The organism is Actinophytocola algeriensis, from assembly GCF_014203735.1.
Lineage (GTDB): Bacteria > Actinomycetota > Actinomycetes > Mycobacteriales > Pseudonocardiaceae > Actinophytocola > Actinophytocola algeriensis.
Genome location: NZ_JACHJQ010000006.1, coordinates 660,376 through 715,461, shown reverse-complemented (window position 1 = coordinate 715,461; position 55,086 = coordinate 660,376). Strand labels below are relative to the sequence as shown.

Genomic DNA, 55,086 nt, shown 5'->3' with positions numbered 1-55,086 from the left:
AGAACGGCACCCGCGTGGTGATCGAGTGCAAGGTCGGTGTGAACCCGCAGGCGTTGCTGGCCGACCTGTACCGGCTCACGCCGATGGAGCAGTCGTTCGGCATCAACAACCTGGTGCTGGTCGACGGGCAGCCGCAGACGCTGGGGCTCAAGGCGCTGCTGGACGTGTTCCTCAAGCACCGCTACGAGGTCGTCACCCGGCGCACGAAGTTCCGCCGTCGCAAGCGGGAGGAGCGGCTGCACCTCGTCGAGGGTCTGCTCATCGCGCTGCTGGACATCGACAAGGTGATCCGGCTGATCCGGTCGAGCGACGACGCGGCGGCGGCGAAGGAGGGCTTGATGAAGCGCTTCAAGCTCTCCGAGATCCAGGCGACCTACATCCTGGACACGCCGCTGCGCCGCCTCACCAAGTACGACAAGATCGAGCTGGAGGCCGAGCAGGACCGGCTGCGGGGCGAGATCGCCGAGCTGACCAACATCCTCGAGAACGAGTCGGTGCTGAAGAAGCTCGTGTCGAACGAGCTGGCGAAGGTCGCGAAGGACCTCGGGCAGGAGCGGCGGACCGCGCTGATCGACGGTGACCTCAAGGAGGTGCTGGCGGCGTCCAAGCCGGCCGGGCCACTGGAGGTCGCGGACGATCCGTGCCAGGTGATCCTGTCGGCCACCGGTCTGGTCGCGCGCACGGCGGCCGAGTCGGAGGAGGCGACCGAGGCACGCAGGCGCAGTGGCCGCGCCAAACACGACACGGTGTCGGCGGTGGTGCACACGACGGCGCGTGGTCAGGTGCTGCTGGTGACGAGCCGCGGCCGCGCGTTCAAGACGGATGTGCTGCCGCTGCCGGTGCTGCCGGAGGCCGCCGGCACGGTTTCCCTGCGTGGCGGCATGGCGGCGAGTGAGCTGATCCCCTTGGAGAAGGGGGAGAAGGTCGTCGGCATCGCGCCGCTCGGGGAGCGGGCCGAGGGGTCGCCGGGGCTCGCGCTCGGCACGAAGCACGGTGTGGTGAAGGTGTGCGCGCCGGAGTGGCCGGTGCGGTCCGACGAGTTCGACGTGATCGCGTTGAAGGACGGCGACGAGGTGCTCGGCGCGACCTGGTTGACCGACGGGAACGAGACGCTGGTGTTCCTGTCGTCCGACTCGTCACTGCTGCGGTTCGGCGTCTCGCTGGTGCGGCCGCAGGGTGTGAAGGGCGGCGGCATGGCGGGCATCAACCTCGCCGGGGACGCGGAGGCGGTGTTCTTCGCGGCGGTGCGCACCGACGACGACGAGCACGGCGAGCCGATGGTCGTGACGTGCACCGGGCAGAGCGTGAAGGTGACGCCGTTCGAGCTGTACCCGGCGAAGGGCCGCGCCACCGGCGGGGTGCGCACGCACCGGTTCCTGAAGGGCGAGACCCGTCTGATGCTGGGCTGGGTGGGGCCGCGGCCCGCGGGTGCGTCGAACAACGGGTCGTCGGTGGAGCTGCCGGAGCCGGACCAGCGCCGGGACGGGTCGGGCACCGCGCACCCGGGGCCGGACGTGATCGGTCACCTCATCGAGCGAGGCTGAACGTCCCCTCACCCTTGCCGACGCGGATCTCGCCGACGCACGCGGTGTCGGTGATCAGCACGGTGAACGGGCCGGTGGTCGGCGGCACGCGGGTGTCGCCGACCCAGATCGCGGCGAGCTGACGGTCCACGCACTCGCGCGGGAGTTCCGCTGCCGCGCGGGTGCCTTCGTGGATGGTCACGTTCGCGGGGAGGCCGGCCGAGTACGCGGGCGGCGTGGGTGCCGGGGCCGGGGTCGGCGCGGGTGCCGCCGATGTGTCCTGTTTGGACGATGTCGCGCTCGGCAGTGCCAGCGCGTAGCCGGTGCCGCCGAACAGGGTCAGCACCGCGGCGATCGCGAGCACCCGGCGGGCCAGGCGGAACCGGCCGCGCAGCTGCATGACGCCCGCCTCGGCCAGTACCAGGGAACGGTGGTCCTGGTACATGTTCAGCTGGTCGTCGACCTGCGCCAGTTCCTTCTGCTTGGTCGTGAGCGCGGCGCGTTCGGAGTCGAGCTTGGTCGCGGCCGCCGTGTACATGGCCGACGTCGTGCCGATCTCCTTCTCCACCGACGGGTCGTCCGCGCGGCGGGCGCGCAGTTCCACCAGGAGTTTGCCGAGGTCCTCGATCCGCTTCTCGTACGAGGTCACCGACACGGTCAGGTTCGCGACCACGGGCGCCAGCTTGGCGTGCTCGGACTCGAGTTCGCCGAGGCGCTGGATGAGGCTGGTGACCGACGCCTGCCGGTCGTCGCTCGCGAGGTTCGGGCCGAGGTGGGCGGACGACTCGGGGCCGTGGATGATGTGCGCCAGCTCGATGCGGCACGCGATCCGCGGGTTCCACCAGGCGCGGAGCTTGTTGGCGGTGATCACGGGCTTGCCCTTGACGAACACGTAGCCCTTGTCGTCGGTCTTCTGGATCGAGCGCAGGTCCGAGTCGAGCTCGCCGAGGCTCGCGTCCTCCGGTTCGCTCACCATCGACACGGCGACGACCGCGCTCACGATGCCGGCCACCGCCAGGACGAGTCCGCCGACCAGCCACACGCCCGACGGCCACCGCAGTTCGACGTCGGCGATCGCGGCGAACGGGAGCGAGCCGAAGATCAGGGCGCCGACGGCGGCGAACGCGGCGAGCATCCAGCGCGCGGTCTTCTGGTAGCTCTGGCGGGCGGCGCGGGCCATCTGCACCGCGGCGGAGTTCTCTGGGACGGTGCCCCGCGGCGCCGCCTCTTCCTTCTCGTCCGCGCCCGCGGCCTTCGCCACGAAGTTCTTCAACGCCTCCACTGCGTCGGTCAGCTTCGAGATCATCGAGACGTCGATCGCCATCCGTGCCCCCAACTTTCCTGCTGTCTCGACCGGTTATCGCGATGAGTACCACGGTCGTGACGGGACGCCGAACGTGGGTCACCAGCAGAGATATGACCTATCGCGTAAGCCCTTGCAAGACTTGCGTGGTTTTGCGTGGTTCTGCGTGGTTGACGTGAAATACATCCGATCTCTAGTCTGCGAAGGTCGATCGGGTGACAGCGAGGGATGAGCTAAAGATGCGCGTTCAACGAAGAGCGTCCCGGTTCCTTGCGGCCGCGGTGGCCGCCGCGGCCGCCTTGTCCGTGGCAGTGGTGACCTCGAGCCCCGCTCAGGGCGCCGCGCCGGGGCACAAACCGTGGCCGGAACCCCGCAACCCGGCCATGACCCTGTGGTACGACGAGCCCGCGACCGACTGGGAGTCGAAGTCGCTGCCCATCGGCAACGGCGCGCTCGGCATGAGCGTGTTCGGCGGCGTGCAGAACGAACAGCTGACGTTCAACGAGAAGTCGCTGTGGACCGGCGGTCCCGGCTCACCCGGCTACGACTTCGGCGACTGGCACGAGCCGCGGCCGACCGCGATCACCGACGTGCAGAACCGGATCAACGCCGAGGGGCAGGTCGACCCGGAGTACGTGGCGGACGTGCTGGGGCAGCCGAAGACCGGTTTCGGTGCGTACCAGGTGTTCGGTGACCTGCGGCTCGCGCAGCCGCAGAACCCGCCGTCGGTCACGGACTACCGGCGCGGCCTGAACATCGCGGACGCGGTCGCGGGCGTCAGCTACGCGTCCGGGGGTGCCACGTTCACCCGCGAGTACTTCGCGTCCGCGGCCGACGACGTGATCGTCGCCCGGCTGACCGCGAGCCAGGCGGGCCGGATCAGCTTCACCGCGTCGATCACCGCGCCGGACAACCGGTCGCGGCAGACCACCGCGCAGAACGGCCGGATCACGTTCGCCGGCAACCTGAACGACAACGGCATGCGGTTCGAGTCGCAGGTGCGGGTGCTCAACGAGGGTGGGTCCCGCACCGACAACAGCAACGGCACGGTCACCGTGTCGGGTGCCAACGCGGTCACGCTGATCCTCGCCGCGGGCACGAACTACTCGACGGCCTACCCGAACTACCGCACGTCCGACCCGCACAACGGGGTGACGAGCCGGGTCGACGCGGCCGCCGCGAAGTCGTTCGATGCCCTGCGTTCCGCGCACGTCGCCGACTACCGCGGCCTGTTCGACCGGGTGGCGCTCGACGTCGGCCAGCAGATGCCGGACATCCCGACCGACGACCTGCTGCGGGCCTACCGCGACGCGAGCACCCCGCCGGCGACCAGGAAAGCCCTGGAGGTCCTGTACTTCCAGTACGGCCGCTACCTGTTGATCTCCTCGTCGCGCGACGGGTCGCTGCCCGCGAACCTGCAGGGCGTGTGGAACAACTCCACGTCACCGCCGTGGAGCGCGGACTACCACGTGAACATCAACCTGCAGATGAACTACTGGCCGGCGGAGACGACGAACCTGTCGGAGACCACCGAGCCGTTCTTCGACTACGTGGACTCGATGGTGCCGCCGGGCACGAAGACCGCGCGGGAGATGTTCGGCAACCGCGGGTGGGTGGTGCACAACGAGACCAACCCGTTCGGGTTCACCGGTGTGCACGACTGGGCGACCTCGTTCTGGTTCCCCGAGGCCGGTGCGTGGCTGGCGCAGCACTACTACGAGCACTACCTGTTCACCCGGGACGTGAACTTCCTGCGGCAGCGGGCGTACCCGATCCTGAAGTCGCTGTCGCAGTTCTGGTTCGACGAGCTGGTGGCCGATCCCCGGGACGGCAAGCTGGTCGTGACGCCGAGCTTCTCACCGGAGCAGGGGCCGTTCTCGGCCGGCGCGTCGATGTCGCAGCAGATCGTGTGGGACCTGTTCACCAACACCGCCGAGGCGGCGACCACGTTGGGCGACAACGGGTTCGCGAACGAGGTGCGCGGGTACCTCGGGCGGCTCGACCCGGGCCTGCGGGTCGGGCGCTGGGGTCAGCTGCAGGAGTGGAAGTCCGACTGGGACGACGAGAACAACGACCACCGGCACGTGTCGCACCTGTTCGCGCTGCACCCTGGCAGGCAGATCACGCCGCAGGAGGACCCCGAGCTGGTCGAGGCCGCGCGGACGTCGCTGACCGCGCGCGGTGACGGCGGGACCGGCTGGAGCAAGGCCTGGAAGATCAACTTCTGGGCGCGGCTCCTGGACGGCAACCACTCGCACACGATGCTGTCGGAACTGCTGAAGACCAGCACGCTCGACAACCTGTGGGACACCCACCCGCCGTTCCAGATCGACGGCAACTTCGGTGCCACCGCGGGTGTCGCGGAGATGCTGCTGCAGAGCCACCGCGGAGTGGTCGACGTGCTGCCCGCGCTGCCCGACTTCTGGGCGAACGGGTCGGTGAAGGGCCTGAAGGCACGCGGGGACGTCACCGTCGACACCGACTGGACCGCCGGTGTGCCGACCCGGATCGCGCTGAAGGCGGGGAAGAACGGCACGCTTCGGGTGTCGAGCGCGCTGTTCGACGGCCGGTACCAGATCGTCGACCAGCGGACCCGCAAGCCGGTGCGCCACCAGCGGGCCGGTGCGGAGATCTCGTTCAACGCGGTCGCCGGGCGGACCTACGTCGCCACGTCGGCGGTGTCGGTGACCGTCGCCGCGCCGGAACAGGTGGTGGACCGGACGCCGTTCGACGCGCGGGTGACCGTGACGTCGCGGGGACCCGAGGTGCCCGCGGGAACGTTGTCGCTGGTGGCCCCGGAGGGCTGGACGGTCGCGCCTGCCTCGCAGCCGTCCACCATCGTCCCCAGTGGACAGTCTCGTTCGTACACGTTCCGGGTGACGCCGGTCGCCGGGTCGGCCGACCAGGCCCGCCTGACGGCGGTCCTCGCCGGGAACGGGTGGCGCAACACCGGGCTGACGGGAGTGCGGATCGAACCGCTGCCTCCGTGCACCCCCGCGACCGGCACCGTGGTGGCGTGGGATCCGGGGTCCGGTTCGGTGGTGGCCGACGGGTCGCCGAACAACCGGGACGCGACCGTCGACGGTGCCGCGGCCTACGACGCGGCCGCGCCGACCGGCTCGGGTCTGGTGCTGGGCGGGTCGACGTTCCTGCGCACGGCCGACACGTCGCTCGGCTACCTGAAGGAGGCGACGTTCGCGGCGGAGGTGAAGGTCGACGGGTCCGGCTCGTACCGGCGGCTGTTCGACTTCCAGCCGAGCGGCGACCCCGGCACGGACGGGGTGCTGATCGACCTGACCCCGTCGAACCAGGTGCGGTTCATCGGCTCCGGGCAGAACGTGACGACGAACGCGACCGTGCCGACCGGGCGCTATGTGGACCTGGTGCTCGTGATGGCGGACAGCGGTGAGCTGACGGTCTACGCGGACGGGGCCCGGATCGGTGGCGGGCAGGTGCCCGACGACGGGATCAACGGCTGCGCGACCCGCCAGTTGCGTTTCGCCGCCGACCAGGGCGGCGGGCAGCGCATGACCGGAGCGGTGGACCGGGCGGCGATCTTCGCGGACGCCCTGTCCGCGGAGGAGATCCCGGGCTGGCGCACGAGGGCCTTCGGCTGAGAGTCCCCGAGGCTGACCCGGCGTGCCGGCGCCGGGTCAGCCTCGGCCTATGAACGGCATGTTCGTGGCCATGACCGTCAGGAACTGGACGTTCGCGGTCAGCGGTAGTTCTGCCATGTGCAGCACCATGTCCGCCACGTGTGAGGCGTCCATCGTCGGTTCCGGGCGGACCGAGCCGTCCGCCTGCAGGGTGCCCGTCCCCATCCTCGCGGTCATGGCCGACGCCGCGTTGCCGATGTCGATCTGGCCGCACGCGATGTCGTGTGCGCGGCCCTCCAGGGACAACTGCTTGGTCAGGCCCGTGATCGCGTGCTTCGTCGCCGTGTAGGCCACCGCGTTCGGGCGGGGGCTGTGGGCGGAGATGGAACCGTTGTTGATGATGCGGCCGCCGCGGGGGTCCTGTGTGGACATCAGGCGGAACGCGGCCTGCGCGCAGTAGAACGAGCCGGTCAGGTTGGTGTCGACGACGGCCTGCCAGTCGGCCGGGTCGACGTCGGCGACCGGGCGGCCGCGACCGAAGGTGCCCGCGTTGTTCACCAGCAGGTCCAGCCTGCCCCAGCGGTCCTCGACCGCCTCGAACAACGCGGTCACCGACTCGTACGAGGACACGTCGGTGACGATCGCCGTGCCCTCGATCTCCCTGGCCGTCTCGCGCAGCGTGTCCTCGGTGCGGCCCGCGACCACGACGTGGTAGTCCGCGTCCGCGAGCCGCAGCGCGATCGCCCGGCCGAGGCCGGAGCCGCCGCCGGTGACGACCGCGATCCTCACGCCAGCCGCCTCGGGCCCACGAACGCCGCGGCCGCCGCGAGCACGTAGCCCAGCGCCGGGCCGTACGCGCCGATCCGCACGTCCTCGAACCCGAACCCGTCGGTCAGGTCCGACACCGCGGCCACGTGCACGCCCGCGATCACCAGCAGCACCAGCCCGGCGAGGCGGCGGAAGGTCGACATCGCCATCTTCAGCATGAAGATCACCACGACCAGTGCGCCGAGTGCGACGACCGCGAACGTGATCTCCTTGCGGGTGAAGGCGACCGAGCCACCGGTGAACAGCTCGCCGAACGGACCGAACCGCAGCGCCAGCACCCCGATGCCGATGATCGTGAGCGCCGCCCAGATCACCTTCATCGCCACCGACTCGATCACCGCCACCAGCGACAGCAGGATCCCCAGCGCCGCGAGCGGGTAGCTGAACAACACGACGTACGCGCCTGCGAACCCGTGCGCGTCGAAGTTGGTGGCGAGGTCCCAGATCGCGGGGAGCGCCTGGGAGTCCTTGTTCGCCGACGAGTACACCCACGGCAGCACGGTGAAGCTGACGACCTGCACGACCAGCCCGAGGAGGCTCAGCAGCAGCCCGAGCCCGGGGAGCCGGAAGCCGCCGCCCTCGTCGTGTTCACGGGGCGGCGGCGCCTGCCGTTCTGGAGCGGGACGACGTGGCGCGGGCCGGGCCGCCTGTGGCTCGTGGCCGCGCTGGTCCGGATAGCCGCCCCGGTAGCCCTGGTCGGGATAACCGCCGCCGTGCCCCTGGTCGTACGCGGGCTGCTGGGGCGGATATCCGCGTTGGTAGTCACCCTGCGGGTAACCCTGCGGCTGCCGAGGGTACTGATCGTCTCGGTACGGTCCTCCTGGTCGGGACATGCGGGCACCGTACCCGCAGTTCACGTCACGTGGTGACCCGTTCCCTCCGGTAGGCGACGATCGTCGCGACCGTGCCCGCCCCGACGGCGACCAGGACGCCCGCGAGCCGCACCCACGACGCCGCGGCCACCCCGGCCTCGGCGAAGTCGGTCAGCTTGCCCAGTCCGGCGAGGACCGCCGCCACCTCGGCGACCGCCGCGAGCCCGCCGACGACCAGCGGCCACCGCCAGCGCGTGGCCACGATCAGGACCGCCGACGCCACCATGAGCACCAGCCCCGGCGGCACCGCGGGCATCGCCACCCCGGCGACCTTCTGCGCGACGATCCCCGCCGCGCCCACCAGCAGCCCGGCCACCGTCCACGTTCGTGCCGACATCGTGTTTCCCCCTTCGCTCGACTGATGTCGTCTACAGTCGCAACTCCGGTGTGTGGGGTCGTCCCACCGCCGAACCGTCTTCGGATACGCCGCCGGACGTAGGTGAGGAGCCGCATGGGAGCCGCGAAGAGTACGGAGTCGTTGGCCGGTGTCCCGCTCACCAACCTCGACCAGCCCCTGTTCGAGGGTGCGGACGCCACGAAGCGCGACCTCGTGGACTACCTCGACGCCGTCCACACGCGACTGCTGCCCGAGATCGAGCAGCGCCCGCTGTCGGTGATGCGCGTGCGGCTCGGGACGGACCCGTTCATGCAGAAGAACGTCCCCAAGTACGCGCCGGAATGGCTGAAGACCACGACGTCCTGGGCGGAGTCGTCGCGGCGGGAAGTGCACTACGCCCTGTGCGACGATAGAAGATCGCTGGTGTGGTTCGCGAACCAGCGCGCGGTCGAGTACCACCCGACGCTCGGGCGGGTGCCGGACTTCTACCAGGCCACGCACCTGGTGCTGGACCTCGACCCGCCGGAGGGCGACGACACGTTCGGTGTCGCCGTGCAGGCGGCGCTGCTGGTGCGGCAGGCACTCAACGACCTGGGCCTCGACGGGGCAGTGAAGACCAGCGGCGCCAAGGGTGTGCACGTGTTCGTGCCGATCACCACCGACGTCGACATGGCCGACGCGGCGGCCGCGACCCGCGCCATCGCCGCGCGTGCCGAGCGCATCGACCCGGACCTCGCGACGACCGCGTACATCAAGGCGGACCGCGGCGGGAAGGTGTTCGTCGACTCGACCCGCGCGGGCGGTGCGACCGTCGTGGCCGCGTTCAGCCCCAGGGTGCGGCCGGGGACGCCGGTGTCGTTCCCGGTGCCGTGGGACGAGATCGAGAACGTGGCACCGCGCGACTTCACCATCCGCAACGCCGCAACGCTGCTGGGCGACCGGAACCCGTGGGCCGACGCGCTGCCCGCGCCCCAGGCCCTGCCTGCCGACCTGGTCGCGGAGGGACACGAGATCCCGGTGGCCAGGGTGGTCGCGATGCACGAGGGCAAGCGCCGCAAGCGGGCGGCGGAGCAGGCTGCCAAGGAGGAGCCGTCCGGGTAACGTGGACGGCATGGACGTCCTGCTGCCGTTCCTGCTCGTCGCCGGGGTCGTCACCGCGATCTGCTGGGGTCTGGTGCGTGGCGCGGCACGGATGCGGCGCCGCCGCGTTGGCAGCGCCGCGATGAGTGGTGCCATGAGCGTCATCGACGAGATCTGGCACCCGGCCGCGCACGAGCCGCAGATCGAGATCCAGCAGGCCTACGAACGGCAGGCCCCCACCCCGTCACCGGACGACAAGGCCAGCCCGCGTCCCCGCGCTTGAAGGGGACACTAGTTCTTCTTCCCGAGCAGGTCGGCGAAGGGCACGAACTCTTCCTTCGCGGGCGCCGGGCCGCGGACCATCAGGTCGGCCAGCTCACCGGCCGCCCGGTCGATCCGCTGCGCAAGGTCCTTGCCCGCCCAGTCCTCCGTCGCCGCGTACACGGCCGTCGGGACGACCACTGCGTGCAGGTAGGCGAACATCGGCCGCATGGCGTGCTCCAGCGCGAGCGAGTGCCGCGCGGTGCCGCCGGTCGCGGCGATCAGCACCGGCTTGCCGGTCAGGGCCTCGTTGTCGGCCAGGTCGAAGAAACTCTTGAACAGGCCGCTGTAGGAGGCGGTGAAGATCGGCGTGGCGACGACCAGGCCATCCGCCTCCACCACGGCTTTCAACGCGTCATCCAGTGCGGGCGCAGGGAAGCCGGTGACCAGGTTGTTGGCGATGTCGACCGCCAGCTCCCGCAGCTCGACCACCCGGGGGGTGACATCCGCGTGGGCGGCGACGGCCGTCGCCAGCCGGTCGGCGAGCAGCCTCGTCGACGACGGCTGGGTCAGGCCCGCGGAAACAACGACGAGCTTCATGCCTCCACCTTCTCCGAAAACTCCGGGGAACCCCCTGCTGAACCCACTTCCGTGGCCTTGGCCGCGGCGACCAGCGACTCGTGCGTCGGCGCCGCCGCGACACCGGGGGCGCGCCGCGCCTCGAACTCCGTGCGCAGCACCGGAAGGATCTCACCGAGGTGGTCCAGCTGCTCCAGCACCGTCTTCAACGGCAGGCCGGCGTGGTCCATCAGGAACAGCTGGCGCTGGTAGTCGCCGAAGTGCTCGCGGAACGTCAGCGTCCGGTCGATCACCTGCTGGGGCGACCCGACGGTCAGCGGCGTCTGCTCCGTGAAGTCCTCGAGCGACGGCCCGTGCCCGTACACCGGCGCGTTGTCGAAGTACGGCCGGAACTCGTTCACGGCGTCCTGCGAGTTCTTCCGCATGAACACCTGCCCGCCGAGGCCGACGACGGCCTGCTCCGGCGTGCCGTGCCCGTAGTGCGCGAACCGCTCCCGGTACAGGCCGATCAGCCGCTGGAAGTGGTAGGTCGGCCAGAAGATGTGGTTCGCGAAGAACCCGTCGCCGTAGTAGGCGGCCTGCTCCGCGATCTCCGGGCTGCGGATGGAACCGTGCCACACGAACGGCGGCACCCCGTCCAGCGGCCGCGGCGTGGACGTGAAGCCTTGCAGCGGCGTGCGGAACCGGCCTTCCCAGTCGACGACGTCCTTGCGCCACAACTCGTGCAGCAGCGCGTAGTTCTCGATCGCGAGGGGGATGCCCTGCCGGATGTCCTGCCCGAACCACGGGTAGACCGGGCCCGTGTTGCCGCGGCCCATCATCACGTCGACGCGGCCGCCTGCCAGGTGCTGCAGCATCGCGAAGTCCTCGGCGATCTTCACCGGGTCGTTCGTGGTGATCAGCGTCGTCGCCGTGGACAGGATCAGCTTCTCGGTCCGCGCGGCGATGTAGCCGAGCATGGTGGTCGGCGAGGACGGCACGAACGGCGGGTTGTGGTGCTCGCCGGTCGCGAACACGTCCAGCCCGACCTCTTCGGCCTTGAGCGCGATCGTGACCATGGCCTTGATCCGCTCGTGCTCACTCGGCGTCACGCCGGTGGTCGGGTCGGTGGTGACGTCCCCGACGGAGAAGATCCCGAACTGCATCACGCTCATCCTTCCGGGTAGTTGCGACTTCAACTACTGCCTGGAACCGTACTCGACGTGCCGGTATTCCCGCGACCGAGGTGGGCGACGGTGAAGCAGACGGTCAGCCAGAGGATGCCGATCAGCCACCCGGCGAGCACGTCCGACGGCCAGTGCACGCCGAGGTAGACGCGGCTGAACCCCACCACGACCACCAGGAACCCGCCGAGCACGGCCAGGAGCGTCCGCCGCGGCACACCGGGTCGTTCGCGGACCGCCAGCACGGTGAGCAGGCCAAGCACGGCCATCGAGTTGAGGCTGTGCCCGGACGGGTACGACCAGCTGTGGACGAACACCACGTGGTCCGACAGCGCGGGCCGCGGCCGCTCGACGATCGCCTTGAGCACCGGCCCGAGCGCGAGCGCCCCCGCCGACCCGGCGACCACCAGCAGCGAGTCGGCCTTCCTGCCCCTCCAGGCCAGCCACGCACCCGCTGCCAGCGCGATGACGATGAGCGACGGCGTGCTCCCGAACCGGCTCGCGTTGACCATCACCTCGGTCCAGAACCCGCTCCGGTGGTCGACCACCCAGTCCCGGAACGGACCGTCCAGCCCGGCGAGCGCCTTGTGGTGCACGACGGCCTCGGTCAGCACGATCGCGGCAAGCCCCAGCACGACCATGGCCAGGCCAGCGGCGACGGCTTGTCTTGATCGGGTCACTGGTCCGCGTCCTTGGGATCTTTGTGGGCAAGTCTTGGCCTGATCAGCGGTTACCTCAGGGGAACGTGACGACACTCAACCACCAACCGCCCGCGGTCCGCAGGTTTCGCTGGGTCGGGACCAACACTTTTGAATCCGGGGAGGCGGACTAGCCGATCGGCCACCGACGGGTCGGCCGATCGGCCGGTGCCGGTCGCGGGGTCATGGCCATCTGCCCGACGTGCTCGACCGGCCTCCTCCGCGAAGGTTCTCCCCAACGCACAGCCCGGCGGGCACAGAGGCCGCGGGCACGGAGAAGGGGCAGACATGACATCGCTGTTGTCCGGTCGAGGGCTGGTGAAGCGCTACGGCGCCGCGTACGCGCTCGCCGGGGTGGACATCGACATCGCCGCGGGCGAGGTCATCGCGATCGTGGGGCCGTCGGGGTCGGGCAAGACCTCGCTGCTGCACGTCCTCGCGGGCATCCTCAGGTCGGACGAGGGCGTGATCACCCTGGGCGGCCAACGCGTCGACCAGTTGTCGGAGACCAAGCGCAGCGAGCTGCGGCGCACCGAGTTCGGGTTCGTGTTCCAGTCCGGCATGCTCGTCGCCGAGCTGACCGCCGAGGAGAACGTGGCGCTGCCGCTGCTGCTCGGCGGCCGGGACCGCGCCATGGCGATCGACACCGCACGCACGTGGCTCGGCAGACTCGGTCTCGCGGGCAAGGAGGCCCGCCGTCCCGGTGAGCTGTCCGGCGGTGAGGCACAGCGCGTCGCGATCGCGCGGGCCATCGCCCACCGGCCGAAGGTGATCTTCGCCGACGAGCCGACCGGCGCACTGGACACCAAGACCGGACACGCGACGATCGGGGCGCTCGTCGAGGCCGCCAAGGAGACCGGCGCCGCGGTGATCGTCGTGACCCACGACCGGGAGATCGCCGCGATGATGCCGCGCACCGTCGCCATCCGCGACGGCAAGATCGAGCAGCCGGTGGCCGCATGAGCGGCGTGACGGAGCGGTCGCCGTCTGGACTGACGAGCACGGAGATTCCTGCGCGAGGAACGAGCCCAGGAATCTCCGCGCGCGGGAGGGAAGACGGCGGCTCAGCGGAGGAACAGAGCGAACAAGGAGATACAGCATGAATCCTCTGCAGCTCGCTCTGCGGGTGCTGCGCGTGGATCGGCGCACCCAGGTGTCCACCGTGCTGACCGCACTGGGGGTCGCGGTGGCCACCGGGCTGGTGCTGTTGCTGACGAGCCTCCCGTACGCGACGCAGGCCAGAGCGGAACGGACGCTGTGGCAGCACCCCACCGGTTTCACCGAGTCCGGTGGGCAGGTCAGCTTCGCCTCCAGCGACGACCAGGTCGACGGGCAGGTGATCACCCGGGTGGACGTCGCGCCGCTCGTCGACCCGGCCGACCTCGATCTGCCGCCGGGTATCGACCGGCTGCCCGCACCCGGCGAGATGCTGCAGTCGCCGGAGCTCGCGCACCTCGCGTCGACCATGCCCGCGTCGGAGCTGTCGGACCGGTTCGGCGCGAAACCGGCCGGGTTGCTCGGCGAGGACGCGCTGATGTTCCCCGAGCAGCTGGTGCTGCTCGTCGGGCACACACCCGACACCATGCCGGCGAACGCCTACCAGCTGCCGGAGCTGGCGGCCGGTGTGGCGCAGCCGGACGGGCTGCTGACACTGCTCGCCGGGGTCGGCGTCGTCGTGCTGCTCGTGCCGAGCCTGGTGCTGGTGGCGTCCGCGTCCCGGCTCACGGCCGCGCGGCGGGAACGCAGGCTGGCCGCGCTGCGCCTCGCGGGGGCGACCCCCGCACAGGTCACGTCCATGGTCGCCGCCGAGACCGGGCTCGCCGCGGTGCTGGGCGCCGTGCTCGGGGTCGCGATCAGTCCGGTGCTGCACTCGCTCGCGACCTGGGTGCCGTGGGGCGGCGGCACCTGGTTCGCACAGGACTTCATACTGCCGTGGCCGATCGTGGTGCTGGTGGCGGTCGCCGTGCCGGTGCTGGTGGTCGGTGCCGCCGTCGCCGGGCTGCGGCGCGTGGTGAACACACCGCTGATGGCGGCGGGCGGGCACACGAGCAAACCGCTCAACAAGGGGCGTCTGCTGATCGTGCCCGCGGCGGTGCTGCTGTTCTTCCTGACGCTGTCGATGGCAAAGGACTCCTCCGCCGCGCTGCTGCCGCTGCTGGCGTCGCTCGGGTTCCTCATGTGGTCGCCGACCATCGTGGGACCGTGGGTGACCTCGGCGCTCGGTGGGTTCTTCACGAAGGTGTGGCGCAAGCCGTCCGCGCTGCTGGCCGGGCGGCGGCTGCGGGACGACCCGAAGGCGGCGTACCGGGCGTCGGCCGGTGTGGTGCTGGCGGTGTTCGCCGGGTCGATGGCACTGACGCTGATGCCGAGCCTCGAGTCCGAGGCCGGCTACTACAGCGCCTACCGGGACTCCGTCCTGTACCTCAGCACGGACGCCGAGCGCGCGCCGGCCATCGTCGACGAGGTCGACGACAGGCTGGAGCGCTACGGGCTCGCGGCCCGGGCGGCGCAGGTCGGAGAGGTCCAGCTGAAACAGGGCGAGGAGTACCTGCAGGGCTACGTCGTGTCCTGCGCGAACGCCGAGGTGCTGCTGCCGGTGTCGCTCGACTGCGAGACCGAGCCCGCGGTGTACGCACCGTCCGGCGCCGCGCTGGAGACGGTGTCGTACTCCACCGAGTCGACACCTGACGGGGGCGCGTCCGAGAAGCTTGCCCCGCTGGGTGTCACACCGGTCGCGGCGTCGACGGACGTCGTGCTGATCGACCCGTCGCTGCTGCCCGCCGGGACCGAACTGTCGAATGTGGACATCGCGGTGCCCGCGGACGGCAAGTCTCGGGAGTCGGCGCGGACCGCGCTGCTCGCCGCGTCCGGCGGTGCGCAGGTGATCAGCAAGGAGATGAAGCTCGGTGAGCAGAACTCCGAGCTCGCGGACCTGCGCCGGGTGACGGTGATCGGCCTGGTGACCGCGTCGGTGCTCGGCGGCCTGTCCGCGGCGATCGCGACGGCGGGTTCGGTGATGGACCGGCGGCGCACGTTCGGCGCGCTGATGGCCGCTGGCACGCCGGTGCACACGCTCGCCAGGGCACTGCGAGCGGAGGCGGCGCTGCCCGCGCTGGTCGCGACCGTCGGGGCGGGCGCGCTGGGGACGGTAGTCGGGGTCGGGCTGTTCGGGCTGGTGTCGGAGAGCGTCCCGGTGTTCAGCCCGTGGCTCGCCGCGCCGATCGTGCTCGGGGCGCTGGTCGCGGTGCTGGCCGCGTCGGTGTGCTCGCCCGCGCTGAAGCGGGTGCGTGCGGAGCCGCTGGCCGACGAGTGAGACCCCGGGGAGCCGCTCTGCCAACCCCTCGGGTGGGGCGCTCCCCGGACCTGGCCGCCGCTTCGCGTTCGGGGCGCGGGTGGCGCCTGAGAAGGGGGCCGGTTCGTCGGGGGACGGGCCGGAGGGTGAGCCCGGTTCGCGTGTCGGGGCGCGCGAGCCGGGCTTCGCTCGTGTGGTGGGGCCGGAGGTATCGGCGGTGTGCCCGGTCCGCTGTGGCGGCGGGCCGGGCGCCCGTTCTTCGTGACTACCGCGGTACTTCTGTCGCTGGTACTTCTGTCGCTGGCACTGCCACTTCGGTGGCGTTCAGTGGCGCTGGCTGTCGGTCAGCTCGGCCTGCATGCGCACCAGGATGGCGTGCGCGTCGACCACCTCGCCGGCCAGCAGCAGGTCGGCGGCCAGGCGGACGCCGTCGCACTGCGGACGGATCCGGCAGCTGTCGCCCATGGCCGCGGTGCGGGCCAGGGCGGTGCGGAGGTCGTCAGCGAGGCCGTCGGGGCCGCCCGGCTCGGCCAGCCGGGCGAGTACCTTGTCCACCCCCATGAGCAGATCGTGTCCTGCGCGCGGCCGGATGTCCGGGGTGGTGAGCCCCACTCTCGGGCCGGGAATCGGTCGGGTGGCGGTCATAGGTGCGGCCTCGGTGGCCATGCGGTCCTCCTCGTCGTTGAGGTCTGCCCACCGATTCCCTCGGCAGGATTGGGCAAAACCTGAAGACATTCCAACGGGTGAACGCACTCATCGGTACTCCCCGTGTGCGAACCGCGACCGTCCTTGCTAGGAACACCGTGGTCAGCGTCCCATTCATTGGACACGGTGGTCGCATGGTGGGCACGATGCATACGGTTGCTCCGGTCGGGTGACACGCGGGGAAGGGACGTGCGCGATGAGGGCGCGATTGGGGATCTTGCTACTGGCTGCCGGAGTGCTGGCAACCGGGTGCAACGCGGCGGCGAACTCGCCGGGCGCGACGGGCGGTGACGGTCCGTCCCTCGTGCTGGTGACCCCCAACCCGGTCGGCGTCAACGACTTCCTCAAGCTCGCGGTCACGGGCATCGAGGACGCGGCGAGCCAGGCCAAGGGGACCCAGAAGGTCTACGAGAGCACCGACCCGGCCTCGATCCAGCAGAACGTCGCCGCCGCCGTCCGCGACAAGCCCGACGTGGTGGTGGCCGTCGGCTTCAACTTCGCCGACGTCCTCGCCCAGCAGGCCGAGCAGAACCCCGAGCAGCAGTTCCTGTTCGTCGACGCGTGCACCGAGAAGCCGTACCCGAACGTCACCTGTGCCGTGTTCCGCGAGTACGAGGGCGTCTACCTCGCGGGCGCGGAAGCGGGCCTGCTCACCAAGTCCGGCAAGGTCGGCGCGGTCGTGGCCGTCGACGCGCCCCAGTTCCACCGCTACTCGGAGCCGTTCGGCCTCGGCGCGCAGAAGACCAGGCCCGGTGCCGCGCTCTCGCCGCTGTTCATCGGCGGCGCCAACCCGTTCAACGACCCTGGCCGTGCCAAGGAACTGACCGCGACGCTCGCCGGGCAGGGCGTCGACCACGTGATGGGCGCCGCGTCCGCGTCCGGCAACCTCGGCGTGTTCGAGGCCGCCAAGGAGCACGGGATCTTCGCGTTCGGGGTGGACGCCAACCAGTGCCCTGCCTCGCCCGGCGTCGTCGTCGACAACGTGATCAAGCGCACGGACGTGGTGATCACCGACGGCGTGACCGCGATCCTCGACGGCAAGCGCGGCGAGACCCGCTCCTACGGCGTGAAGGAGGAGGGCATCTCGCTCACCGGCCTCCAGCCGGACGTCGCCGAGTCGCAGTGCGTGATCGCGGATCACCCGGACGTGCTCACCCAGGTCGAGAAGCTGCGTGACGAGATCACCGCGGGCACCATCACGATCGATGACCCAGCAGCAGCCTGAATCGCGGGCGGTCGCCCTGCGGGGGATCGTCAAGCGCTTCCCCGGTGTCCTCGCCAACGACCACGTCGACCTCACCGTCGCCCCCGGTGAGATCCACGCGTTGATGGGCGAGAACGGCGCGGGCAAGTCCACGCTCATGTCGATCCTGTATGGACTGTCCCACCCGGACGAGGGAACGATCGAGCTGGACGGCCGGTCCGTCACCTTCTCGTCGGCCGCGCAGGCCATCGACACCGGGGTCGGCATGGTCCAGCAGGGGTTCGCGCTGTTCAACTCGCTGACGGTGACCGACAACGTGGTCTTCGGCGCCGAACCGACCCGCTTCGGTCTGCTCGACCGCCGCCGCTCCCGGGCCGCCGTCGCCGAGCTGATCGAACGGCACGGGCTGCGGCTGCGGCCGGGGGACAAGGTCGGCGACCTGCCCGTCGGTGTGCGCCAGCAGGTCGAGATCCTGAAGCTGCTGTACCGCAGGGCCCGCGTGCTGATCCTCGACGAGCCCACCGCCGTCCTCACCCCGGCCGAGACCGACCGGCTGTTCGACGTGCTCCGCGGCCTCGCCGCCGACGGTCACACGATCCTGTTCGTGTCGCACAAGCTGCACGAGGTGCTCGCACTGAGCGACAACGTCACCGTTCTGCGTGACGGCCGCGTCACCCTCCGGACGGCGACCGCCGACACGGACCGTGCCGCTCTCGCCGCCGCCATGACCGGCCGGGACGTCGAGCTGGACAAGATCTACCCGACCGGGTCACCCGGCGACATCGTCCTGTCCGCGCAGGGCCTGACCGTCGCGGGCCACGGCAAACCGGCGCTGGACGACGTGTCCCTCGAGGTCCGGGCGGGCGAGGTCGTCGGCGTCGCGGGGGTCGCGGGCAACGGGCAGACCGAGCTCGTCGCCGCCATCGCCGGGCTCCGCGCGCTCGACGCGGGCACCGTCACCGTGCTGGGCAAGGACATCGGCCGCCTCGCCGTCCGGGAGCGGCGGGCCGCCGGGCTCGCGCACATCCCCGAGGACCGCGTGGAGACCGGCAGCGCGCAGGGCGCGAAGCTCGGCGACAACCTCGCCACCGGCTTCCAGCGACGACTCGCCCGGCGCGGCTGGCTGCGGCCCGGCCGGATCCGCGACCACGCCCGCGAGATCGTCGAGAAGTTCGGCGTCCGGGCCGCGAACCAGGACGTGCCGATGCGGACCCTGTCCGGCGGCAACCAGCAGAAGGCGATCCTCGGCCGCGAGCTGACCCACGACGCGCCGGTCCTGCTGGTCGAGCAGCCGACGCGTGGGGTGGACATCGGTGCCGTCGTGAACATCCACCGGCAGCTCATCGAGTACCGCGACGCCGGGCACGCGCTGCTGCTGGTGTCGGCCGAGCTGTCGGAGATCCGCGCGCTCGCCGACCGCGTGCTCGTGATGTACGAGGGCCGCGTCGTCGCCGAGCTGACCAAGGACGAGGCGACCTACACCGCACTCGGGCTCGCGATGGCCGGGGGCGCGTCGTGAAGACCGTCGCCGTCACCCTGCTGGCCGCGCTGGCACTCGGCGCGATCCTGCTCGCCGCCACCGGAGCCAACCCGCTCGAGGCGTACCAGGCGATCGTCACCGGCGCGTTCGGCCCGGACGGCTTCCAGGACACGCTCGCCTACGCGGTCCCGGTCGTCGGGATGGCGACCGCGCTCGCGATCCCCCTGCGTGCCGGGATGGTCAACCTCGGCGGCGAGGGACAGCTCGTGCTCGGCGCCATCAGTGCGATCGCGGTGGGCCTGCACGTGCCCGGCCCGCTCGGCCTCGTGGCGGCCCTCGTCGCGGGCGTGCTCGCCGGCGCGCTGTACGCGTCGATCGCGGCCGTGTGCGAGACCCGGCTGGGTGTCCCCCTGCTGGTGACGACGTTGCTGCTCAGCTACCCGGCGATGTCGTTCGCCGCGTACCTGGTGCGGTTCCCCATGCGCGACGAGGGATCCAGCCTGCCGCAGAGCGACCAGCTGCCCGCGGACGTGCGGTTCACGGAACTGGCCCCCGGCCTGTTCCTGATCGCCGCCGTCGTCGTCGTGTACGCGGTCGTCGACGCCAGGACCCCCGCCGGGTTCGAGACGCGGGTCACCGGCTGGGGCCCGCGGTTCGCGCAGTACGCGGGCATCGACCGGCCCGCGCTGACCGTGCGGCTCCTCGCCTGTTCCGGTGGGCTCGCCGGGCTGGTGGGCGCGGTGGTCGCCCTCGGCTTCCCGTACCGGTTCATCGACGGCGCGCTGATCACGCCGCAGTACACGTGGATCGGGCTCCTTGCCGCGCTGCTGGCGGCGGCGAACCCGCTGGGCACGCTCGTGGCCGCGGTGTTCTTCGCCGCGCTGACCAGCGGCGGCTTCGCGATGGAACGGGAGACGCAGGTGCCGAGGGAGCTGACCGCGGTGCTGCAGGCCGTGCTGATCATCTTCCTCGCCGCCGCCACCGGCCTGCTGCGCAAGAGGAGGAACCCGGCATGATCGACGCCGCGCTGTTCTCCTCCGCGCTCGGGGCCCTCACGCCCATCCTCTTCGCCGCGCTCGCCGGTGCGCTGTGCCAGCGGGCCGGGGTCTTCAACATCTCGCTCGAGGGCACCATGCTCGTCGGCGCGTTCGCCGGCGTCGCGGGCAGCTGGTACACGGGCAGCGTGTGGCTCGGCGTGCTGATCGCCGTGCTCACCGGTACCGCCTACTCGCTGATCCTCGCGGTCGGCCACGTGTCGTTCGGCGGTGACGCGATCGTCCTCGGCGTCGCGATCAACCTGCTGGCCGTCGGGCTCACGTCGTTCCTCATCCGCACGGTGTTCGGCACCCGGGGCACGTTCAGCGACCCGGCGCTGCAGGGCCTCGACGCCGTCCACCTCCCCCTCGTGCGGGACATCCCGTTCGTCGGGACGGTCCTGTCGGGGCACTCGGTGCTGGTCTACCTGTCGTGGCTCGCGGTGGTCGCGTTGGCGGTACTGCTGTACCGCCACCCGTGGGGGCTGCGGCTCCGCGGCATCGGCGAACGCGAGGACGCCGCCGCCAGCCTCGGCGTCAGCGTCACCCGCTACCGCTACGGCGTGATCCTCGCGGGCGGCGCGCTCTGCGGTCTCGCCGGCGCCCAGCTCGCGCTCGGCAACGTGACCCTGTTCTCCGAGAACATGACCGCGGGCCGGGGCTGGATCGCCGTCGTCGCCGTCATGCTCGGCCGCGCGCTGCCGTACGGGGTGTTCGCGGCCGCTGTCCTCTTCGGACTCGCCGAGGCGTTCGGTTTCCGCCTCCAGGGCGTCGGACTGCCACAACAGGCCACCGACGCCGCCCCGTACGTCGTCACCCTCCTGGCGCTGTTCATCTCGAGCGCCAGGATCCGCAGAACCAGGGAGAGCACATGACCGGGCCGACAGCACAGCCCTCGACGCTGCCCATCACGAAGATCCCGCGCACCGGCCTGCCCGGGCACGCGCTGGTCGTCGGCGACCCCGAGCGCGCCACCGCCATCGCGGGACTGCTCACGGACGCCGCCCTGATCGGCGAGAACCGCGAGTACCGCAGCTACCAGGGGCGCTGGCACGACACACCGGTCGTCGTGTCCTCGCACGGGGTCGGCGGGCCGGGCGCGCTCTGCCAGTTCCAGGAGCTGGCGGAGGCCGGGGTGCACACGTTCCTCCGCTTCGGCACCGCCGGTGCGCTGCGCGCGGACATCACCGACGGCGACCTGGTGATCGCCGAGGCCGCGGTCCGCGACGACGGCGTCACCCAGCAGCTCGTGCGGCCCGAGTACCCGGCGTTCGCCACGCCGGAGACGGTGCTCGCGCTGACCGCCGCCGCCCGCGCCCACGAGGCCCGTGCGCACCGCGGCGTCGTGTGGACCAGGGCCGCGTTCAGCCCGATGGTGCGTGAGCTGCCGATGAACGAATACCTCGTCGCCGGCGTGATCGCCATCGAGATGGAGCTGGCCACACTGCTCGTGTTCGCCGCGCTGAAGGGCCTGCGCGCGGGCGGGGTGCTCGTCATCGACGGCAACGCCACGGTCGACAACACCGACCCGACCGGGTACGACCCGCACCGCAAGGTCGTGTTCGACGCGGTGGCCCGGGGCACCGCGGTCGCCCTGGACGCGCTGGTGGCACTGCCATGAACTTGCGCGATGTCGTCGACAAGCTCGTCGACACACTGCGCGCCGACGCGTCGGAACGCGACCTCGCGGGTGCCGACCCGACCAGGGAGGTGGCGCTGCTCAAGGAGTCCGGGCTGCTCACGCTGTTGATCCCGGCCGGCCTCGGTGGTGCGGGGGAGAGCTGGCTGACCGCGAACGCCGTCACCCGCACGGTGTCGGCCGCCGACCCGAACGTGGGCCACCTGCTCGGCTACCACTACCTGCAGCTGTGGCGCGGCGAGCTGTTCGAGCGGCCGGACCTGGTGACCCGGCTGCGGCGGGAAACCGTGACCGGGAACCAGTTCTGGGCCGGGGTCAGCAACCCGCTCGACGCCGCCCTCGAACTGACACCGGTCGACGGCGGGTTCCGCGTCAACGGCCGCAAGACGTTCGCCACGGGCGCCGCCGTCGCCGACCGGCTCGTGGTCAGCGCGACCCGCACCGACAACGACGAGAAGCTCACGTTCGTGCTCGACGCGCGGGCCGACGGCATCACCTACCTCGGCGACTGGGACAACATCGGGCAACGCCTCACCGCGAGCGGCGGCGTCGTGTTCACCGACGTGTTCCTGCCCGCCGACGACGTGCTGGGGCCGCAGCCGGAGAACCAGCCACCCCGGCTCTCGCTGGCGGCGCTCGGGTTCCAGCTGGCCCTCACCCAGATCTACGTCGGCATCGCGGAGGGCGCGCTGATCGAGGCCGCCGACTACACGCGGCACCGCGGCCGCCCGTGGTTTCTGTCCGGAGTGGACAGTGCGACGCGGGACCCGCACATCGTCGCGGGCTACGGGGAGCTGGTCGCGCAGGTGCGGGCGGCCGGTGCGCTGACCGACGACGCGGCCCGCGCGCTCGGCTCGGCGTTCGACCGCGGCGCCGACCTGACCGAGGACGAGCGCGGCGAGGCGGCCGTGACGATCTCGGCGGCGAAGGTCGTGGCGACCAGGGCGGTCAACGAGACCTCGTCGAAGGTGTTCGAGTTCGTCGGTGCCCGCGGCACGGCGAGCAAGTACGCGTTCGACCGCTTCTGGCGCAACGCGCGCACGCTCACCCTGCACGACCCCGTGGTGTACAAGGCACGCGAGGTCGGCGAGCACTTCCTGACCGGCGAGTTCCCGCCGTTCACGGGGTACACGTGAGCACCCCGGTCCTCGCCGACAGCGTCCGCCTCACCGCTGACGGCGTCGAGATCCTCGACCGCCGCGTGTTCCCCGAGCAGCGGGTGTGGGTGCACTGCGCGTCGGTCGAGGACGTGGCGAGAGCCATCGAGGACATGGTGACCCAGTCGTCCGGCCCGTACTTCGCCGCGCTGTGGGGCATGGTGCTCGCCGCCCGTTCGGCCGCGTCGCTGGGACCGGCCGAGGCCCGTGCGCGGCTCGAAGCGGCCGGGGAGCGGCTCGTCGCCACCCGCCGCACCAACAACCACCTGCGCAAGGCCGTGCACCTGGTGCTGTCCCACGTCGACGGGCAGACCGGGGACGAGCTGGTCGCCGCCGCCACGCGCGGCGCGGAAGCGGGGAACGAGCGGTACCGGTCCCGCAGTGCCGCACTCGGTCGCCATGCGGTCGACCTGCTGCCGGACAAGGGCACCGTGCTCACGCACTGCTGGGCCGACCTGTACCTGGTGGAGCTGGTGCGGGCCGCGCAGAACGCGGGGAAGGACCTCGCGTTCGTCTGCACGGAAACCCGTCCGTACCTCCAGGGCGCCCGGCTCACCGCCGAGACGCTCGCCGAGATGGGTGTCGACACCACCGTGATCACCGACGGCATGGGCGCCGCCGTGCTGTCCGGTGGCACGGTCGACGCGCTCGTCACCGCCGCCGACCGGGTCACCATGGACGGCCACGTGGTCAACAAGATCGGCACCCTCGGGCTCGCGGTGGCGGCGACCGCGTTCGGCGTGCCGTTCCACGCGATGGTGCAGGCACCGGACCGGCTCGCGCCGACCGCCGCCGACGTCCCCATCGAGTACCGCGACGGCACGGAGGTCCTGGACCGGCCCGGGATCCGCGGCCACTACCCGGCCTTCGACATCACCCCGCCGCGGTTCGTCACGACCGTGGTCACCGACCGCGGCCCCTTCTCGCCACTCCGGCTCGCCGACTACTACCGGGAGGATTCGTGAACGCCGACTGGGTCGTGCTCGACATCGAGGGCACGCTCACCGCGACCAGCCAGGTGCACGTGGTGCTGTACGACTACGCGCGGCCGAGGCTCGGCCCGTGGATCGACGCGCACGGTGACGACCCGGTGGTCGTGGCCGCCGTGGCGCAGATCCGCGAGCTCGGCGACCTGCCGCCGGCCGCGGGCACCGCCGAGGTCGTCGCGGTCCTGCACGGCTGGATGGACGCGGACCAGAAGATCGCGCCGCTCAAGACGTTGCAGGGCCTGATCTGGGAGAAGGGGTACGCCGACGGCGACCTCACGACCGAGTTCTTCCCCGACGTGGCACCGAAACTGCGGCAGTGGCACTCGTCCGGTGTGCGGCTCGCCGTCTTCTCCTCCGGCTCGGTCGCCGGGCAGGTCGCGTCGTTCTCCCGCACCACCGACGGTGACCTCACCCCGTTGTTCAGCAAGCACTTCGACACGGTCAACGCCGGTCCGAAGCGCGAAGCGCCGTCGTACCGGACGATCGCCGCGGGGCTGGACGCCACCGGTCCGCGGATCGTGTTCTTCTCCGACGTGCCCGCCGAGCTGGACGCCGCCCGTGCCGCGGGGTGGCAGACGGTAGGCGTCGCCCGGTCCGGCGAACCGTTCGGTGACGCCGACTTCGAGCCGCACCCCACGATCGGGACGTTCGACGCGGTCGAGGTGTCGCTGTGAGTGTGGGGCAGCGGCTCGCCGACGAGGCCGCCCGGTACGCGTCGATGGGCTGGATGCGTGGCACGTCCGGCAACCTGTCGGTCGTGCTGGACCGCGACCCGCTGCGGCTCGCGGTCACGGCCAGCGGCCTGACAAGGGGGAGCTGACGTCCTCCGACTACGTGGAGGTCGACGCCGCCGGTCTGCCGACCGGTCCCGGTGTGCCGTCGGCCGAGGCGGGACTGCACGCCCGGATCGCGGCGGTGTCCGGTGCCGGCGCGGTGGTGCACGTCCACGCGCTGGCTCCGGTGCAGGCCGCGGAACGCTGGCCAGGCGGGGTGCCGTTGCGGGACCTGGAGATGCTGAAGGGCTTCGGCCGCGCGGCGCACGACGACCTGGTCACCATCCCGGTCGTCCAGAACGGCCAGGACATGCGGGTGCTAGGAGACGCGTTCGAGCGCGGGTACCGCGCCGACACCCCCGCGCTGATCGTCGCCCGCCACGGTGTGTACGTGTGGGGTGACGACCTGCGTCAGGCGCGGCACCGGCTCGAATGCCTCGAATGGCTGCTGCGGTTCGTTGTCAGCTGAGCAGGCGGCGCAGCACGTCGGCACTGGCCCGCGGGTCGGTGCCGAACCCGGCGTGGTCACCGGGGAACTCGACCGGCACCCGGCCGAGCGCGGCGGCCAGCGCGACCGAGGCCCGGTGGGCGACCTCTCCCTTCGACGTGGTGCCGACGCCCACCTCGATCCTCGTCGTGGCGGCCAGCACGGCGTCGAGATCGGCGTGGAACTCACCGATCGGCGCGTACATCTGCCCGAAGAACACGTCGAGGTTGGCCATGAACCCGGGATCGGGCGGCCCTTCCGGCCCGTCGAGCCCGGACTGCTTCGCGAACACCGCCCCGGCCGCCGCGATGCCACCTTCCTCGTAGGCGGCGACCACCTCGGCGGTCTCCTCCCGCATCCGGTCGGCCTCGGGCAGCAGCTCCACCAGCGGCGGCTCCAGGAGAACGGCGGTACGCAGCCGCTCCGGATGCTTGGCCACCAGCGCGAGGGCGGTGATCGCGCCACCGCTGTGGGCGAAGACGTCCGCTGGCTCACGGGTGACGGCGTCCAGGACGGCGAGCGCGTCCTCCGCCTGCTGGTGCACGGTGATGGCGCCGGGCTCGCTGGTGCTGCGCCCGAGGCCACGTGGGTCGTAGGTGATGACGGTGCCGGTCAGGAGCGGGGCGAGCCCGTCGAACGCGTGCGCGTCGGTGGGGCCGCCCGGAATCATCAGGAGGGCAGGCCCGCTTCCCCTGGTCTCGTAGCGCAGCGTGGCACCGGGTACGTCAAGTCGCATGAATGTCCCTTTCGCTCGGTCCTCTCCCCGACCGACGAAGCCGACAGCCGGATTTCGACATAGTCTGGTGAAGCGAGAAGGAGAACCCTCATGACACTGCTGACCGTGTGGCCCGACGACGACCCGACCACTGTCCTGACCAGGACAGAGGACGGCGACACGATCGCCGACGAGCTGAAGCAGTTGGGCGTGCGCTTCGAACGCTGGCCGGTGGTGCCGGGCCTGCCTGCGGCCCCCACGTCCGACGAGGTGCTGGCGGCGTACGAGCCGTACGTGTCCCGCGTGGTGGAGAACGAGGGCTACATCCTCGTGGACGCACTCCACATGACCCCGGAAGACACGGACGAGTGGCGCGCGAAGGCAGCGGAGGCCCGGCAGAAGTTTCTGAACGAACACACCCACGACGATGACGAGGACCGGTTCTTCGCCCGTGGTGCCGGGGTGTTCTACCTGCACGTCCACGGGAAGGTGTACGCGGTGCTGTGCGAGGCGGGGGACCTGCTGAGCGTGCCCGCGAACACGACGCACTGGTTCGACATGGGCACCCGCCCGGACTACGTGTCGATCCGGTTCTTCCACGACGAGGACGGCTGGGTGGGGAACTTCACCGGCGCTCGGTTGGCTGACTCGTTCCCTGACTTCGACACGTTGGCCCGGCGCTGAGGGGTTCTTGGTTCGAGGTGCCGTCGGGGCTGCCGGGGAGGGGTGTGCCGGGGGTTTGGGCAGATGGTCCGTTTGGGTGACCCGGGCCCACCAACTCGTCCGGTTCCGCCTGCCCTCACGTCCGTGCGGTGAGCTTCTCCGCCGCCACCAACTCCACAGTCACCAGCACCGCGATTCCCTCGATCGCCAGCAACGCGATCAGCACCAGGAGTTGCGTCGCGCCCGCCTGTAGTGGGGTGCCGCCGCCCAGGAGGATGCCCACGAACGTGCCAGGCAGCGTCACAAGGCCCACCGTGCGGGTCTGGTCCAGCGCCGGTACCAGTGCCTGCCCTGCCGTCGGGCGGACGATCAGGCGAGCGGCGTCCGGGTTGGTCAGCCCCAGCGCCAGCGCGGCTTCGTACTCGCCTCGGCGGGAGGCCAACTCGTCCAGTGCTCGCCTGCTCGCCAGCGACGTCGCCGTCATGGCGCCGCCGATGAGGATGCCCGCGATCGGGATGATCGCCACCGGGTTCATGGGGACCAGGCGTGTCGCCAGCAGCAGCCCCAGGATCGGGGCGACACCACCGAAGATCGCGGCACCCGCCCACGGGCCACCACCGCGCCGGGCCGACGTCAGCGTCGCGATGGCGAACATCAGCAGCACGAACGCCGCCGTCAGCCAGCCGTTGCGCAATACCAGCACGATGATGAAGCTCACCGCCGCCAACTGACCTATGGCGCGGAGTGCGGCCGTCACCACCGGGCGCCACGAACCGAGCCTCCCCACGCCCACCACCACCGCGGCGACGGCCGTCAACAGCACCAGGACCCCGGCCAGCGACCATCCGATTGCGACGTGCACGCCAACAAGGTCGCACACTCCACGGCCGGTCTCCCGGCATGCCGGTCATGATCTGGCTCGGGTGCCCGCCCCGGCGCGGCCGCCACCGACCGGGCCCGGCCATTGACCGCCGAAATAGGATCCGTTGTGTGACCCGGATCCCTGCTCGCGCGGCCGCTGTCCTGTGCACCACTGCCCTGGCCGCCACCGCGCTGGCCATGACGGGACTGACGGCAGCGACCGCCGAAGGACGACCGGACCTGGCGCTGGCCGTCGAGTCCAACACCAAACCGGAGTTCGTGAGCGGTGGTGACGCGCTGGTCCGCGTCACGCACGGGGACCGGGTCCGCGTCCGCAGCAACGGCCGCGACGTCACCGGTTCGTTCAGGCAGCAGCCCGACGGCTCACTGCTCGGCGTGGTCGACGGCCTGCGCGAGGGCCGCAACACGATCACCGCCACCGCGAGCCGCGGCAGGCACGCGAGCCTGCGCGTGGTGAACCACCCGCGGTCCGGCCCGGTGTTCTCCGGGCGGCAGCAGACACCGTTCTACTGCCAGACCGAGGCGTTCGGCCTGGCACCCGCGCGGCAGCCGCTGTGCGAGGCACCGACGGTGGTCTCGTTCCAGTACCGGACGACCGGCGGCCAGTTCAAGCCGCTGGCCAACCCCGCGGACCGGCCCGCCGACCTCGCGTCCGCGTCCGTCGACGGCACTGCCGTGCCGTACGTCGTGCGCGTCGAGACCGGCGTGATCGACCGCGCGGTCTACCAGCTCGCGGCGCTGTACGACGGCACGGACCCGTCGCCGGTCGAGCCGGAGACCGGCTGGAACGGCAGGCTCGTCTACAACTTCGGTGGCGGCTGCAACGGCGGCTACCGGCAGGGCGGCGGCACCGCGGGCGTGCTCGACAACCTGTTCCTGTCACAGGGGTACGCGGTCGCGTCGTCCTCGCTGAACGTGCTCGACAACAACTGCAGCCCCATCATCTCGGCCGAGGCCGCGATGATGGTCAAGGAGCACTTCCAGGAGACCTACGGCCCGGCGCGCCACACCATCGGCTGGGGCGGCTCCGGCGGCGCCATCCAGCAGTACGACATCGCCGACGCCTACCCCGGCATCCTCGACGGCATCATCCCCGGCATCTCCTACCCGGACCCGCTGACCACCATGGGCCCGGTCACCGACTGCGGCCTGCTCAACGCGTACTTCGCCAAGGGCGGCTACACGCCCGAGCAGCAGCGCGCGGTGTCGGGCTACAACTCCTACAACACGTGCCGGTCCTGGCAGGCGACGTTCCTCAGCCGCGCGACGGCGACCGGCAGCTGCGACCCGATCATCCCCGTCGAGGTCCGGTGGGACGAGGTGACCAACCCCGACGGGCTGCGGTGCGGCGCGGCGGAGCAGTGGGCGAACCAGCTGGGCCGCGACCCGCGCAACGGTTTCGTCCGCGCGGTGCTCGACAACGTCGGCGTGCAGTACGGCCTGGCGGCACTGGAGGACGGCTCGATCACGCCCGCACAGTTCGCGGCGCTGAACGCGGGCGTCGGCGGCTACGACTACGCGGGCCGCCCGATCCCCACCCGCACGTCGGCCGACCCCCGTGGCCTCGACGCCGCGTACCGAGCGGACCTGATGAACAGCGCGAGCCTGGGCCTGCGGTACACGCCGATCATCGACCAGCGCACCTACCTGGACCGGGTCACGCCGCTCGCGGACATCCACACGGCCGAGATGTCCTACATCATGCGCGACCGCCTGCGCACCCAGAACGGCACGTACGCGAACCAGGTGATCATCGAGTCCGCGCCGGACCCGGCACAGGCAGGCGCCGCGGCGGTGTACCAGCTCGACGCCATGGATCGCTGGCTGACCGCCATCGGCGACGACGACTCCCGCCGCGACAAGGCCAGGAAGGTGATCGCGAACAAGCCGGCCGACCTGACCGACGGCTGCTACGTGTCGGCGACGGAACGGATCGCCGAGCCGCTGACCTACCCGTCGGGCGGCCGGTGCGGGCAGCTGTACCCGATCGCCGCGAACCCCCGCCTCGTCGCGGGAGCGGACCTGTCGATGACCACGATCAAGTGCCGCCTGACCTCGCTCGACTTCGCCGACTACCCGGTCACGTTCACCGCCGGGGAGAAGGCCCTGCTGCGCAAGGCCTTCCCGACCGGCGTGTGCGACTACAGCCGCAAGGGCGTCAGCGAGCGCGACCCGCGCGGGGTGTGGCAGACCTACCGGTGATCGTCAGAGCCGCGCGGGAGCAGGACCTACCGGGTCTCCTCGGGCTGGCGGCCCAGGTCGAGCACTGGTTCGGCCCGATGGTCGGGGACCCCGGCTTTCGCGGCGCCGTGGACAAGCACGTTCGCCGGTCCTCGGCGCTCGTGGCCGTTTCCTCGGACGTGGCGCTCCTCGGCGGGCTGCTGTTCAGCGCGAAGCCTCCCGTTCACCACGTCCGCTGGCTCGTCGTCTCCGAGCAGGCACGCGGCGAGGGTGTCGGACGCGCGTTGATGTCGGACGCGATGAACCGGTTCGTGCGAGGTCCGGGCACCGTCGAGGTCGTCACCTTCGGGGCGGACCACCCGGGTGCCTCCGCCAGTGGCGCACGCGCTTTCTACGAGCGTCTCGGCTTCACCCCCGCCGAGGTCGTCGAGCCGGGCCCGGAAGGCGGTTCCCGGCAGGTCTTCCGCCTGGACCTCACGGCTCGCCCGCGATGAGGATGCGGCCCCGACGTCGTCGTCGTGCCCCACCGTTCGCGGCGGCCGGGTCGCGCCTCTACGTCGACATTCCGGCCGCCGCGGCCGCCATCGGCAGTCAGCGGGACGGTGCGCCCGGGCCCCACGGGATGCCGATCAGCCACCACGCGTAGAACAGCAGCGTCCACGTCACCGTCATCGCGATGGCCAGTGGCAGCGTGTAGGACGCGAGGGTGCCGATGCCCGCCGACTTGCGGTAGCGCTGCAGGAAACCCAGCGCCATCACGAAGTACGGGCTCATCGGCGTGATCGCGGTCGAGCCCGAGTCGGCGATGCGGAACAGTGCCTGCGTGGTCTCCGGTGACACGTCCACCAGCATCAGCATGGGCACGAGCACCGGCGCCGCGATCGACCACATCGCCGAGCCGCTCGTCACCATGATGTTGACCAGTGTCAGCACCAGCAGCACCAGCAGGAAGATCACCGCGATCGGCATGCCGCTCGACTCGAACACCTCGGCCGCGCGGACCGCCAGCACGTCGCCGATGTGGGTCCAGTCGAAGTAGGCCAGGAACTGGGCGATCGCGAAGAACAGCACCAGCACCGGCGCCATCTGCTTGATGCCCTCGACCATCAGCTTCGGCACGTCACCGGGCTTCTTGATCGTCCCGGCCCTGGCGCCGTACACGATGCCGGTCAGCCCGAAGAGGAACGCCACGACCGCCGCGATGCCGTCCAGCAGCGGAGACTCCACAATGGACCCGTTCGCGCCGCGCAGTGGGGACGACGTCGGCAGCATGACGAGCACCAGCACGACCAGTGCCGCGCCCAGCGTGCTCAGCGACCACCGCAGTGCCGAGCGCTCCTGCGCCCGCAGGTGGAGGCTCCCGATGTCATCGAGGTCCGCGTCCGGGTCGGCGTCGAGGTCCGGGCGCTTGCTCAGCACGAACTTCGTGACCAGCGTGATGACCGTGGCCAGCAGTGCGGACGACGCGATGTTGAAGAACCAGTTCGACAGCGGCGAGACGTACACCTCGGGGCTGATGATCCGCGCCGCCGCCGTCGTGATGCCCGCGAAGATCGCGTCGTTCGGGGTGGGCACCGGGCTCGCGTCGTAACCGGACGCGATCGCCGTGTAGGCCACCACGATGCCGAGGATCGGCGACTTGCCGACCGCGCGGAAAGCCAGGCCGCCCAACGGAACCAGGATGATGTAGGCCGCGGCCGACGCCACGTGCGCGACCGTGCCCGCGAACGCCACCGCGAACACCACCCACGACGCGGGCACCCGCGACACACCGACCCGCATGAGCGCGGCCAGGAACCCGCTGCGTTCGGCGACCGCGACACCCATGATCACGACCACGATCGTCGCCATCGGGGGGAACGTCGCGAAGTTCTCCACCATGGTCGAGATCGCCATGGCGAGGCCGTCGCCACTGAGCAGGTTCCGCACGGTCACGGTCTCGCCGTCGCTCGGCGAGACCACGGAGACGTCCAGTCCGGCCAGCAGCGCGCTGACGACCGCGAGGATCGCGGACAGGATCCAGAACAGCCAGAAGGGGTGGGGGAGTGCGTTGCCCGCGCGCTCGATGACCGCCATCGCGCGGACGATGCGCGGCAACTTTTCCTGCCGGGGCGTGGTTTCGGCGCTCACAGCGAGTACCTCCGCACGAACTGCCAGAGCACCTCGTGTGCCTCGACGGTCTGCGTGGTGTACCCGCCGCCGCTGTAGCTGTCGGCGCCCGGCCACGTGTGGCCGCCGCCGGTGACCGCGACGTGCACGACCTCCGCGCCTCGGCGGCAGCCGGTCCACCGTTCGACGGTGATGTCCGGCTCGATCGCCACGTCCGGCACCTGCCTGCGGCACCGGTCGCGGTCGGCCCACGCCGTCACCCAGTCCCCGATCGCGGGCAGGCCGCGGTCGGCGTCACCGGTGTACGGGATGGTGGCGTCCGCCGTGCCGTGGAAGTCGAGCACCGGCACCGGCCGGGACGGACGGCAGTCGATCCCGTTGGGGTAGAAGGCACCCGCGACCGGCGCGATGGCCGCGATCCGGTCGGCGAGGACACAGCCGAGGATGCCGACGAACCCGGCGCCGTTGGACTTGCCGGTCGCGTAGACGCGGCGCTCGTCGACGCACAGGGTGCGTGCCAGTTCGTCGAGCAGGTCGTTGGTGAAGGCGACGTCGTCGACGCCCGGCGCCGAGTACGGGGCGCCCTGCCACGCCTGGCGGTCACCGTCGCCGAGCCCGATCACGCCGTTGGGGTAGGCCACGATCGCGGGCAGCGTGGACAGGTTGGAGAAGGTCTCCGTGCCGGCGCCGGTGTTGCCGCGCCCGTGGTAGACGACGATCAGCGGCCAGTCGCGCTTCTTGTGGTAGTCGGCGGGGAGGTGGAGCTGGTAGGTCCGTTGGAGACCGCCGCTCTCGATGGTCCGGAGCGCGCTGGTGCCGGGTTCCTGAGGTGGCGCCCCGCAACCGCGCTGCGGTGTCGCGGCGGCGGTGGGGCCGGTGAGGAGCGCGGCGGCGGAGGCGGCCGCCGCTAGGCATGCGAGTACGCGGGAACGCATGGGGGTGTTCCTTTCCGTCGGCTTTGACGGGTTATGCGGCCAGCCAGTCGGCGACGAAGCCCGCGATGCCGGCCACCACTGTGTCCACAATGGATTGACCGAGTTCCGGGGTGGCGACGGTCGGGTCGCCGAGCACGCCGTTGGCGCTGAGCCGGTCGTAGCGAATCGGGAGAGAGGGATGACCGTCGCGACGGGACAGTCGAGCCACTGGATCCAGCTCGTCGAGGGAGGTGGTGCCCTTCTCGAGCCGATCCCGGTGCACCAGTTCCGGTGCGATGTGGAGCATCTGCGCGGTTTCGGCCTCACCGCTGTGGCCGTGGACCTCGCTGAGGTCGGCCGGCATGACCGCGCGGGCGAGCGGGGTCACCGGCGTCCACGCGAACTGCAGGTCGGGGTGCGAGGTCAGCAGGTCCTGGCCGACCGCGGTCAGGGTGGCGTTGTTGCCACCGTGACCGGTCACCACGAGAACCTTCCGCCACCCGTGGCGGTGGAGACTGTCGACGTACTCCCGGACGACCGCGGCGAACGTCGAGGTGGAAAGCGTGACGGTACCGGCGAAAGCGAGGTGGTGCGGCGAGACGCCGACGGGTATCGAGGGCCCGACGACGGCTCGCCCACCGAGCCTCGCGGTCACCTGCTCGACGACGTGCTCGGCCCGGATGAGGTCGGTGGCGAGCGGCATGCCGGGACCGTGCTGCTCGAACGCGCCGGCGGGGATGATGACGACGGTGCCTGCGGAGGCGGCCCGCCCGGCCTCGAGGGTGGTCATCCCGGCAAGCCGAGCGACTGTCCCATTCGCACGGTCGACGGCACCGTTTTCGTCGGCCCCAGCGACTAGACTTGACATCAGGGGGTCCCCCTGTCGCGCCAATGGGACTTTCGCTCGGGCTGGTTCGTTTTCGTTGTGAACGGACGGCGTTCGCGGTTCCGGTTTGTCGGTGTCGCGTCTGGGTTTGAGTTCAGGGCGTCCCCTGGACGTGTGAGTGGGACTGTCGTTCGCGGTTCGCCTGTTGGGGTGGGGACAGGTGTTGTTGGTGGTGCTGGGTTGTCGGTGCCCGCGGCTAGGCTTGAGATCAGGGGGTCCCCTGGGCGTGTGAATGGGACTTTCGTTCGGGGTTCGCCCGTTGGGGTGGGGACAAGTGGCGTTTGCGCGCCTGGACTGTCGGTGGTCGTCGGTACGCTGGAGTTCGGGGGGCCGGCGGCGTCCGTCGTCATGGGGCTCGGAACTCCGCCGTCTCGATCGCCTTGCGGATCGACTCCAGGTGGGTGCGCGTCAGGGTCTCCGCCGCCGCCGGGTCGCCTTCGCGGATCGCGGCCAGGATCCGGACGTGCTCCGCGTGGTCGCGTTCGCGGTCGTCGTAGCGATGGCGGATCTCGATCTGTTCCCGCACTCGCACGTGCAGCAACGCCTCCACCGACTCTTCCAGCAACCTGTTGCCGCTCGCCGCCGCCAGTGCCACGTGGAAGTGCACCGCCGGGCGGGTGTCGCCCGCCGGTGGGTGCAGGGCGTTGGTGACCGCTGCTTCCAGGCGCGACATCGCTTCCGGCGCACGGGTTCTCGCCGCGGCCGCCGCGATCGCCGGTTCCAGCACCAGGCGGGCGTCCACCAGTTCCAGCACCGACTCGCGGTCGATCGTCGGGCGGTGGGGGTTGGCCAGCACTCTCCGCGAGATCCCCGCACCGACGTACGTGCCCGACCCGTGCCGGAACTCGACGATGCCCGTCGCCTCGAGTCTGCGCAGCGCCTCGCGGACCGTCGGGGTCGTCACGTCGAACCGCTTGGCCAGATCCCGGGACGACGCCAGCGCCGCACCTGGGGCCAGCTGCTCGTCGCGGATGATCTCGACGATGCTGTCCGCCAGCCGCTCCGAAAGACTCATAAAGTGACTAAATCAGTTGATGAGTTTTGGTGTCAAGGTATCCGGGGAACGATGGGGCCATGGCATCCAAGCGCGTCGTGATCGTCGGAGGCGGGTTCGCCGGGTTCGAGACGGCCCGTTCGCTGCTCAAGTCGCTTCCCGAGGGCAGTGACACCGAGATCGTCCTGATCAACCCGACCGACTACTTCCTCTACCTGCCGCTGCTGCCCGAGGTCGCCGCGGCCGTGATCGACCCCCGGCGCGTGACCGTCTCGCTCCCGGCCGCCCTGCCCGGCGTCCGGCTCGCGCTCGGCTCCGTCGACAAAGTCGACCTCGACGGCCGCACCGTCACCTACATCGACCCGGAGGGCGGCGCCCACGAGCTCGGCTACGACCGGCTCGTCCTCGCCGCGGGCAGCGTCAACAAGCTCCTGCCCATCCCCGGCGTCGCCGAGCACGCGCACGGGTTCCGCGGCGTGCCCGAGGCGCTCTACCTGCGCGACCACATCATCCGCCAGATCGAGCTGGCCGCCGTGACCGACGACCAGGCCGAGCGGGACGCCCGCTGCACGTTCGTCGTCGTCGGCGCCGGCTACACCGGGACCGAGGTCGCCGCGCAGGGACCGCTGTTCACGACGGCCGTCGCCGAACGGCACCCCGAGCTGCGTGACCAGAAGATCCGCTGGCTGCTGCTCGACATCGCGCCTAAGGTCCTGCCGGAGCTGAACCCGCGGCTGTCGAAGACCGCGGACAAGGTGCTGCGCGCCCGCGGCGTCGAGGTCCGCATGGGCGACACGGTCGAGGAGGCCACCGCCGACGGCGTGCAGCTGAAGAGCGGTGAGGTCGTCTGCACCCGGTCGCTGGTGTGGTGCGTCGGCGTGCGGCCGGACCCCGTTGTCGAGGGGACCGGGCTGGCCACGCAGAAGGGGCGCGTCGTCGTCGAGCCGACCCTGGTCGTGCCGGGGCACCCGGAGGTCTTCGCGTGCGGCGACGCCGCCGCGGTCCCCGACCTCACCCGCCCCGGCGAGGTCACCGCGATGACCGCCCAGCACGCGTCCCGCCAGGGCAAGCTCGCGGGTCGCAACGTCGTCGCGTCGCTCACCGGCGGGAAGCTGCGCAAGTACAAGCACCACGACCTGGGCTTCGTCGTCGACCTCGGCGGCAAACAGGCCGCGGCCAACCCGCTGAAGATCCCGCTCGGCGGCTTCCCGGCGAAGGTCGTCACGCGCGGCTACCACCTCGCCGCCATGCCGGGCAACCGCGTCCGCACGGCCGTGGACTGGCTCCTGGACGCGGTGATCGGACGGCAGTCCGTGCAGCTGGGGCTGGTCCGCGCGCCACACGTGCCGCTCGACACCGACAACCCGGAGGTGCCGCGGATCCCCGAGCTTCCCACGCGCAGGTAGACACGCGTCCCGGCTCCGACGACACGGAGCCGGGAGCGGTCATGGCCGGGCCGTCCAGCTCTCGGCGAGGACGTGGGCGCGGAACGCGGCCGACAGCGGTGGCAGTTCGCGACCCGCGAGCCAGGCGATGCCGATGTCGCGTTCCGACGGGACATCCGTCACCCGGAGATGTGGTGCCGCGGAGGTGGTCTGGGGTGGTGGCACGAGCGCCACGCCAAGACCCGCGGTGACCAGGCCGCGCAGCGTCTCGACCTCCTCGCCCTCGAAGCCAACCCGGGGCGTGAACCCGGCCGCGGCGCACAGTTCCTCGGTGGTGGCGCGCAACCCGTAACCGGGGCGCAGCAGGATGAACGTCTCGTCCGCCGCGTCGGCCAGCCGCACTTCTTCCCGGTTGGCGAGCCGGTGGTCCGGCGGCACGGCCAGGTGCAGCGGCTCGACGAGCAGCCGCTGCCATTCGACCGAGGGCAGTCCCGGGTCGCCGCTGGTCAGCACGAGGTCGGCGGTGCCGTCGAGCAGTTCGGCGGTCAGGCCCTCCTCGCCGTGCTGGCGCAGCACGAACCGGACGCGCGGGTGCTGTTCGCGGAAGCCGCGGATCACCGTCGGGACGAGCCACGTGCCGAGGGTGTGCAGGAACGCGAGCGGGACCGTGCCCGCGTCGGGGTCGACCAGCTCGCGGACTTCGCGCACGCCATGGTCGTAGTGGTCGAGCACCGCCTCGGCGTGGGCTTTGAACGCGTGACCTGCCGGGGTGAGCCGTAGCGTGCGGCCGGCGCGCTGGAACAGTTCCGCGCCAACCTCGTGCTCGACTCGCCGCAGTGCCCGGGACAAAGCAGGCTGTGTGAGCCGGGCGCGGGCGGCGGTGTCGGTGACCGTCGCGCCGCTCGCGACCTGCTGGAACAGACGCAACACCGTCAGATCCATGCGCTCAGTTTATGGGTCGCAGGTGAAAGCGGCATTGGACGCATGGTTCTGGCGGGCGGATGCTGGCGGTAGGAGTCCAGTCGGTGAAGGAGAGCGTGATGGCGACGGTCGCGGAGCAGCTGGTGCGGACGCTGCGGGACGCCGGGGTGGAGCGGATCTACGGGATCGTCGGCGACAGCCTCAACCCGGTCGTGGACGCGGTGCGCCGCACCGACGGGATCGAGTGGGTGCACGTCCGGCACGAGGAGGCGGCGGCGTTCGCCGCGGCGGCCGAAGCGCAGGTCACGGGCAAGCTGACGGTGTGTGCGGGCAGCTGCGGACCGGGCAACCTGCACCTGATCAACGGGCTGTACGACGCGCACCGCAGCGGCGCGCCCGTGCTGGCGATCGCCTCGCACATCCCGTCGACGCAGATCGGGACGGGCTTCTTCCAGGAGACGCACCCGGCCGAGCTGTTCCGCGAGTGCAGCCACTACAGCGAGCTGGTGTCGGAGCCCGAGCAGCTGCCGCGCCTGCTGCGGATCGCGATGCAGGCCGCGGTGGGCAAGCGTGGTGTTGCGGTGCTGTCGATCCCGGGTGACGTCGCGGACCGGCGCGCGGCCGGGTCCGTCTCGGTGCCGCTGACGCTGGTGCCGCCGTCGCCGGTGGCCCCGTCGACCGAGGACGTCACGCAGCTGGCGGCGCTGATGAACGCGGCCGAGAAGGTCATGCTGTTCGTCGGCGCGGGCGCCGAGGGTGCGCACGACGAGGTGATGTCGCTGGCGACCGCGCTGGTCGCGCCGGTCGGGCACTCGCTGGGCGGCAAGGAGGTCATCCAGTACGACAACCCGTACGACGTCGGCATGAACGGACTGCTCGGGTACGGCGCGTGCTACGAGGCCATGCACGAGGCGGACCTGGTCGTGTTGCTGGGCACCGACTTCCCGTACGACAACTTCCTCCCGCAGGCCAGGACGGTGCAGGTCGACGTCGACCCCGCGCACCTCGGGCGGCGGACGCCCCTGGAGCTGGGCGTGCACGGGTCCGTGCGCGAGACGGTCGAGGCGCTGCTGCCGCTGCTGCGGACGCGGACGGACCGGTCGTTCCTGGACCGGATGCTGCTGCGGCACGCGCGCAAGCTGGAGAAGGTCGTCGAGGCGTACACGTCGGGGGTGGCGCAGCGGACGCCGATCCACCCGGAGTACGCGGCGTCGCTGGTCGACGAGGTCGCCGCGGACGACGCGGTGTTCACCGTCGACACGGGCATGGGCAACGTGTGGGCGTCGCGGTACCTGACCCCCAACGGCGAGCGGCGCGTGATCGGCTCGTTCCGGCACGGCAGCATGGCGAACGCGTTGCCGCAGGCCATCGGGGTGGCGCTGGCGCAGCCCGGCCGGCAGGTGGTGTCGCTGTCCGGTGACGGTGGGCTGTCGATGCTCATGGGTGAGCTGCTGACCCTGTCGACCTACGAGGTGCCGGTGAAGGTCGTGGTGTTCAACAACGCGTCGCTCGGCATGGTCAAGCTGGAGATGCTCGTCGACGGGCTGCCGGACTACGGGACCGACCACCCGAGGGTCGACTTCGCCGCGATCGCGCGGGCGTGCGGGCTGTACGCGGAGCAGGTGACCGACCCGGGCGACGTCCGTGGCGCACTGGAGAAGGCGTTCGCGCACCCCGGCCCCGCGGTGGTGGAGCTGGTGACCGACCCGAACGCGCTGTCCATTCCCCCGAAGATCACCGGCGACATGGTCCGCGGTTTCGCGCTGGCCGCGAGCAAGACGGTGCTGAACGGCGGCGTGGGCAAGATGGTCGAGATGGCCCGCAGCAACCTGCGCAACACGCCGCGCCCGTGATCAGGTCCGCTCGATGAGCGCACGGATCAACGCGTCGAGCGACCCGGGTGGCGGCACGTCGGCCATGTCGAGGACTTCCGTGTTGCCGGTCGTCACCGCGCGGTGGAGCAGGAGCGTCGCGTACGGGTTGCCCGCCTCGTAGTTGCTGTTCAGTTCCGACAGCACGGCGAGCAGGCGGTCCTTGGCGGGGTGCTGGGTCTCGGCCAGCTGCCGCATCAACGCCGGGTCGACGTACTCATCTGGCGGTGCCTGCTCGGCCGGTGGGTCGACCGTCTTGTGGACGTAGTCCTTGAGGTGGCGTACGCCCGCGTACACGGCGAACTCCTCTGTGAAGGTGATCGACCAGTCGTCGCCCTTCGTCGTGATGTCCGCTGCTCGTCCGAGCGGTTCCCGTTGCAGGACAGCGGGAAACGTCCGGACGTGGAACGCGTGGTCCGCGCCGAACTGGCGGTGGAACCGGCCGCTCGACATGGTGACCGGTCCGTGGTTGGCGACCCGGTTCGCGCAGGTTCGGATCATGGCCAGGTAGGGCGCGATCTCGTAGTCCAGGGTCAGGAGACCCGCGGCCAGCGTGAGCCCTACCTGGTCGTCGACCCAGATGGCGCGGTACCGGGTGCCTTCTTCGGTCTCCGCGGCGGGAAACGAGTCCAGGACGGCCTGCGCGTCGTGCGGCAGTCGCGCGACGGTGGGCCAGGAGCCGGTCTCGTCGCGCGCGGCCAGGATCGCTCCCAGCAGCGCCGATTGCTCAGCGGTCGGTTCGTCCCAGATGGTCTGCGCCACCGGTCCAGCCTATGCGAGGGCGGCACGCGGGCGCGGTACGTCGTCGCCTTCATCTCCATCCGCCTGCCCGTGACCAGACCGGACGGCTTCAGCGTGTACGAAGAGTTCTTCGAGGCGCTCTGGAATCGCATCGTCGATCAACTGGGTCAGCTCAGGGAGTGAGTTGGTCAGTCGACGCGGACGTGTTTCAGGCTGGTCCACGTGCGGCGGGCGTAGGCCCGCAGGCGGGTGTCCGTGTTCGGGGCCAGTCGTATGCCTGCCGCGGTGGCGATCTGGTCGGCCACCTCCTTGACGGGAAGGGCGTCCGTCCACACCTGGGCTGCGAACTCGGGGTCCTGCAGTCTGGACAGGCACTCGTCTACTTTGGATTCCGCCCACGTGTCCCGCAGCCACGGGACCGCTCGGCCCAAGCCGCGCTGTCGCAGCCGTTTCAGCACAGTTTCCCTGTGTGCCAGCAGTGAGAAGTGGTGGACCTCGTGGTCCATGTCGCGTAATCGGCCTACTGTCTCCTTGAAGTACGTCGGGTTGGTCACCGTCATCGGGGCTATCACCGGGCCCTTGTGCTTGTGCAGCACCAGGTCCAGCACCTCCACCACGCCCGCGCGCCACGACCGCAGGTCCTGGAAGTCGGAGCGCAGGGGTGGGGGCAGCATCCTGCGCAGGCCGAAGCCCACCAGCTCCGGGTCGCAGATCACGCTCCCCGGCAGGCGGCGGTTCAGCTCGTGTGCGGTCTGGGTCTTGCCGCCGCCGAAGGGGCCGTTGAGCCAGATCAGCATCACGCGCGCGCCAGGGCCACCACCGGGATCTCTCGGTTCGCCTTCTGCTCGTGGTCGACGAAGAACGGGTTCGCTGCCGTGATCTCCGCCCATAAGCGGGTGCGCTCGTCGCCGGTCAGTACCTCGGCGGTCGCCGTGTACTTCTCCTCGCCTCGTTCCACTGTGACCGACGGGTTCGCCCGCAGGTTCATGTACCAGTCCGGTGCTTCCGGCGCGCCCGCGTTGGAGGCCATGACCAGCACGCGGTCACCGTCCGGGTGGAACATCATCGGTGCCGTGTGGTCCTTGCCGGTCTTCGCGCCCTTCGTCGTCAGCAGCAGCAAGCGTTCGCGGTGCATGCCGTCGATCTCGCCGCCCGCGCGGAACTGTTCGATGACCCTGCGGTTGATTGCCTGGATGTCCATGGCCGACACGGTAGACCGGGCCACCGACAGATCAGGCCGTCACACCCGGCCTGCCGTCCTCGACGCGGCCCGTCAGGCGGCGTCGGAAGTCCGGGGCGGTCACTTCCAGGTCATACCAGCCGCGATCCGTTGCCCAGTCGAGTGAACGGCGTTGACCGCCGCGCAGCCGGACCGTCGTGGAACGGGTGCCGTAGCGCAACGCGTGGACGCGCAGCGTCACGGTGGCGCGGCCGTGGTTCACCAGGTCGAGGGTTCCTTCGCGGAACATGACATCCACGGCCGGGCCGGTCGCCGAACCGGACAGTTCGTACCAGAAACGGTTCGGCCCCTGCACCGCCAGCTCGTAGGCCGGGCCGACCGGAATCCGTGCCACCGCACGGGCTTCCGCGTCCACGTGCAACGGTTCCGGCAGCTCACCGGCGTACGGGTACACCGCGAAATGGCATGACCCGCCCATCGTCAGCGCCAGCTCCGAACCGGACACCCGCGCCGACACCCACGGCCGGTACGGCAGCGGCCGTGCAGGCCGGCGGCCGGGCTCCTGCGACGGCAGCGCCTGCTCGGCAGGCGGGGCCGGGCGCCACCGCGAGATCGGCGGCGGCACCGGGCCCGGCTGGTCCAGCTCGGGCGCCCTGCCACCGTCGGCGAAGTCGAACGCCGAGGTCAGGTCGCCGCACACGGTCCGCCGCCACTGGCTGATGTTCGGCTCCGCCACACCGGTCCACCGCTCGAGGAACCGGATCACCGACGTGTGGTCGGCGACCTCCGAGTCGACGAACCCGCCGACCGTCCACGGCGACACCACCGTCATCGGGACGCGAGGGCCGAGGCCGAGCGGCTTGCCGTCGTACCAGTCGTCGGTCGCCGACGCGGGCGGCACCGGAGCGGGCACGTGGTCGAAGTAGCCGTCGTTCTCGTCGAAGTTCACGAACAACACGGTCTTCGACCAGGTCTCCCGGTCCGACGCCAGCGCGTCGAGCACCTGGTAGATCAGGTTCGCGCTGCCCGCCGGCGTGGAGGCGCCGGGGTGCTCGGACAGCGCCGCCGTCGGCACCAGCCAGCTCACCTTCGGCAGCCGCCGCGCCGAGATGTCCGCCTTCAGCCGCGACACCAGCGTGTCCGGTTCCGACCGGTACATGGCGCGGTCGAACAGGGTCCGCTCGGCCGCACTCAGGGCGGCGCGACCGTCCGCGAACTGCGACAACGACCGCGCGCGGTCCACGGCCGACATGTCGAACAGCGCGGAGTAGAACTCCTCCGTGGTCCGGAACGGCGCGTCCACGTGCGCGAGGATCTTGTGCCCGACCTGCTTGAACGGCAGGAAGTACTCCACCGCGTTGTCGGTGAAGTTGTCCCACTCCTGGTAAATGCGCCACGACACCCCCGCCGCCTGCAGCCGCTCCGGGTAGGTGACCCAGTCGTAACCCGCGTGGTCGTAGGAGTACGCGGCGTTGGTGACGGCACGCGCGGTCGAGCCGGGTTCGTACCCCGTGGTGCCGGTCCACAGGAAGTTCCGGTTCGGGTTGGTCGACCCGTGGATGCTGCAGTGGTAGGCGTCGAGCAGCGTGAACGTGTCCGCCAGCTCGTACTGCAGCGGGATGTCCTGCCGCTCGTAGTGGGTCATGGTGGCGGCGCTCTTCGCGGGTACCCAGCCGTTGTTCCAACCGCGGGCCCAGGCGGCGCTCGCGTCGTGCCAGCCGTGTGGCAGGTCCCCGAGGTACTGGATGTCCGACGGCGGCCGGTTCGCCAGCTCGGCCGCGGCACGCAGCGAGAACGGCAGCACCTCGCCTGCGCCCGCGGGCTGGCGGAAGACCGGCCGGCCGTCCGGCTGCCGGAGCGGGTCGTGGTCACCGAAGCCGCGGACCCCGCGCAGCGAGCCGTAGTAGTGGTCGAACGACCGGTTTTCCTGCATGAGGACGATGACGTGCTCGACCGACTTCAGCCCACCGCGGCGGACCGGGGTGGCGGCGATGGCCTCGTGCACTGACGGGGGCAGGAGCGAGCCGACCGCGGCCGCGCCACTGGCCGCGGCGGCGGTGGACAGGAGCCGGCGACGCGAGATGTGAGCCATGGCGGGATCCTGGTGGGGTCGGCTGAACGCCAGGTGTCAGCAAGTCGCCGGGTAGCGCAACTCTTACTGCAGGTAGCCCTCCACGACGTTGCCGGGACGGGCGGCCGCCTCGTCGGGGTCCTCGCCGGCGGAGCGGCGGGCGCGGCGCTGGCGCAGCAGGTCCCAGCAGGTGTCCAGCTCGACCTCGATGGCACGCAGCCGCTCGTGGTCGGGTTCCTGACCGGCGCGCTCCAGCTTGTGCTCCTCGTCGATGAGGGAGCCGATGCGTGCCGAGATCTCCTTGTCGTTCATGCCGTCCATCGTCGCAGAGAGTCGCGTGCTTGCCCACGTGACCGAGCGCGCACGTGGGCTGCGGAGCACGGCTCGGTCTGGGACCATCGCGCGAGACCCCCGAGACCTGGAGGCTGCGCGATGACTGAGGTGCCGGCGGAGGTCCAGCGGCTGCTCGACGCGGCCAACGGCCATGACATCGACGCGTTCCTGCCCGGGTTCACCGAGGACGGCGTGGTCGACGACTGGGGCCGGGAGTTCCGCGGCGCGGCGGCGATCCGCGGGTGGGCGACGACGAGTTCATCGGCAAGCAGGTCAGCCTCGACGTGACCGAGGTGGCGTCGAAGTCCGGGGAGACCGTCGTGACCGCGCAGGTCGGCGGCAACGGGTTCCACGGGCCGAGCCATTTCTCGTTCCGGGTGGCGGGCGACCGCGTGTCGCGGATGACTATCCGCGAGTGACGCGGTCCAGGAACGCGGCGAGGTTCGCTTTCGTGCGGGTGACCTGCTGGTCCAGGGGGAGCGAGTCGTGGGCACGCGCGCCGGGTTCGGTGTCCTTCTTGCCGCGCAGGTACAGGGAGCAGGCGAGGTCGGCGCACAGGTAGGAGCCGACCGAGTTGCCCTGCTGGCCGGTTTTGCCTGCCTTGCGCGCGGTCATGAGGGAGACCCCGTCGCCACTGTGGGTGGTCAGGCAGAGGGCGCACATGCTCTTCCGTGCGCCCGATGGTGGAGTCGCGCGGCGGAGTGTCACGCCGACGAGGCCGGTGCCGGACTCGGCGACCAGGTAGGCGCGGTCGGGGGCGCTCGGGTCCCGCCAGCCCAGGAAGTCGAGGTCGTCCCAGGAGCGGTCCGCGAGGTCCTTGGGAACGGTCAGCCGTTTCGCCTCGCCCTTGCTGCAGTTGACGAACGACGTGCGAATCTCGCGTTCGGTGACTGGTCTCATGCCTGCGACGGTAGGCTGCCTAGAGTCCCTAGGCAAATGATTAACACCACTAGGCTGGGATGGTGCTCTGCCGGAACTCGAGTGCTTCCGAGTCCACCAGGTACTCGAGCACCTGGCCTGCGTGCTTCTTCAGCAGTTCGTGCACCTGGGTGGGCGTGGTGTAGAAGAACTCGCGACGCATGTTGACCTTGTTGACCCGCTGGGCGGACAGTTCGTGGTGCAGCGCGTTCTCCAGGCTCACCGCGTCCGGTGAGTAGAACATGATGTGGGTGTCGTACCGGAAGGGCACCGATGCGTCGCCCAGTTCGAGGACGCGCTCCATGGGATTGAGGCGGCGGGTCATGCCGACCTTGACCATGTTCGGGCCGAAGGCGCCCAGGTTGCTGATCACGTAGACGTAGCCGGCGCGGATGTTGGCCTCGCGGTCGTGCAGGCCTTGCAGACCGGCTTCGACGTTCTCCAGTTCCGCCGCCATCTTCGCGGCCGCCGCCTCGTCGCCCTTGTCCAGCAATGCCTGCCGGACGTTCATCAGGTGCTTGCGTTCCTTCTCGAGCTTCTCGATCTCGCGTCGGAACTCGGCCTGTGCCTTCGCCTCTTCGCGGAGCCGTTCCCGTTCCGCGCGCTCGGCTTCTTTCTCCTCCTGCTTCTTGAGCAGGTAGTCGGCCGTCAGTTCGAGTTCCATCATGCGGAGCCTGCGGTAGCGACTGGAGATCCGGATCGACAACATGCCACCGAGCTTCTCGATCGCGACGCCGATCCGGTCGAGGCGCTTCTTCGCCGTGTCGACCGAGCCCGCTTTCATGACGCGCAGACAGTTCTCAGCTTCTGAGTTGTAGGCCCGCAACATCATCTTGCACCAGTCGTTGACCATCTTGCGGCCCTGCGCCTGGGAGTTGTTGAAGGTGAACGCGTAGTTCGCGTCAACCGCCTGCTTCGCGCTGATGAGTTGCTTCATCTCCGATGTGATCTGCTCCAGGCTTACTCGGTAGGCCTCGGCGTTCTCGAGTGGGTGGTGGTAACGGAAGACGCCCGCCTGCTGGAAGACCATCTCATCGGTGAACGGCACGAGTTCCTGTTGCGCTTGGGCGACCTGGGCGCGGACCTCGGAGATCTTCTCGGCGAGCACGTCTTGCTGGTGCCGGATCTCGGCCGCATAGCGCTGCTTCTCGGCGGCGTGTGCGGACGAGAGGCGCGTCATCTCGGCTCGCATCTGATCGATTTCCTGGCGAACTTGCCAATGCTCCATGGCACCGATCTGTGCCAGGTGCGCGTGCGCCTGCTGCAGTTGTCCGTGTGCCTGTTGCAGTTGCGTCTGCAGCCCGGCCGCGTGTTGTCGCAGGTCGGTGATCTGCTTCGTCTTGGTGCCGAACACGCGGAACCCCCATGTGGATCAACGCCAGGCTCGATATGGCTAACGCGTCGCATTCGGGCGGTTCGCTGTTACAGGCATGTTCGATCACTCGAGATATCGGGTCAGCGTGTCGACCACCTCTTCGATCGAGGCGCCGTCGCCGGTGTCCACGGCGCCGGCGAACAGTGTCAACGCCGCCGTGCCGAGCATGCTGCGGCGGCCGGTCTCGTCGATGACGTGGTGGTTCGGTTCGCTCGCCACTCGGAGTGCCAGGCCCTCGTTGAGCGCGGTCAGCATCGTCGCCAGGTCCCTCGGGGTCAGTCCCGGCCGCAGTTCGAGGCCGCGGCTGGACAGCACCGACACGATCAGCCGCTCCCACACGTCGGTCACGTGTTCGTACAGCGACGACAACGGCTCGTACAGCCGCTGGTCCTGCATCGCGAGTGCGACCGCCGAGTACCGGAAGCGCATGGTGGTCGACCGCGTGGACAGCCGCATCCTGCGGAACGCGACCTCGTGTACGGCCGAGGAGAACTCGCCGTCGGCGAGTGCCTGCCCGGCCTGCTCGGCGAGCTGCGCGTCGTACGGCATCCGCTGTGTGCGCAGCACGTACCGGGTCAGGTCCGAGACGTAGTCCGGGAAGTACGCCCAGCGGTCGCGGAAGGAGCCGACCGTGCCCGGCCGCGGCAGTTCCGACGGGCCGTGCGCGACCTCGGCGATCACCGTCTCCCTCGTCAGTGTCGCCAGCGGTCGCCGCAGCCGGTCCTCGTGGGCCGCCTGGCCGTCGCCGAACTCGCGCTCCAGGATCCGGAGGCCCGCCTCGAGGTAGGCGCGGGTGAGCGGGTGGTTCACCAGCCGCCGGGTCGCCTCCCTGTTCCGCCGGTGGACGTTCAGCACGACACCGGTCAGGTCGTCGTCCAGGTTGCTGTAGACCACCACTGCCTACCCTTGCGGACCTCCCGGCCGGGAGGTCCCGACAGGACCGTCCCGCGCGGTCGTGTTGCCCACGGACTCCGTTGCCGTACCAAGGTTCTCATCAGTTCGGCTGGAGGGAGAGCGCCATGCACATCAACTGCTCGTTCGGTTCCATGGTCCGGTTCTGCCTGTTCCTCCTGGTGCTGGGGTTGCTGGCCGGTTCCGCGATCGCCTCGTGATCCCGGCGGGTGTCACGCACTCGTCGATGCTCCGCCCGCTCGGCGCAGGTGGACCCGGTAGGAGTAGTGCTCCGGAAGGAAGTACGAGATCGCCAGTTCCACCGGTTCACCCCGCGTCGAGTGGTAGGTGCGGTCCACGCGCAGCAGCGGGTCGCCGGGGACGCAGTCCAGGTGGGTGGTGGCCGGGGGCTGGGCCAGTACCGCGGTGATGCTCTGTTCCGCCTCCGCGATGGGGAAGCGGGTGTCGACCATGGCGATGACCGTCGTGGCGCTGGTCGCGCCCGCCGACGTCAGTGTGGGTTCTCCTGACAGCACCTCGCCCACCCGCGGTGGCAGGTGCACTGTCGTCACGCAGAACGGGATGTCGTCGTGTACCCGGCGGAACACCACCGTGTGCACCGCGTCGCCCGTCAGGCGCAGGCGGGCGGCGGCTTCGACGTCCACTCTGCGGCGCAGCGGGGTCACGACCTCCAGCCGGGTGTCGATCGACAGGCCCATCAGGTCGTCGATGGTGCCGAACTGGCGCAGGTAGCGGCCGTCGCGCGGGGTGGCGAAGGTGCCCCGGCCCGGGACGCGGTGCACCATGCCGTCCGCCACCAGGTCCTGGAACGCCCGTCTGACAGTCTGGCGGCTGACCTTGTACGCGGCCGCCAGTTCCGCTTCGGTCGGCAGCCTGACGCCTTCCGGGTAGCTGCCCCGCACCAGTGCGTCGCGGAGGGTTCTTGCCAGCGTCTGGTACGCCGGTTCGTCGCGGGGCATCAGTTCGGCACGCCGCGGGCCACCAGTTGTGCGGCGATCACGTTGCGCTGGATCTCGTTCGTGCCTTCGCCGACGATCATCAGTGGGGCGTCCCGGAAGTAGCGCTCCACGTCGAACTCCGTCGAGTAGCCGTAGCCGCCGTGGATGCGGACCGCGTTCAACGCGATCTCCATCGCCGCTTCCGACGCGAACAGCTTCGCCATGCCCGCTTCCATGTCGGCGCGTTCGCCCGCGTCGACGCGGGTTGCCGCGAGCAGCACCAGCTGCCTCGCCGCGGTGTACTTCGTCGCCATGTCGGCCAGGTAGTTGCCGATCGACTGGTGCCGCCAGATCGGCTTGCCGAACGCCTCGCGTTCCTGCGAGTACTTCAGCGCGTCGTCCAGGGCCGCTCGTGCCACGCCCAGTGCCCGTGCCGCCACCTGGATGCGGCCCGTTTCCAGGCCCGTCATCATCTGGGTGAAACCTTCGCCTTCCTTGCCACCCAGAAGTGCCGACGCCGGTGCGGTGTGGTCCGTGAACGACAGTTCGCAGCTCTCCACGCCCTTGTAGCCCAGTTTCGGCAGGTCGCGGGACACCGTCAGGCCGTCGCCGTGTTCCACCAGCAGGATGCTCATACCCGAGTGCCTCGGGGTCGCGTGCGGGTCTGTCTTGCACAGCAACGCGATCAGGCCAGAGCGGCGGGAGTTCGTGATCCACGTCTTCGTGCCGTTGACGACATAACCCTCGCCGGTGCGCTTCGCCACCGTGGTCATGGCCTGCAGGTCGGAGCCGCCGCCCGGTTCGGTGAGGGCCATCGTCGCGCGTACCTCGCCGGTCGCCATGCGGGGCAGGTAGCGCAGTTTCTGTTCCTCCGTCCCGAACCTGGTGATCAGCTTCGCGACCACCGTGTGACCGCCCATCGCGCCCGCGAGGCTCATCCACCCGCGCGCCAGCTGCTCGGTGACCTGCACGTAGCAGGGTGTCGACACCGCGACCTCCCCGTACGGTTCGGGGATCGCGAGGCCGAAGACGCCCAGCTCCTTCATCTGCTCGATCAGCCGCTCGGGGTAGGTGTTCGCGTGCTCCAGCTCCCGCACCACCGGCCGCACCTCGCGGTCCACGAACTCGCGCACGGTGTCGACGATCGCCTGCTCTTCTTCGCTCAGCATGGTTTCCCCTAGATGGCGTGTGCGTCGCGGAGTGCCGCGATGTCGTCGTCGGTGCGGCCCAGCGCGCGCAGGACCCGTTCCGTGTGCTCGCCCGTCGCGGGGATCGGGTTCATCACCGGCTCCACCCCGCCCAGGTCGGCGGGTGGGCGGAGGGCCTCGATGACGCCGCCCGGGCTGTCCACCGGGAGCCAGCGGCCGCGGTCGCGCAGCACGGGGTGGTCGAGGAACGCGGCGACCGAGTTGACCTTGCCGTTCGCCACCCCGGCCCGGTCGAGCACCGCGATGGCGTCCGTCGTCGACAAGGTGTCGAAACGCTGTTGCAGCAACGCGTTCAGTTCCTCGCGGTGGGTCACGCGGGCCGAGTTGGTGGCGAACCGCTCGTCCGTGGCGACCGCCGGGTCAGCCAGCAGCTGCTCGCACAGGGCGACCCATTCGCGTTCGTTCTGCACCGCCAGAACCACGGGTTCGCCGTCCTTGCTGGTGAACGGGCCGTACGGGGCGATCGTCGCGTGCTGCGCACCGACCCGTTTCGGCTGGTGCGGGCCGTAACGGGTGTAGTAGGCGGGCGAACCCATCCACTCGGCGAGCGCCTCGAACAGCGACACCTCGACCGTCGTGCCCTCGCCGGTGTTCGCGCGCCGCAGCAACGCGGTGAGGATGCCGGAGTAGGCGTACATGCCCGCCGCGATGTCGGCGATCGAGATGCCTGCCTTGGCCATGTCCTCCTCGGTGCCGGTGAGCGACACGACCCCGGTCTCGCACTGCACCAGCAGGTCGTAGGCCTTGCGGTGCGCCCACGGGCCGTCGGTGCCATAACCGGAGATCGTGCAGTGGACGAGCCTGTTGTCGAGTGTCCGCAACGGTTCCGCGTGCAGCCCGAGCCGAGCCGCCGCGCCTGGTGCGAGGTTGTGCACGAACACGTCCGCGTCCGCGATCAGTTCGGTCAGGACCTCGCGCGCCGCCGGGTGCTTCACGTCGAGCGTGACCGACTCCTTGGACCGGTTGAGCCACACGAAATAGCTCGACTGGCCGAGGACCGACTCGTCGTAGCGCCGCGCGAAGTCGCCGCCGCCCGGCCGTTCCACCTTGATCACCCTGGCGCCCAGGTCGGCGAGCTGGCGGGTCGCGTACGGTGCCGCGACCGCCTGCTCGAGGCTGACGACGGTGATACCCGACAAGGGAAGGCCCGGTGTCTGATTCACTCCGCGAGCTCCGCTCATGAGATCTCCTCGGACAGCAGTGCGCGTGCGGTCGTCCAGTCCACTGTGGAGTCCAGGCCGCAGTCGGCGAGCTTCTCGGCCAGTTCGGCGTCGGTCGGCGGGCGGCCCGGCGCGCCGGGCGGCAGCTTCTCGGTGACCGTGCGCGTGCCGTCGAGCGTGATCTGCACCTCGCCGGTGAGCAGGCCCTCGCCGCCGTCCGTGGTTTCCAGCTCCACCAACGAGATCAGGCGCTGTGCTGCCGCTCGCCGGACCGCGATGTCGGTGAAGCTCGCGAAGCCGGGGCGGCCGTCCAGCAGGGCCGCGGCGATCGCGTACTCCATGCTGAACTTGCCCTGCAGGCCGGTCGTGGGGCGGTGGTGGATGAGCGGCTGCGTGCTCGCCGCCGGGGTGCGGACGTGGATGCTCCGAACGTCGCCGGTGACGCCGCGCAGGGCGCTGATGGGGCGCTGCAGTGCGTAGCAGCACGGGTGGAGCTTGATCGCGAGGCCGCCGGGAACCGCGGGCCCGGTGAGGTCGACGGTGGACGGGTCGCCGCCCAGCAGATCGAGCCACTGGTCGAGCGCGGTCAGGTCGGCGGTCGCGCCTGCGGCGGCCAGGTGCGCCGCACGAACTCCCGCGTCGACGGCCAGCCCGACCTGGAGGGCCTTGCCGTCGGTGCCGAACGCCCGCTGCACGCCACCCGCCTGGGGGACGGCGAGAGCGAGCGCGTTGGCCGTCTGTGCGGGGGACAGGCCCAGCGCGACCGAGGCCGCCGCTGCCGCCGACGGGGCACCCGCCGTGCACGTGACGTGCCAGCCGCGGGTGTAGTGCGCCCAGCCCAGAGCGGTGCCGAGGCGGGCCATGACACCGGCGCCCGCCAGGTAGGCGGCCGCGTCACCGCCGGTGGCGACCGTGGCGGGCACGCACACGACGCTGATGTGGGCGGTCGACGGCAGGTGCAGGTCGTCGAAGTCGAGGACGTGCCCGACCGCCGCCCACCGCGCCGCGGCCGGCAGGTCCTTGGTGAGCGTGCGCATGCGGCTGTCGCGGGCCGCGACGGTCACCGCGACCGTGTCGGTCAGCGCGCGGCCGGCCAGGTCGAGGTCGTCGCCGGTCGGTTCGTACTCGTGTGCCCAGCGGGCAAGACGTTCCGCCGTCGCGGCCATGGCACCCTTCCGACAGGAAATGTACGGCCAATTTCACATAGCGTTGTTCTGGGTGTCAAGGACGCATACGGTGACTTTGGCCGGACTTTCGGGAGAGGACCTGCGGAGGACGCATGGAGGTCGTGGACGGGCCGTGGTTCGACGGGCTGTCGGTCGGTGACCGGTTCGGCGGCGCGCCGTCGGTGACGCTCACCAGCGGGCACGCCGCGGTGCACCAGGCCGTGCTCGGCGACCGGCTGCGGCTGCCGCTCGACGACGGGCTCGCGCGCGCGGTCTCCGGGTCGGCGCCGCTCGCGCATCCCGCGCTGGTGTGGGACGTCGCGATCGGGCAGTCGACGGTGGTGACGCGGCAGGTGCGGGCGAACCTCTTCTACCGCGGGCTCGCGTTCCACCGCTTCCCGGTCATCGGCGACACCCTGCGGACGGTCACCGAGGTCGTCGGCCTGAAGGAGAACTCCCGCAAACCAGGGCGTGCGCCGACCGGGCTCGCCGCGCTGCGGATCACGACCGTCGACCAGGAAGACCGGCCGGTGCTGGACTTCTGGCGGTGCGCGATGCTGCCGCTGCGGTCGGCCGAGCCGACCGGGCACGCCGATGACCTGTCGGCCGTCGGCGAGGCCGTGGCGCCTGCCGTGCCGGACTGGGACCTCGCCGCCTTCCGGGCCCGGGTGCCGGGGGAGCACGCCGACGCGATGACCGTGGGGCGGAAGTGGCGGGTGCCGGGCGGGGACGTGGTGTCCGGCGCGCCCGAACTCGCGCGGCTGACCGTCAACATCGCCACCACGCACCACGCCGGCGACCCACGACTGGTGTACGGCGGTCACACGATCGGTGTCGCGCTCGCGCAGGTGTGCCGGGCGATCCCCAACATCGTGACGGTCGTGGCGTGGGAGAGCTGCGACCACCTCGGCCCCGTGCACGAGGGCGACACGCTGACCAGCGAGATCGAGGTGCTCGCGGTCGCCGGGCACCTGGTGACGCTGCGGTCCGTTGTGGACGGTGTGCTGGACTGGCGGTACACGGTGGTGATGGCGTGATCGAGCGGGCGCGGTCGTTCCTGTTCGTGCCGGGAGACCGGCCGGACCGGTTCGCGAAGGCCGCCGCGGCGGGTGCCGACGTCGTGGTGCTGGACCTGGAGGACGCGGTGGCCCCTGGTGCGAAGGACGCGGCCAGGGAGCACGTGGTGGCGTGGCTCGCCGAGGGGCACACCGCGGTGGTGCGGATCAACGCGGCGGGCACGCCGTGGCACGCGGCCGACCTCGCCGCGGTGCGCGGTGCGGCGGCGGCGGGGTGCGCGCCGCCGGTCGACGGCGTGACCATGGCACTGTCCGATGTGGACGTCGTGCGCGAGGACACGCGGCACGCCGTCGAGCTGGGGTTCACGGGGAAGCTGTGCGTGCACCCGCGGCAGGTGCCCGTGGTGCACGAGGCGTTCCGCCCGACCGAGGATGAGATCGCGTGGCCCACGCGGTCCTCGCGACCGGGGAAGGTGTCAGCGCGGTGGATGGGCGGATGGTGGACCGGCCGGTGCTGCTGCGCGCGCGGCGGTTGCTCGGCCGGAGCTGACCGCACTTGCGTGTCATACCCCCGAGGGGTATGAAGGGGGTATGCGTGATGCCACCTGGTCCACCGCCGTGTCCGCGACCCTCCACTGCCTCACCGGCTGTGCCATCGGCGAGGTGCTCGGCATGGTCATCGGCACCGCCCTCGGCTGGCACAACGTGCCGACGATCGTGCTGGCGATCGCGCTGGCGTTCGTGTTCGGCTACGCGCTGACCATGCGGGGGGTGCTGCGGGCGGGCATCGGGTTCCGGCAGGCGCTGCGGGTGGCGCTGGCCGCGGACACGGTGTCGATCCTCGTGATGGAGCTCGTCGACAACGGCGTGTTGCTGTTCGTCCCGGGTGCGATGGACGCCGGGATCGTGTCGTGGCTGTTCTGGGGGTCGCTCGCGGTCGCGCTGGCCGTCGCGTTCGTGGTCACCGTGCCGGTCAACAGGTGGATGATCGGCCGGGGCCGGGGGCACGCGGTCGTGCACGAGTACCACCACCACTGAGGGTCGTACGCTGATCGTCATGGAGCCCGACGTCGTGCGCGCGCTGCGAGCACTGTCGAACCCGATGCGGCTGCAGCTGCTGCAGTGGCTGCGCGAGCCCTTGCGGCACTTCGCGCCATCGCACGTGGTCGAGGCCGGGGTCTGCGTGAGCCACATCCAGGCCAAGGCCGGGTTGGCGCAGTCGACGGTGTCGGCGTACCTGGCCGAGTTGGAACGGGCCGGGCTGGTGCGGTCCACGCGGGTGGGCAAGTGGACCCACTACAAGCGCGACGAGCAGCGGATCGCCGACCTGGTCGAGGTGCTCGGCAAGACCCTCTGAACCGGCTGTGACGCCGTCCGCGACGGCGGAGTCGGGTACCGTGACGGCAAACGTATCGTCAATTTACGATACAACGATGCATAATGGGGCGATCATGGTCGACGGGCTTGGGGAGTTCGGGGTCTACACGTTCGACTTCGAGCGGCAGCCGGTGGCGCGGGCGCGGGAGTCGATCCAGGAGCTGGACGAGCTGGGGTGGCGGGCGTTCTGGTTCCCGGAAGTCGGTGGGCGGGAGGCGTTCTCGCTCGCCGGGACGCTGCTCGCGGCAACGCAGAACATCACCGTTGTCAACGGGATCGCGCAGGTCACGGCCCGGTCCGCGCCGGCGGCCCACGGTGGCGCGGCCCTGCTCGCCGAGGCCTACCCCGGCCGCTACCTGCTCGGGCTCGGGATCGGCCAGGGGCGGCCCGGGGTCAAGCCGCTCAGCGTCATGGGCGACTACCTCGACGAACTGGATGCGCTCGGGAAGGTGCCGAGGGTGCTCGCCGCCTACGGGCCCAAGATGCTCGCGCTCGCCAGGGACCGGGCCCTGGGCGCGCACACCTACCACGTCAACGTCGACCACACGGCCCGCGCGCGGGGGGTCCTCGGGTCCGGCACGTTCCTCGCCGTCGAGCACGCCGTGCTCTTCGAGGACAACCCCGCCACCGCCAGGGCGATCGCGCGCGAGCACCTGCACCCCTACCTGACCACCCCGTTCAACATCGCCAAGTTCCGGCGGCTCGGGTACACCGACGACGACATCGACCACGGGGGCAGCGACCGGATCGTCGACGACCTCGTGTTCTGGGGCTCACCGGAGACGGTGGTCGCGCGGTTGCGGGAGCACCGCGAGGCCGGGGCCGACCACGTCGCCGTGCAGGTGATCGGGGCCGACGACACGATGCCGCACTGGCGGCTCCTCGGTGAGGCGCTAGGCGGCGGCCGGTAGCGGCATCGTCGGCAGGGCGGGGGCGCGGGACAGCATCACCGCCGTGGTGTTGTCCTTCGTGCCTTCACGTAGTGCCGCCGCCACCAGCGCGTCCGCCGGGTTGTCGGCCCCGCGCAGGAGGCCGGCCATCTGCTCGTGGGTCAGGGTCTTGTGCACGCCGTCCGTCGTGAGGAGCAGGTTCGGCGTACCTGTGGCGGTCAGGCCGTAGTGGGTGTGCTCCGCGGTGCGGACGCTCGTGGTGACCAGGTGTTCCATGCGCGGGAGTACCTGCCCGCCGTGGTCGCGGACGTACTGCGCGAGGGTGTGGTCCCTCGTCAGCTGCCACAGGTCGACGCCGTCCCACGCGTAGGCGCGCACGTCGCCGACCCAGCCGATGTGGTAGCCGCTCGCGTACGGCTGCGCGACCACGAGGACGCAGTCTCCGTCGACCGGGAGCGCCCGCTGGGCCGCGGCCAGAGCGGCGACCGGACCCGCTGCCGCGGGTACTCGCACCGCCGCGGTGACCGCCGCCCGCGCTGCCCGTGCGGCGTCCGTGCTGTCACCGACCCCGTCGGCCAGCGCCACCACGCCGCCGTACGTGGCGACGGCGTCGGCGTTCACCGTGCGGGGTCCCTGGGTGCCTGCCGTCCGCCAGGCCGGTAGTGGTCGCATCGCGGCCTCCTCGCGCTCCTGTACGCGAGGATCCGGATGTCAGCTGTGAGATCGCTGAGGACGCCATGAACGGATCATGTGAACCGGTGCTGTGTGGTTGAGCGGACTCCGGGCCGCGTCCGGTCCCCGGAGCCCGATGGTCACTGACGTGTCAGCAACCGCACTTGCCGCCGCAGCAGTCGCTACTACCGCAACCACCACATCCGCAGCCACATCCGTCCACCAGCATGCCGACCTCCTGCCTGGGAACTTTCTGCGCACAAAATGGTACGCGGAGTCGCCGGCCGGGGACATCACGCAAACGTGTGGCGATGTTTGTACGGGTCTTGTACGCGGCCTTGCTGTGGTGAGGGTCCCTGCAGCCCCGCGAAGCGAGGTCATCCATGTCACTCCGCCTGATCGGCGCGTTCGTCGCCGCCGTCACCGCGGCACTCACACTGGCCGCCCCGGCGAGCGCCGACAGCACCGATGTCGGTGCCCAGTCCGTCAACCTGCGCACCCCGTTCGACTGCGGCCAGGTGTGGAATGCCAACACCCGCACCAACCACAACCCGCAACTCGCCGTGGACTTCCAGCGCAGCAACGCGCTCGGCCAGAACGTCCGGTCC

54 protein-coding genes and 2 pseudogenes (2 of these 56 cut by a window edge) are annotated in these 55,086 nt (G+C 70.7%); 28 read left to right on the top strand and 28 right to left on the bottom strand.

The features are described 5' to 3' along the window. Window positions 1-1,544, top strand: the 3' portion of a protein-coding gene (locus FHR82_RS30210; RefSeq protein ID WP_184813944.1) for a DNA gyrase/topoisomerase IV subunit A. 946 nt of this gene lie to the left of the window's left edge; the window shows 1,544 of its 2,490 coding nt (coding positions 947-2,490); the start codon falls outside the window, past its left edge; its stop codon occupies window positions 1,542-1,544. Here FHR82_RS30210 and FHR82_RS30205 read toward each other — a convergent pair. After that, window positions 1,528-2,847, bottom strand: coding sequence for a hypothetical protein (locus FHR82_RS30205; RefSeq protein WP_184813943.1), 1,320 nt, complete (start codon window positions 2,845-2,847; stop codon window positions 1,528-1,530). The two genes, FHR82_RS30210 and FHR82_RS30205, sit on opposite strands and share 17 nt — an antisense overlap. 218 nt (window positions 2,848-3,065) lie before the next feature. Here FHR82_RS30205 and FHR82_RS30200 point away from each other — a divergent pair, with 218 nt between their 5' ends. Continuing rightward, window positions 3,066-6,443: a glycosyl hydrolase family 95 catalytic domain-containing protein gene (locus FHR82_RS30200; RefSeq protein WP_184813942.1), complete on the top strand. Its 3,378-nt coding sequence runs from the start codon at window positions 3,066-3,068 to the stop codon at window positions 6,441-6,443. 36 nt (window positions 6,444-6,479) lie between these two features. On the opposite strand, the gene FHR82_RS30195 is transcribed toward FHR82_RS30200, so the two are convergent. The 3 genes from FHR82_RS30195 to FHR82_RS30185 are packed head-to-tail and all read right to left on the bottom strand — an operon-like array spanning window position 6,480 to window position 8,459. Then, window positions 6,480-7,211 carry an SDR family oxidoreductase gene (locus tag FHR82_RS30195; RefSeq protein ID WP_184813941.1) on the bottom strand — a complete coding sequence of 244 codons (732 nt, stop codon included), beginning with the start codon at window positions 7,209-7,211 and terminating at the stop codon, window positions 6,480-6,482. After that, window positions 7,208-8,083 carry a proline-rich domain-containing protein gene (locus FHR82_RS47700; protein ID WP_184813940.1) on the bottom strand — a complete coding sequence of 292 codons (876 nt, stop codon included), beginning with the start codon at window positions 8,081-8,083 and terminating at the stop codon, window positions 7,208-7,210. The genes FHR82_RS30195 and FHR82_RS47700 overlap by 4 nt, the downstream gene beginning before the upstream one ends. Before the next feature lie 25 nt (window positions 8,084-8,108). After that, window positions 8,109-8,459 (bottom strand): hypothetical protein, encoded by a 351-nt coding sequence (locus FHR82_RS30185; RefSeq protein ID WP_184813939.1) that lies wholly within the window; start codon window positions 8,457-8,459, stop codon window positions 8,109-8,111. A gap of 114 nt (window positions 8,460-8,573) precedes the next feature. Between FHR82_RS30185 and FHR82_RS30180 the strand changes: the two genes are divergently transcribed. Continuing rightward, the gene (locus FHR82_RS30180) at window positions 8,574-9,560 is read left to right on the top strand and encodes a DNA polymerase domain-containing protein (protein ID WP_184813938.1); all 987 of its coding nucleotides are present in this window, start codon (window positions 8,574-8,576) and stop codon (window positions 9,558-9,560) included. A gap of 10 nt (window positions 9,561-9,570) precedes the next feature. Continuing rightward, window positions 9,571-9,822 carry a hypothetical protein gene (locus FHR82_RS30175; RefSeq protein WP_184813937.1) on the top strand — a complete coding sequence of 84 codons (252 nt, stop codon included), beginning with the start codon at window positions 9,571-9,573 and terminating at the stop codon, window positions 9,820-9,822. Window positions 9,823-9,830: 8 nt separating this feature from the next. Here FHR82_RS30175 and FHR82_RS30170 read toward each other — a convergent pair whose 3' ends face one another. The 3 genes from FHR82_RS30170 to FHR82_RS30160 are packed head-to-tail and all read right to left on the bottom strand — an operon-like array spanning window position 9,831 to window position 12,222. Continuing rightward, window positions 9,831-10,400 carry an FMN reductase gene (locus FHR82_RS30170; protein ID WP_184813936.1) on the bottom strand — a complete coding sequence of 190 codons (570 nt, stop codon included), beginning with the start codon at window positions 10,398-10,400 and terminating at the stop codon, window positions 9,831-9,833. Then, window positions 10,397-11,524: an LLM class flavin-dependent oxidoreductase gene (locus FHR82_RS30165; protein ID WP_184813935.1), complete on the bottom strand. Its 1,128-nt coding sequence runs from the start codon at window positions 11,522-11,524 to the stop codon at window positions 10,397-10,399. Before FHR82_RS30165 ends, FHR82_RS30170 begins: the two co-directional genes overlap by 4 nt. A gap of 29 nt (window positions 11,525-11,553) precedes the next feature. Beyond that, window positions 11,554-12,222, bottom strand: coding sequence for a phosphatase PAP2 family protein (locus FHR82_RS30160; protein WP_184813934.1), 669 nt, complete (start codon window positions 12,220-12,222; stop codon window positions 11,554-11,556). A gap of 306 nt (window positions 12,223-12,528) precedes the next feature. Between FHR82_RS30160 and FHR82_RS30155 the strand changes: the two genes are divergently transcribed. Beyond that, the gene (locus tag FHR82_RS30155) at window positions 12,529-13,203 is read left to right on the top strand and encodes an ABC transporter ATP-binding protein (RefSeq protein WP_184813933.1); all 675 of its coding nucleotides are present in this window, start codon (window positions 12,529-12,531) and stop codon (window positions 13,201-13,203) included. Between the two features lie 136 nt (window positions 13,204-13,339). Continuing rightward, the gene (locus FHR82_RS30150) at window positions 13,340-15,553 is read left to right on the top strand and encodes an FtsX-like permease family protein (RefSeq protein WP_184813932.1); all 2,214 of its coding nucleotides are present in this window, start codon (window positions 13,340-13,342) and stop codon (window positions 15,551-15,553) included. A 303-nt stretch (window positions 15,554-15,856) separates the two neighbouring features. Here FHR82_RS30150 and FHR82_RS30145 read toward each other — a convergent pair whose 3' ends face one another. Then, entirely contained in the window at window positions 15,857-16,198 is a 342-nt protein-coding gene (locus tag FHR82_RS30145) for a hypothetical protein (protein ID WP_184813931.1), read from the bottom strand. 235 nt (window positions 16,199-16,433) lie between these two features. On the opposite strand from FHR82_RS30145, the gene FHR82_RS30140 reads away from it, so the two are divergent. The 9 genes and pseudogenes from FHR82_RS30140 (at window position 16,434) to mtnB (ending at window position 24,982) form a co-directional block, all read left to right on the top strand. Next, window positions 16,434-17,462, top strand: coding sequence for a BMP family ABC transporter substrate-binding protein (locus tag FHR82_RS30140; RefSeq protein WP_184813930.1), 1,029 nt, complete (start codon window positions 16,434-16,436; stop codon window positions 17,460-17,462). Further along, the gene (locus FHR82_RS30135) at window positions 17,443-18,960 is read left to right on the top strand and encodes an ABC transporter ATP-binding protein (RefSeq protein ID WP_184813929.1); all 1,518 of its coding nucleotides are present in this window, start codon (window positions 17,443-17,445) and stop codon (window positions 18,958-18,960) included. Before FHR82_RS30140 ends, FHR82_RS30135 begins: the two co-directional genes overlap by 20 nt. Then, the gene (locus FHR82_RS30130) at window positions 18,957-19,937 is read left to right on the top strand and encodes an ABC transporter permease (RefSeq protein WP_184813928.1); all 981 of its coding nucleotides are present in this window, start codon (window positions 18,957-18,959) and stop codon (window positions 19,935-19,937) included. The genes FHR82_RS30135 and FHR82_RS30130 overlap by 4 nt, the downstream gene beginning before the upstream one ends. Continuing rightward, window positions 19,934-20,830 (top strand): ABC transporter permease, encoded by an 897-nt coding sequence (locus FHR82_RS30125; protein WP_184813927.1) that lies wholly within the window; start codon window positions 19,934-19,936, stop codon window positions 20,828-20,830. Before FHR82_RS30130 ends, FHR82_RS30125 begins: the two co-directional genes overlap by 4 nt. Continuing rightward, window positions 20,827-21,576: a phosphorylase family protein gene (locus FHR82_RS30120; protein ID WP_184813926.1), complete on the top strand. Its 750-nt coding sequence runs from the start codon at window positions 20,827-20,829 to the stop codon at window positions 21,574-21,576. The genes FHR82_RS30125 and FHR82_RS30120 overlap by 4 nt, the downstream gene beginning before the upstream one ends. Next, window positions 21,573-22,730 carry an acyl-CoA dehydrogenase family protein gene (locus tag FHR82_RS30115; RefSeq protein ID WP_184813925.1) on the top strand — a complete coding sequence of 386 codons (1,158 nt, stop codon included), beginning with the start codon at window positions 21,573-21,575 and terminating at the stop codon, window positions 22,728-22,730. The genes FHR82_RS30120 and FHR82_RS30115 overlap by 4 nt, the downstream gene beginning before the upstream one ends. Then, on the top strand, window positions 22,727-23,716 hold the full coding sequence (locus tag FHR82_RS30110) for a translation initiation factor eIF-2B alpha/beta/delta subunit family protein (protein WP_184813924.1): 990 nt from the start codon (window positions 22,727-22,729) through the stop codon (window positions 23,714-23,716). Before FHR82_RS30115 ends, FHR82_RS30110 begins: the two co-directional genes overlap by 4 nt. After that, window positions 23,713-24,414 carry an acireductone synthase gene (gene mtnC / locus FHR82_RS30105; protein ID WP_184813923.1) on the top strand — a complete coding sequence of 234 codons (702 nt, stop codon included), beginning with the start codon at window positions 23,713-23,715 and terminating at the stop codon, window positions 24,412-24,414. Before FHR82_RS30110 ends, mtnC begins: the two co-directional genes overlap by 4 nt. 44 nt (window positions 24,415-24,458) lie before the next feature. Next, window positions 24,459-24,982 (top strand): annotated as a pseudogene (gene mtnB / locus FHR82_RS30100) (methylthioribulose 1-phosphate dehydratase). Here the strand turns inward: mtnB and FHR82_RS30095 are convergent. Then, the gene (locus FHR82_RS30095) at window positions 24,975-25,736 is read right to left on the bottom strand and encodes an alpha/beta fold hydrolase (protein WP_184813922.1); all 762 of its coding nucleotides are present in this window, start codon (window positions 25,734-25,736) and stop codon (window positions 24,975-24,977) included. The pseudogene mtnB and the gene FHR82_RS30095 sit on opposite strands and share 8 nt — an antisense overlap. 90 nt (window positions 25,737-25,826) lie before the next feature. On the opposite strand from FHR82_RS30095, the gene FHR82_RS30090 reads away from it, so the two are divergent. Then, complete coding sequence (locus FHR82_RS30090; protein WP_184813921.1) at window positions 25,827-26,399, top strand: 1,2-dihydroxy-3-keto-5-methylthiopentene dioxygenase; 573 nt, start codon at window positions 25,827-25,829, stop codon at window positions 26,397-26,399. Between the two features lie 115 nt (window positions 26,400-26,514). On the opposite strand, the gene FHR82_RS30085 is transcribed toward FHR82_RS30090, so the two are convergent. Then, complete coding sequence (locus FHR82_RS30085) at window positions 26,515-27,240, bottom strand: ABC transporter permease (RefSeq protein WP_311771340.1); 726 nt, start codon at window positions 27,238-27,240, stop codon at window positions 26,515-26,517. Window positions 27,241-27,368: 128 nt separating this feature from the next. Between FHR82_RS30085 and FHR82_RS30080 the strand changes: the two genes are divergently transcribed. Beyond that, window positions 27,369-29,462 (top strand): DUF6351 family protein, encoded by a 2,094-nt coding sequence (locus FHR82_RS30080; RefSeq protein WP_311771339.1) that lies wholly within the window; start codon window positions 27,369-27,371, stop codon window positions 29,460-29,462. Then, window positions 29,459-29,935 carry a GNAT family N-acetyltransferase gene (locus FHR82_RS30075; protein WP_184813920.1) on the top strand — a complete coding sequence of 159 codons (477 nt, stop codon included), beginning with the start codon at window positions 29,459-29,461 and terminating at the stop codon, window positions 29,933-29,935. The genes FHR82_RS30080 and FHR82_RS30075 overlap by 4 nt, the downstream gene beginning before the upstream one ends. A 97-nt stretch (window positions 29,936-30,032) precedes the next feature. Here the strand turns inward: FHR82_RS30075 and FHR82_RS30070 are convergent, their stop codons facing one another. The 4 genes from FHR82_RS30070 to FHR82_RS30055 form a co-directional block, all read right to left on the bottom strand. Further along, on the bottom strand, window positions 30,033-31,517 hold the full coding sequence (locus tag FHR82_RS30070; RefSeq protein ID WP_184814159.1) for an AbgT family transporter: 1,485 nt from the start codon (window positions 31,515-31,517) through the stop codon (window positions 30,033-30,035). A gap of 50 nt (window positions 31,518-31,567) precedes the next feature. Beyond that, window positions 31,568-32,485: a CE1 family esterase gene (locus FHR82_RS30065; protein ID WP_184813919.1), complete on the bottom strand. Its 918-nt coding sequence runs from the start codon at window positions 32,483-32,485 to the stop codon at window positions 31,568-31,570. A gap of 31 nt (window positions 32,486-32,516) precedes the next feature. Further along, window positions 32,517-33,254, bottom strand: a complete 738-nt coding sequence (locus FHR82_RS30060) for a creatininase family protein (RefSeq protein WP_184813918.1) — start codon at window positions 33,252-33,254, stop codon at window positions 32,517-32,519. Between the two features lie 442 nt (window positions 33,255-33,696). Next, a complete protein-coding gene (locus FHR82_RS30055) occupies window positions 33,697-34,365 on the bottom strand; it encodes a FadR/GntR family transcriptional regulator (protein WP_184813917.1) in 669 nt (222 codons plus the stop codon). A gap of 59 nt (window positions 34,366-34,424) precedes the next feature. On the opposite strand from FHR82_RS30055, the gene FHR82_RS30050 reads away from it, so the two are divergent. Then, on the top strand, window positions 34,425-35,750 hold the full coding sequence (locus FHR82_RS30050) for an NAD(P)/FAD-dependent oxidoreductase (RefSeq protein WP_184813916.1): 1,326 nt from the start codon (window positions 34,425-34,427) through the stop codon (window positions 35,748-35,750). Between the two features lie 39 nt (window positions 35,751-35,789). Here the strand turns inward: FHR82_RS30050 and FHR82_RS30045 are convergent, their stop codons facing one another. Continuing rightward, window positions 35,790-36,671 (bottom strand): LysR family transcriptional regulator, encoded by an 882-nt coding sequence (locus FHR82_RS30045; RefSeq protein WP_184813915.1) that lies wholly within the window; start codon window positions 36,669-36,671, stop codon window positions 35,790-35,792. A 98-nt stretch (window positions 36,672-36,769) separates the two neighbouring features. On the opposite strand from FHR82_RS30045, the gene FHR82_RS30040 reads away from it, so the two are divergent. Continuing rightward, window positions 36,770-38,503, top strand: coding sequence for a pyruvate dehydrogenase (locus FHR82_RS30040; RefSeq protein ID WP_184814158.1), 1,734 nt, complete (start codon window positions 36,770-36,772; stop codon window positions 38,501-38,503). On the opposite strand, the gene FHR82_RS30035 is transcribed toward FHR82_RS30040, so the two are convergent. The 5 genes from FHR82_RS30035 to FHR82_RS30015 form a co-directional block, all read right to left on the bottom strand. Further along, on the bottom strand, window positions 38,504-39,283 hold the full coding sequence (locus FHR82_RS30035) for a hypothetical protein (protein ID WP_184813914.1): 780 nt from the start codon (window positions 39,281-39,283) through the stop codon (window positions 38,504-38,506). It abuts the gene before it with no gap. Between the two features lie 167 nt (window positions 39,284-39,450). Next, a complete protein-coding gene (locus tag FHR82_RS30030) occupies window positions 39,451-40,059 on the bottom strand; it encodes an AAA family ATPase (RefSeq protein ID WP_184814157.1) in 609 nt (202 codons plus the stop codon). Further along, the gene (locus FHR82_RS30025; protein WP_184813913.1) at window positions 40,059-40,463 is read right to left on the bottom strand and encodes a nitroreductase/quinone reductase family protein; all 405 of its coding nucleotides are present in this window, start codon (window positions 40,461-40,463) and stop codon (window positions 40,059-40,061) included. The genes FHR82_RS30030 and FHR82_RS30025 overlap by 1 nt, the downstream gene beginning before the upstream one ends. A gap of 31 nt (window positions 40,464-40,494) precedes the next feature. Continuing rightward, window positions 40,495-42,534 (bottom strand): phosphocholine-specific phospholipase C, encoded by a 2,040-nt coding sequence (locus FHR82_RS30020; RefSeq protein ID WP_184813912.1) that lies wholly within the window; start codon window positions 42,532-42,534, stop codon window positions 40,495-40,497. A gap of 63 nt (window positions 42,535-42,597) precedes the next feature. Beyond that, window positions 42,598-42,825 carry a DUF2630 family protein gene (locus FHR82_RS30015; protein WP_184813911.1) on the bottom strand — a complete coding sequence of 76 codons (228 nt, stop codon included), beginning with the start codon at window positions 42,823-42,825 and terminating at the stop codon, window positions 42,598-42,600. 120 nt (window positions 42,826-42,945) lie between these two features. Between FHR82_RS30015 and FHR82_RS46610 the strand changes: the two genes are divergently transcribed. Further along, window positions 42,946-43,134, top strand: coding sequence for a nuclear transport factor 2 family protein (locus tag FHR82_RS46610; protein ID WP_225943923.1), 189 nt, complete (start codon window positions 42,946-42,948; stop codon window positions 43,132-43,134). Continuing rightward, window positions 43,131-43,265: a hypothetical protein gene (locus FHR82_RS46605; RefSeq protein ID WP_260418119.1), complete on the top strand. Its 135-nt coding sequence runs from the start codon at window positions 43,131-43,133 to the stop codon at window positions 43,263-43,265. The genes FHR82_RS46610 and FHR82_RS46605 overlap by 4 nt, the downstream gene beginning before the upstream one ends. Here FHR82_RS46605 and FHR82_RS30005 read toward each other — a convergent pair. From FHR82_RS30005 to FHR82_RS29975, 7 genes are all read right to left on the bottom strand, one after another. After that, window positions 43,252-43,746 (bottom strand): FBP domain-containing protein, encoded by a 495-nt coding sequence (locus tag FHR82_RS30005; protein WP_184813910.1) that lies wholly within the window; start codon window positions 43,744-43,746, stop codon window positions 43,252-43,254. The genes FHR82_RS46605 and FHR82_RS30005 overlap by 14 nt on opposite strands. A gap of 49 nt (window positions 43,747-43,795) precedes the next feature. Beyond that, window positions 43,796-45,118, bottom strand: coding sequence for an SNIPE associated domain-containing protein (locus tag FHR82_RS47695; protein WP_184813909.1), 1,323 nt, complete (start codon window positions 45,116-45,118; stop codon window positions 43,796-43,798). Between the two features lie 84 nt (window positions 45,119-45,202). Next, window positions 45,203-46,033 (bottom strand): TetR family transcriptional regulator C-terminal domain-containing protein, encoded by an 831-nt coding sequence (locus tag FHR82_RS47690; protein WP_221464425.1) that lies wholly within the window; start codon window positions 46,031-46,033, stop codon window positions 45,203-45,205. A 230-nt stretch (window positions 46,034-46,263) separates the two neighbouring features. Beyond that, window positions 46,264-47,010: a GntR family transcriptional regulator gene (locus FHR82_RS29990; RefSeq protein WP_184813908.1), complete on the bottom strand. Its 747-nt coding sequence runs from the start codon at window positions 47,008-47,010 to the stop codon at window positions 46,264-46,266. Then, window positions 47,010-48,158 carry an acyl-CoA dehydrogenase family protein gene (locus FHR82_RS29985; RefSeq protein WP_184813907.1) on the bottom strand — a complete coding sequence of 383 codons (1,149 nt, stop codon included), beginning with the start codon at window positions 48,156-48,158 and terminating at the stop codon, window positions 47,010-47,012. The genes FHR82_RS29990 and FHR82_RS29985 overlap by 1 nt, the downstream gene beginning before the upstream one ends. Before the next feature lie 8 nt (window positions 48,159-48,166). Then, window positions 48,167-49,378: a CaiB/BaiF CoA transferase family protein gene (locus FHR82_RS29980; protein ID WP_184813906.1), complete on the bottom strand. Its 1,212-nt coding sequence runs from the start codon at window positions 49,376-49,378 to the stop codon at window positions 48,167-48,169. Continuing rightward, entirely contained in the window at window positions 49,375-50,523 is a 1,149-nt protein-coding gene (locus FHR82_RS29975; RefSeq protein ID WP_184813905.1) for an MmgE/PrpD family protein, read from the bottom strand. Before FHR82_RS29975 ends, FHR82_RS29980 begins: the two co-directional genes overlap by 4 nt. Before the next feature lie 113 nt (window positions 50,524-50,636). On the opposite strand from FHR82_RS29975, the gene FHR82_RS29970 reads away from it, so the two are divergent. The 5 genes and pseudogenes from FHR82_RS29970 (at window position 50,637) to FHR82_RS29950 (ending at window position 53,827) form a co-directional block, all read left to right on the top strand. Continuing rightward, the gene (locus FHR82_RS29970) at window positions 50,637-51,560 is read left to right on the top strand and encodes a MaoC family dehydratase (RefSeq protein ID WP_184813904.1); all 924 of its coding nucleotides are present in this window, start codon (window positions 50,637-50,639) and stop codon (window positions 51,558-51,560) included. Further along, window positions 51,557-52,089, top strand: a pseudogene (locus tag FHR82_RS29965) (HpcH/HpaI aldolase/citrate lyase family protein). Before FHR82_RS29970 ends, FHR82_RS29965 begins: the two are co-directional and overlap by 4 nt. A 41-nt stretch (window positions 52,090-52,130) precedes the next feature. After that, complete coding sequence (locus FHR82_RS29960; RefSeq protein WP_184813903.1) at window positions 52,131-52,577, top strand: DUF4396 domain-containing protein; 447 nt, start codon at window positions 52,131-52,133, stop codon at window positions 52,575-52,577. Between the two features lie 19 nt (window positions 52,578-52,596). Beyond that, entirely contained in the window at window positions 52,597-52,896 is a 300-nt protein-coding gene (locus tag FHR82_RS29955) for an ArsR/SmtB family transcription factor (protein WP_184813902.1), read from the top strand. Between the two features lie 76 nt (window positions 52,897-52,972). Next, the gene (locus FHR82_RS29950) at window positions 52,973-53,827 is read left to right on the top strand and encodes a TIGR03620 family F420-dependent LLM class oxidoreductase (protein ID WP_225943921.1); all 855 of its coding nucleotides are present in this window, start codon (window positions 52,973-52,975) and stop codon (window positions 53,825-53,827) included. Here the strand turns inward: FHR82_RS29950 and FHR82_RS29945 are convergent. Next, window positions 53,810-54,478, bottom strand: coding sequence for a PP2C family protein-serine/threonine phosphatase (locus FHR82_RS29945; RefSeq protein WP_184813901.1), 669 nt, complete (start codon window positions 54,476-54,478; stop codon window positions 53,810-53,812). The two genes, FHR82_RS29950 and FHR82_RS29945, sit on opposite strands and share 18 nt — an antisense overlap. 383 nt (window positions 54,479-54,861) lie before the next feature. Here FHR82_RS29945 and FHR82_RS29940 point away from each other — a divergent pair, with 383 nt between their 5' ends. Next, window positions 54,862-55,086, top strand: partial view of a M23 family metallopeptidase gene (locus FHR82_RS29940; RefSeq protein ID WP_184813900.1) — the beginning only. Its footprint extends 306 nt past the window's final position; only the first 225 of its 531 coding nucleotides appear in the window; its start codon is at window positions 54,862-54,864; its stop codon lies beyond the right edge, outside the window.

What these genes read in the sequence shown, in the direction of transcription:
- FHR82_RS30205 (WP_184813943.1), bottom strand. Translation starts at nt 2,847, where the DNA reads ATGGCGATCGACGTCTCGATGATCTCGAAGCTGACCGACGCAGTGGAG.
- FHR82_RS30200 (WP_184813942.1), top strand. Translation starts at nt 3,066, where the DNA reads ATGCGCGTTCAACGAAGAGCGTCCCGGTTCCTTGCGGCCGCGGTGGCC.
- FHR82_RS47700 (WP_184813940.1), bottom strand. Translation starts at nt 8,083, where the DNA reads ATGTCCCGACCAGGAGGACCGTACCGAGACGATCAGTACCCTCGGCAG.
- FHR82_RS30185 (WP_184813939.1), bottom strand. Translation starts at nt 8,459, where the DNA reads ATGTCGGCACGAACGTGGACGGTGGCCGGGCTGCTGGTGGGCGCGGCG.
- FHR82_RS30180 (WP_184813938.1), top strand. Translation starts at nt 8,574, where the DNA reads ATGGGAGCCGCGAAGAGTACGGAGTCGTTGGCCGGTGTCCCGCTCACC.
- FHR82_RS30175 (WP_184813937.1), top strand. Translation starts at nt 9,571, where the DNA reads ATGGACGTCCTGCTGCCGTTCCTGCTCGTCGCCGGGGTCGTCACCGCG.
- FHR82_RS30170 (WP_184813936.1), bottom strand. Translation starts at nt 10,400, where the DNA reads ATGAAGCTCGTCGTTGTTTCCGCGGGCCTGACCCAGCCGTCGTCGACG.
- FHR82_RS30165 (WP_184813935.1), bottom strand. Translation starts at nt 11,524, where the DNA reads ATGCAGTTCGGGATCTTCTCCGTCGGGGACGTCACCACCGACCCGACC.
- FHR82_RS30155 (WP_184813933.1), top strand. Translation starts at nt 12,529, where the DNA reads ATGACATCGCTGTTGTCCGGTCGAGGGCTGGTGAAGCGCTACGGCGCC.
- FHR82_RS30150 (WP_184813932.1), top strand. Translation starts at nt 13,340, where the DNA reads ATGAATCCTCTGCAGCTCGCTCTGCGGGTGCTGCGCGTGGATCGGCGC.
- FHR82_RS30145 (WP_184813931.1), bottom strand. Translation starts at nt 16,198, where the DNA reads ATGGCCACCGAGGCCGCACCTATGACCGCCACCCGACCGATTCCCGGC.
- FHR82_RS30140 (WP_184813930.1), top strand. Translation starts at nt 16,434, where the DNA reads ATGAGGGCGCGATTGGGGATCTTGCTACTGGCTGCCGGAGTGCTGGCA.
- FHR82_RS30135 (WP_184813929.1), top strand. Translation starts at nt 17,443, where the DNA reads ATGACCCAGCAGCAGCCTGAATCGCGGGCGGTCGCCCTGCGGGGGATC.
- FHR82_RS30125 (WP_184813927.1), top strand. Translation starts at nt 19,934, where the DNA reads ATGATCGACGCCGCGCTGTTCTCCTCCGCGCTCGGGGCCCTCACGCCC.
- FHR82_RS30120 (WP_184813926.1), top strand. Translation starts at nt 20,827, where the DNA reads ATGACCGGGCCGACAGCACAGCCCTCGACGCTGCCCATCACGAAGATC.
- FHR82_RS30115 (WP_184813925.1), top strand. Translation starts at nt 21,573, where the DNA reads ATGAACTTGCGCGATGTCGTCGACAAGCTCGTCGACACACTGCGCGCC.
- FHR82_RS30095 (WP_184813922.1), bottom strand. Translation starts at nt 25,736, where the DNA reads ATGCGACTTGACGTACCCGGTGCCACGCTGCGCTACGAGACCAGGGGA.
- FHR82_RS30090 (WP_184813921.1), top strand. Translation starts at nt 25,827, where the DNA reads ATGACACTGCTGACCGTGTGGCCCGACGACGACCCGACCACTGTCCTG.
- FHR82_RS30070 (WP_184814159.1), bottom strand. Translation starts at nt 31,517, where the DNA reads ATGGCGGTCATCGAGCGCGCGGGCAACGCACTCCCCCACCCCTTCTGG.
- FHR82_RS30065 (WP_184813919.1), bottom strand. Translation starts at nt 32,485, where the DNA reads ATGCGTTCCCGCGTACTCGCATGCCTAGCGGCGGCCGCCTCCGCCGCC.
- FHR82_RS30060 (WP_184813918.1), bottom strand. Translation starts at nt 33,254, where the DNA reads ATGACCACCCTCGAGGCCGGGCGGGCCGCCTCCGCAGGCACCGTCGTC.
- FHR82_RS30055 (WP_184813917.1), bottom strand. Translation starts at nt 34,365, where the DNA reads ATGAGTCTTTCGGAGCGGCTGGCGGACAGCATCGTCGAGATCATCCGC.
- FHR82_RS30050 (WP_184813916.1), top strand. Translation starts at nt 34,425, where the DNA reads ATGGCATCCAAGCGCGTCGTGATCGTCGGAGGCGGGTTCGCCGGGTTC.
- FHR82_RS30045 (WP_184813915.1), bottom strand. Translation starts at nt 36,671, where the DNA reads ATGGATCTGACGGTGTTGCGTCTGTTCCAGCAGGTCGCGAGCGGCGCG.
- FHR82_RS30040 (WP_184814158.1), top strand. Translation starts at nt 36,770, where the DNA reads ATGGCGACGGTCGCGGAGCAGCTGGTGCGGACGCTGCGGGACGCCGGG.
- FHR82_RS30030 (WP_184814157.1), bottom strand. Translation starts at nt 40,059, where the DNA reads ATGCTGATCTGGCTCAACGGCCCCTTCGGCGGCGGCAAGACCCAGACC.
- FHR82_RS30025 (WP_184813913.1), bottom strand. Translation starts at nt 40,463, where the DNA reads ATGGACATCCAGGCAATCAACCGCAGGGTCATCGAACAGTTCCGCGCG.
- FHR82_RS30020 (WP_184813912.1), bottom strand. Translation starts at nt 42,534, where the DNA reads ATGGCTCACATCTCGCGTCGCCGGCTCCTGTCCACCGCCGCCGCGGCC.
- FHR82_RS30015 (WP_184813911.1), bottom strand. Translation starts at nt 42,825, where the DNA reads ATGAACGACAAGGAGATCTCGGCACGCATCGGCTCCCTCATCGACGAG.
- FHR82_RS46610 (WP_225943923.1), top strand. Translation starts at nt 42,946, where the DNA reads ATGACTGAGGTGCCGGCGGAGGTCCAGCGGCTGCTCGACGCGGCCAAC.
- FHR82_RS30005 (WP_184813910.1), bottom strand. Translation starts at nt 43,746, where the DNA reads ATGAGACCAGTCACCGAACGCGAGATTCGCACGTCGTTCGTCAACTGC.
- FHR82_RS29990 (WP_184813908.1), bottom strand. Translation starts at nt 47,010, where the DNA reads ATGCCCCGCGACGAACCGGCGTACCAGACGCTGGCAAGAACCCTCCGC.
- FHR82_RS29985 (WP_184813907.1), bottom strand. Translation starts at nt 48,158, where the DNA reads ATGCTGAGCGAAGAAGAGCAGGCGATCGTCGACACCGTGCGCGAGTTC.
- FHR82_RS29980 (WP_184813906.1), bottom strand. Translation starts at nt 49,378, where the DNA reads ATGAGCGGAGCTCGCGGAGTGAATCAGACACCGGGCCTTCCCTTGTCG.
- FHR82_RS29975 (WP_184813905.1), bottom strand. Translation starts at nt 50,523, where the DNA reads ATGGCCGCGACGGCGGAACGTCTTGCCCGCTGGGCACACGAGTACGAA.
- FHR82_RS29970 (WP_184813904.1), top strand. Translation starts at nt 50,637, where the DNA reads ATGGAGGTCGTGGACGGGCCGTGGTTCGACGGGCTGTCGGTCGGTGAC.
- FHR82_RS29960 (WP_184813903.1), top strand. Translation starts at nt 52,131, where the DNA reads ATGCGTGATGCCACCTGGTCCACCGCCGTGTCCGCGACCCTCCACTGC.
- FHR82_RS29955 (WP_184813902.1), top strand. Translation starts at nt 52,597, where the DNA reads ATGGAGCCCGACGTCGTGCGCGCGCTGCGAGCACTGTCGAACCCGATG.
- FHR82_RS29950 (WP_225943921.1), top strand. Translation starts at nt 52,973, where the DNA reads ATGCATAATGGGGCGATCATGGTCGACGGGCTTGGGGAGTTCGGGGTC.
- FHR82_RS29945 (WP_184813901.1), bottom strand. Translation starts at nt 54,478, where the DNA reads ATGCGACCACTACCGGCCTGGCGGACGGCAGGCACCCAGGGACCCCGC.